This window comes from Klebsiella spallanzanii (genome assembly GCF_902158555.1).
GTDB lineage: Bacteria > Pseudomonadota > Gammaproteobacteria > Enterobacterales > Enterobacteriaceae > Klebsiella > Klebsiella spallanzanii.
Window position 1 is genome coordinate 1 of record NZ_CABGGS010000043.1, and the last position, 56,700, is coordinate 56,700.

Here is a 56,700-nt window from a genome sequence, read left to right on the forward strand (position 1 = left end):
TGATTTTTATGGGCGTGGGGGCGATGACCGACTTCGGCCCGCTGCTGGCCAACCCGCGCACCCTGCTGCTGGGGGCGGCGGCGCAGTTCGGTATCTTCGCCACGGTGCTCGGGGCGCTGACGCTGAACTACTTCGGCCTTATCAGCTTCACCCTGCCTCAGGCGGCGGCCATCGGCATCATCGGCGGGGCGGACGGCCCGACGGCGATTTACCTGTCGGGCAAGCTGGCGCCGGAGCTGCTGGGGGCCATCGCGGTGGCGGCGTACTCGTATATGGCGCTGGTGCCGTTAATCCAGCCGCCGATAATGAAGGCGCTGACGACGGAGAAGGAGCGGAAAATTCGCATGGTGCAGCTGCGCACGGTGAGCAAGCGGGAGAAGATTCTGTTCCCGGCGGTGCTGTTGCTGCTGGTGGCGCTGCTGCTGCCGGACGCGGCCCCGTTGCTGGGGATGTTCTGCTTCGGCAACCTGATGCGCGAGAGCGGGGTGGTGGAGCGTCTGAGCGACACGGTGCAGAACGGGCTGATTAATATCGTGACCATCTTCCTGGGATTATCCGTGGGCGCAAAGCTGGTGGCGGACAAGTTCCTGCAGCCGCAGACGCTGGGGATACTGGTGCTGGGGGTGATTGCGTTCGGTATCGGGACGGCGGCCGGGGTGCTGATGGCGAAGCTGCTCAATAAGTTCAGCAAGAATCCGATTAACCCGCTGATAGGTTCCGCCGGGGTCTCGGCGGTGCCGATGGCGGCCAGGGTGTCGAACAAGGTGGGCCTGGAGTCGGACGCGCAGAACTTCCTGCTGATGCACGCGATGGGCCCGAACGTGGCGGGGGTGATTGGCTCGGCGATAGCCGCCGGGGTGATGCTCAAGTACGTGCTGGCGATGTAAACCAGTACCTTTCCCGGCTTGCGCTGCGCTGAGCCGGGCTACGGGTTCACAGCCGTCTGCAAGCCGGGAATGTCCCATAAGGAGACTTTGATGAATGAAACCATAGCATTTCGTCCGGAAGGCCGGGCATCGACAAAAGATGTGGTTGTCAATTACACGCTGGCGTCACTGGACGAGCTTGAACAACTGCATCCGGCGCTGAATCTGCTGGCGCACCCGTCAATCGTCCGTGGCAGCCATGATTTCTTTGTCCGTTGTTATGATGCGGGCGTACAGCATGCGCAGGCCGGGGTAGCTGAAACGGTAGCGGCTTTGCCGGATTCACTGCCACATGAACGGCAAAGGAGCGGGCTGCTGTGCGCCGCAGCCGGACGCTTAGATGTCCTGCGCCAGCCGCTGACGCACAACCGTTTATGCGACCTGGCCGGTCAGTTCTGTGCTGGCATGCCAGATGTTGACAGCGAAACCCGCAGCGGTTTTTATACTGTGCGCAGCATATCGTTGCCGGTTTACCGGCGGCTGTTGCGGGATCAATATTCTCATGGTGTCTGCCTGCAGCAGGCGCTGCTGCACCTGCTGGCCTGGAAGAGCGACTCCCCTTGGGCGCGACAGCAGGCGCAGCGGCTGCTCTGGCAGGGCGGCGTGCTGGGTGATAAAGGTGAGTTTGCGCTTATGACGCTGGATGATGAACTGCGTGAGCGCCAGATCGAGTGGCCCGGGCTGTGGTCGCTGCTGGCTGTAACCGGATTTCTGGCGAAATTCCCGGCCGGGCCGATATTTGCTGACTAAAGCGTGCTCCCCTCCCGGGGAGCCTGTTAATTGGTTGCCGGATATTCCTGTACGGCGATATGCAGAGTAATTTTCTTATCGTCACGCATAATCACCACCGGAATTTCCGAGCCCGGGCGAATCTCCGCAACCTGATCCATTGTTTCCAGAGCTGAGACGGCGGGCTTATCGTTAACTGAAATAATCACGTCATTGGCGCGGATCCCGGCCTGTGCCGCAGGGCCATCAGGGGCAACATCATTGACAACGATCCCTTGAAGCTGATCGATGCCGCCGCCGCCCTGCGCATGCAATGGTGCAATTTCGCGGCCGCTGATCCCAATGTAGCCACGAATCACGCGGCCATCGCGGATCAGCTTATCCATGATTTTGGTTGCCAGTTGGAAAGGAATAGCAAAACCAATCCCTTCAGGCGTTTCACCGTCGTTGCTTTTATCAAATGACAGCGTATTGATACCCATCAGCTCGCCCAGTGAGTTCACCAGCGCGCCGCCGGAGTTACCATGGTTGATTGACGCATCGGTCTGCAGGAAGTTCTGCCGCCCGGTGGGGTTCAGGCCGATACGACCAGTGGCGCTGATAATTCCCTGGGTAATGGTTTGCCCCAGGTTATAGGGGTTACCAATGGCCAGGACGACATCACCGATATGCGGTAAGCGTTTGGGATTAATAGGAATAACCGGCAGGCCGTTACTGGCGTTAATTTTTAAAACGGCCAGATCGGTAAGAGTATCTGAACCCACCAGCAGCGCTTCAAATACCCGACCATCCTGCAGCGCGACGATAATTTGATCGGCATCGTTAATCACGTGCTTGTTCGTCAGAATGTAGCCGCGCTGATCCATAATCACGCCGGAACCGAGAGTCAGCTGGTTGTGGCTGGTACTATTGAGGGCGCGGGTATACACGTTCACTACTGCGGGTGCAGCGCGGCGAACGGCAGAGTTATAGCTGGCGGGTGATTCGTCCGCGCTATCGTATTGTGTGGTCGGCGAAATTTGCCATTGGCGCAGCGAAGGCATAACGGCCAGCAGCAGGCCCCCGACGATCAGACCGATGATTATCGAACGTAAAAGCTTTCCAGGCATGATGCAGATATCGTTGGTGGATGGACAGGCGCAGCATAACACGACTTGTCCGGGCATCGTACTGCATGCGATGCCCGGGATGAGTTAGCGCAATAGCAGATAGATGCTTTCGCTGCCGCGGATAACGTTTAAAGCAATGACCGTTGGCTTGCTTTCCAGCACTTTTCTCAGTTCGGCAATGGAATGAATGCGCTCACGGTTGAGGCCAATAATGATATCGTCTTTATGCAGGCCCGCCTGCGCCGCCGGGCTGCCCTTATCAACGTTATCAATAGCCACGCCTTTGGTGCCATCTTTCATTTGGCCATCGCTTAACGAAGCGCCCTGCAATGCAGGAATGATCAGCTCAGCGCTGGCGGTAGAAGAGGTGCTCTTATCCAGCGTGACCTCAACCTCGACGGGTTTGCTGTCGCGCAGCAGCCCAAGCTTCACTTTGGTGCCCGGCTCCGTGGTGGCGATGCGCGAGCGAAGTTCCGCGAAGCTGTTGAGCGGTTTTCCGTTCAGGCTAACGATAACATCACCGGATTTGATCCCTGCTTTAGCGGACCCGGAGTTTGGCAGCACTTCGCTGACGAACGCGCCGCGCTGAACATCAAGATTCATCGCTTTGGCAATATCCGCGCTCATTTCCATCCCTTTAATCCCCAGCAGGCCGCGTTTGATTTCACCAAACTGAATCAGCTGCTGCGCAAGGGTTTTCGCCATATTGCTCGGAATAGCAAAACCAATACCGACGCTACCGCCGCCAGGGGCCAGAATAGCGGTGTTGATACCAATCAGCTCGCCGTTGAGGTTCAATAGCGCGCCACCGGAGTTGCCGCGGTTGATCGAAGCATCCGTCTGGATAAAGTTCTCCAGCCCCTCAAGATTCAGGCCGCTACGGCCAAGGGCTGAAACAATCCCTGACGTGGCGGTCTGCCCCAGGCCAAACGGGTTGCCAACGGCGACGGCGAAGTCGCCAACCCGCAGCTTATCAGAGTCGGCGATAGCGATTTGCGTCAGATTACTGGGCTTGAGGATCTGCAGCAGGGCGATATCGCTCTGTTCGTCGCTGCCAACCAGCTTGGCATCGAACTCTCGCCCATCGTTGAGCTGGACGCTGATTTTCTGTGCCTGATTAATGACGTGATTATTGGTCAGCACATAGCCTTTCGCGGCGTCAATGATGACCCCTGAACCCAGACCTTCAAACGGCTGGGCCTGTTCTTGCGGCGCATTGTCGCCAAAATATTTTTTCAGCTCTTCCGGCATATTTTGTGCAGGTGAAGCCGTGCCCTCAACCTGTACGCTTACCACTGCCGGTAACACTTTTTCCAGCATCGGCGCCAGGCTTGGCAATGCGCCCTGACCCGGAACCTGTGTCGGTAATGACGCTGCTGCCGGAGGTAAGGCGGACAACGACAACCCAATGCTTAACGCTAACGCACTCAACAGCAAAGTCTGTTTCTTCATTAGATGCTGGCTCTCGTAACCTGAAGTGTATGGAAAACGTCCCGAATGGCCTGATGTTATTGAATTTTCGACCGGGTAACAATGTGGTCAATGTTTAAATTGTAGCTGGGATGAGTGGTTGAGACGGGCGCAGAGGGTGCGCCCGGAGAATATTTTTAATGTAGCGGAAGGATTAGTCGCGCTTTGCGCCACCGCGCAGCAGGCCAGACGCGCCTTCGGAATAGTCGCGCGGCATCTGAACCGGAGCCTGATCGTTGCCCGCTTCAGACTCTTCCAGACGATTGCGGAACGGATTGGCGTCCGCCATGCTGTCCGGCAGCAGGTTGCTGGAGCTTTTTGCCATGTGCTGATACAGCTGGCGGTAATCATGCGCCATGTTATCCAGCAGCTCGGCGCTGCGGGCAAAGTGGCTGACCAGCTCTTCACGGTACTCTTCCAGCTCTGCTTTATTCTTTTCCAGTTCGAATTGCAGCGCCTGTTGTTGGCGTAATTTGCGGTTGCCAAAACGCATGGCGACGGCACCAATGATGATACCGACAACTAGCCCAATTAGCGCATATTCCCAGGTCATGAACATCTCCCGTTGTTTTGTGGTTCCGTAGGGTGGCTGTGAGGCTCTCCGCCTGCGCCCGATAGTGCCACTATAACCGCTAATCCTACAGAAGTGGAATCCTGGCGTGTCATCGCGTAGTGTAGAACAGCCTTTTTTTCGTCAATCGTGAGCTACGGCATTACGGTTTTCAAGGAATAACAATTAGATCATGCAAAGCCTGTCCCCAACATCGCGTTACCTTTCTGCCCTTAAAGAGGGGAGCCATCAACCCGACGACGTGCAGCAAGAAGCGGTCAGTCGTCTCGATACCATTTATCATGAATTGCAAAATAAGCCCTCGGTTGTGCCGCAAACTGGCGGTGGTCTGCGGGCGAAATTTGGCAAGCTGCTGGGCAAGCGTGAGCCCGTTGCTGAAACGGTCGCAGTACGCGGTCTCTATATGTGGGGTGGCGTCGGGCGGGGGAAAACCTGGCTGATGGATCTGTTCTATCAAAGCCTGCCGGGCGAGCGTAAACAACGTCTGCATTTTCATCGCTTTATGCTGCGGGTTCATGAAGAGTTAACCACGCTGCAGGGGCACAGCGATCCGCTGGAAATCGTAGCGGACCGTTTTAAAGCTGAAACCGATGTGCTCTGCTTTGATGAGTTTTTTGTCTCTGATATTACCGATGCGATGCTGCTGGGGGGGCTGATGAAAGCGCTGTTTGCCCGCGGGATAACCCTGGTGGCAACGTCTAATATTCCTCCTGACGAACTGTACCGTAACGGTCTGCAGCGCGCCCGCTTCCTGCCTGCGATCGACGCGATTAAGCAGCACTGCGATGTGATGAATGTCGACGCCGGTATTGATTACCGCTTACGTACTCTGACCCAGGCTCATCTGTGGCTGTCGCCGCTCAATGCGGAGACTCAGCAGCAAATGGATAAGCTCTGGTTGGCTCTGGCGGGCGCAAAGCGCGAGCAGATGCCAATGCTGGAGATAAACCACCGCCCGCTGCCAACGCTGGGAGCCGAAAATCAGACACTGGCGGCGTCGTTTGCGACGCTGTGTGTGGATGCGCGTAGCCAGCACGACTATATTGCGCTTTCACGGCTGTTTCATACTGTGATGCTTTTTGATGTTCCGGTCATGACGGCACAGCTTGAGAGCGAGGCGCGGCGCTTTATTGCCTTGGTTGATGAGTTTTACGAACGCCACGTCAAACTGGTGGTCAGCGCGGCGGTGCCGCTGTACGACATTTACCAAGGCGAACGGCTGAAATTCGAGTTCCAGCGCTGTTTGTCGCGTCTGCAGGAGATGCAGAGCGAGGAGTATCTGAAGCGGGAACATCTACCGGGTTAAAACCGGGTACAAATCACATAAAGGGGTCGATCTTTGACCCCGACTTCTCTATAATCTTGCGACCCCACGTTACGAGAAGGTTTTTTTCCCAAAACTTTCTATGTGCCGGCATAGGCTATTCGAAGGGGTAGGTTTGCTGGACAATGTCGTGTGAACCTCAACTGACTAAACGTTTGGGTGTTCACCAACGTGTAACTTATTTATTTGGGTAAGCTTTTAATGAAAACTTTTACAGCTAAACCAGAAACCGTACAACGCGACTGGTATGTTGTTGACGCGACCGGTAAAACTCTGGGCCGTCTGGCTTCCGAACTGGCACGTCGCCTGCGCGGTAAGCATAAAGCGGAATACACTCCGCACGTTGATACCGGTGATTACATCATCGTTCTGAACGCAGAAAAAGTTGCTGTAACCGGCAACAAGCGCGAAGACAAAATGTACTATCACCACACTGGCCACATCGGTGGTATCAAAGAAGCGACCTTTGAAGAGATGATTGCCCGCCGTCCTGAGCGTGTGATTGAAATCGCGGTTAAAGGCATGCTGCCAAAAGGCCCGCTGGGTCGTGCTATGTACCGTAAACTGAAAGTTTACGCGGGTAACGAGCACAACCACGCGGCACAGCAACCGCAAGTTCTTGACATCTAATCGGGATTATAGGCAATGGCTGAAAATCAATACTACGGCACCGGTCGCCGCAAAAGTTCCGCAGCTCGCGTTTTCATCAAACCGGGCAACGGCAAAATCGTTATCAATCAGCGTTCTCTGGAACAGTACTTCGGTCGTGAAACTGCCCGCATGGTAGTTCGTCAGCCGCTGGAACTGGTCGACATGATTGGTAAACTGGATCTGTACATCACCGTTAAAGGTGGTGGTATTTCTGGTCAGGCTGGCGCTATCCGTCACGGTATCACCCGTGCACTGATGGAATATGATGAGTCACTGCGTGGCGAACTGCGTAAAGCTGGTTTCGTTACTCGTGATGCTCGTGAGGTTGAACGTAAGAAAGTCGGTCTGCGTAAAGCACGCCGTCGTCCGCAGTTCTCCAAGCGTTAATTGTTTTCTGCTCACGCAGAACAATTTGCGAAAAAACCCGCTTCGGCGGGTTTTTTTATGGATAAAACGGTCATTTTCCCTCTACAAACGCCCCTTTATTACCACTTTTTCAGCATTTCCAGAATCCCCTCACCACAACGTCTTCAAAATCTGGTAAACTATCATCCAATTTTCTGCCCAAATGCTGGTGATTGTTCATTTTTTGTTTGGATGATGAGCAAAAATGATGCCACGCAAATGGGGTTTTTACATCTGGCTGGCCATGTGGTCGGCAGCAGTACAAAAATTCTGAATATACCTGGAGGTTTTCATGGCTGTCGCTGCCAACAAACGTTCGGTAATGACGCTGTTTTCTGGTCCTACTGACATCTATAGCCATCAGGTCCGCATCGTGCTGGCCGAAAAAGGTGTTAGTTTTGAGATAGAACACGTGGAGAAGGACAACCCACCTCAGGATCTGATTGACCTCAACCCGAATCAAAGCGTTCCGACGCTTGTGGATCGTGAGCTCACTCTGTGGGAATCTCGCATCATTATGGAATACCTGGATGAGCGTTTCCCGCATCCACCGTTAATGCCGGTATATCCGGTTGCTCGCGGGGAAAGCCGTCTGTACATGCAACGTATCGAGAAAGACTGGTATTCGCTAATGAATACCATTCAGACCGGTACCGCTGCGCAGGCTGATACTGCGCGTAAGCAGCTGCGTGAAGAACTACAGGCGATTGCGCCGGTCTTCACCCAGAAGCCATACTTCCTGAGCGATGAGTTTAGCCTAGTGGACTGCTACCTGGCTCCGCTGCTGTGGCGTCTGCCTGTTCTTGGTGTAGAACTGGTTGGTGCTGGCGCGAAAGAGCTCAAAGGCTATATGACTCGCGTATTTGAGCGTGATTCCTTCCTCGCTTCTTTAACTGAAGCCGAGCGTGAAATGCGCCTCGGTCGGGGCTAAATAATGGATGTATCACAGCTGACGCCGCGTCGTCCGTACTTGTTACGGGCGTTCTATGAGTGGCTGCTGGATAACCAGCTGACTCCGCATCTGGTCGTTGACGTGACTCTGCCGGGCGTACTTGTCCCGATGGAGTACGCTCGCGATGGGCAAATTGTCCTCAATATTGCCCCTCGCGCCGTTGGTAATCTGGAGCTGGCCAACGACGAAGTGCGCTTTAACGCGCGCTTTGGCGGCGTGCCGCGCAATGTCTCTGTGCCCATGGCTGCCGTACTGGCGGTTTACGCACGTGAGAACGGTGCGGGGACCATGTTTGAACCTGAAGCGGCCTACGATGAAGACGTCACCAGCCTGAATGATGACGAAGAATTGCCAGGCAACGACAGCGAAACGGTCATGTCGGTGATTGATGGCGATAAGTCAGATAATCATGATGACGATCCCGATGATACGCCAACTCCGCCACGCGGTGGGCGTCCTGCGCTGCGCGTCGTAAAATAATTCAGCAAATTGACGTCTGTTTTTCTTGACGTTTTGGTATTTATAGGGCCTTTTCCTTACTATTAAGGGGAAGGCCCTTTCTCTTCTGTGCGGGATCTTCTTTCTCTCCAGGCAACGACTCGCTTGTATTTAGCATACCTTTAGTGGCGTCTGTATTTGTTGGGACCAATGCACCATATAGCGAGCCCTGATTGATAACGGTATGAATTAGCCCAGACGTGCTTATCCTCCGGTTTGAAGTCTTCCGGCAGGTCTTTGGGCTGGATAATGACCAGATGACCAGAATAGTCTGGCTAACGGTGGCGGTTATGTGCATCAGCGGCCACCCGGTTTCTTCTGTGGGATGCCTTTGAAGGGGATTTGTTTATATACTTCAAATAACAAGGTGCTTAGCAGGATAATCATAATTAAGTATTCCATACCTCCATCTTCCATGATGAGAATAGGCATCAATAAGATTATTTTATTGATTTGAATTAGTTGAAATTAATTTGTGTTTTAATTTGTTGCATATAATACATTTTATGAATTGATGGTGGCTGAGATATTTTAATATGTACTGGGACTCATTGTGCTTAAATAATAAATTAATAGATTTCTCGGTGCAAATATTATTTTATGCAAAAATCATTGCGTTAATATCAATAACTCATTTTTAGATTTTGTCACGTTAATTATTAGTGGCTAAATAAGTTCACACAAAAAAAATTTTCTGAAATAATGTAAACGTTCACACTTCAAGCTGTTTAGTACTAATGTGCTTGTTTTTTAATCGCTTCCATTGTGCGGTGGCGTGACTTTCATTCGAAATGATAAATAATTATTTTTATTAAATCCCATTTTTAGTATTAATTGATGTTTCATTAGATACATATATTTATACTGCCTGCCGTTGATACGCATCAATCAATATTAATTATTGTGCGTGCTGTAATTCTTTGAGTTTTATAGCTATTTTTCATCAGTTATTCTATTTTGAATTTAGCGGCTTTTTTGATGAATGAATAATCAATTTCTTAATTTATCAGGAGTTTTGAGCATATCTCCTTTCCCTTTATGTCGGGAGGGAAATAATGATGCTTATTTAAATTTAATGCTTTTAAGGATGAATAATGAAAACTGTAGTTAAAACAGCGGTTGCTGCAGCACTGGTTATGGGTTTTGCTTCTTTCGCTAACGCGGCAGGTACTAACACCGGCACCGTAACTTTCACTGGTATATTGAAGATTCTCCGTGCTCAATTGTGGTTGGCGATGAACATCAGACGGTAAACCTGGGCCACATCGGTACCGGTTCTCTGACCAACGGTGGTCAATCTTCTGCGGTAGACTTCCACATTGGTCTGGAAAACTGCGCATTTACCACCGAAACCACGATGAACACCGTCTTCTCTGCCGCCGGTAACGAATCTACCGCCAATAAAGGCAACCTCGCTCTGATGGGCGCTAACGGCGAAATGGAAGGCTCCAGCATTGTTCTGGCAACCTATAAAGGCGCGCAGATCAAAGTGGGCGATACCGACACTCAGAACCTGGTTGTGGATGCAGCAGGTAAAGGTCTGGCCGATCAAACTCTGAACTTTAAAGCCTGGGTTCAGGGCGATGCGACCACCACCAATATCGACACGGGTGAATTCAGCAGCGTTGTAAACTTCGCGATTAGCTACCTGTAAGGTATGCCATTCCCTGCGGCGTTCTGCCGCAGGGAAAATAATTATCTCTGTTACCCACCTATTTTCTATGGGTAACTTTGTTTACCGCTATTTTCCATTATCAGGGACAGATATTTGATGAGTCATTATTCATCCTTTCGTTTGCGTGCGCTCACTGTTTGCGTCGCTCTGGCGTTGTCTGGCGGGGTGAATAATTGTTATGCGGAAGATGCCATTCAGTTTAATACCGAGTTTCTTGATGTGAAGGATGGGGCAAAGCTCGATCTGAATCGTTTTTCCCGCAAAGGATATATTATGCCGGGGAAATATACGCTACAGGTTATGGTTAACCAGAGTCAGATAACTCAGGAAAGTATAATTACCTATACGGCTGAAGAGAACGATAAAAATAATAGCTATCCCTGTTTATCACCAGAACTGGTGGCGCAGTTTGGTTTAAAACCCGAACTGGTTGAAAAATTACGCTGGATAAAATCCGGCGCCTGTTTACAGCCGAATCAGCTTGAGGGTATTGAAACGCAAACTGATTTAGGCAAGTCGACCTTAACGGTCATTATTCCTCAGGCTTATTTACAATATTCAGATAAAGACTGGGATCCACCATCTCGTTGGGATGACGGGATCGCGGGCGTACTGTTTGACTATAACGTTAACAGCCAGTGGCAGCACCCCGAGCATCAGGCTGGCGACCAATACGATGTCAGCGGCAACGGTACGCTGGGGGCGAACTTAGGCCCGTGGCGTTTTCGCGCTGACTGGCAAGCGAGCTACCGTCATGAAGATGCCGACAAAAGTGACGATGACATTTCGCAGCACTCTTCTGCGCAAACCGATCGTAACTGGGACTGGAGCCGTTACTACGCCTATCGCGCAATACCCTCGCTGGGCGCGCAGCTGAAATTTGGCGAGGATGCGCTGACGTCGGATATTTTCGACAGCTTTAACTATATCGGCAGCAGCCTGATTACTGACGATCAAATGCTACCACCTAACTTACGCGGCTATGCGCCGGATATTTCAGGCGTGGCGCGCACCAACGCGAAAGTCACGATCAGCCAGCAGGGACGCGTGATCCATGAGTCGCAGGTGCCCGCTGGCCCGTTCCGCATCCAGGATTTGAACGAAGCCGTTTCCGGCGACCTGCATGTGCGTATTGAAGAACAAAACGGGCAGGTACAGGAGTATGACGTCAGTACCGCCTCGATTCCGTATCTGACCCGCCCAGGCCAGTTGCGTTATAAAGTGGCCGTTGGCCGCCCGCAGGATTGGGATCACAACCTGCAAGGTTCGCTGTTCGCCACCGGAGAAGCCTCCTGGGGGATCACCAACGGCTGGTCGCTGTACGGCGGCGGGATTGGCGAAGAGAACTATCAGGCGCTGGCGATTGGCGTGGGGCGTGACATGGCGGCGCTGGGCGCGCTGTCGCTGGATCTTACCCATTCACGGGCGAAGGTACCCGAAGGCAGCGAATATGGCGACGGTATACTTCACGGCAACTCGTTTCGCGCCAGCTATGCCAAAGATTTTGATGATATCGACAGCCGTCTGACCTTCGCGGGATATCGCTTCTCGGAAGAGAACTACATGACGATGGACGAGTATCTCGATACGCAGAATACCGATAGCAACCTGATTCGCACCGGCCACGACAAAGAGATGTATACATTGACCTACAGCCAGAATCTGGCCGATATCAACGTCAACGCCTATGTGAACTTTACGCACCGTACTTACTGGAACCGCCCAAGCGAGGATAGCTACAACCTGACGGTCTCCCACTATTTCGATCTTGGCGATGTGCGCAACATTAGCCTGTCGGTTAACGGCTATCGCAATGAATACGATGACGAGACCGACGACGGCGTATTCATCTCCCTGAGCGTGCCGTGGGGGAACGATCGCACCCTGAGCTATAACGGCTCCTTCAGCGGCGACGATAACAGTAACCAGGTGGGTTATTACGAACGGTTAGACGATCGCAATAACTACCAGCTTAACGTCGGCCACGGTAATGAGGGGGCGATGATGGACGGTTACTATCGCCATACCGCGGATTTCGCCGACATTGACGCCAGCATGAACTACCAGGAAGGCGAATATGTCTCTGGCGGGCTCTCTTTGCAGGGCGGCGCGACGTTAACCGCGCAGGGCGGGGCGCTGCACCGCACCGGCGTGAATGGCGGTACGCGGTTGCTGGTAGATGTCGACCAACTGGCCGATATTCCGGTTGGCGGCTATGACACGCCGGTCTATACCAACTACTTCGGCAAAGCGGTGCTGACCGATGTTAATGACTACTACCGCAACCAGGTGCGTATTGACCTTACCCAGCTTCCGGAAAATGCGGAGGCGATCAACTCCGTGGCGCAGGCAACGCTCACCGAGGGCGCTATCGGCTATCGCCATATGGAAGTCATTAGCGGCGAAAAAGCGATGGCTGTTATTCGGATGTTCAATGGCGAGTTCCCTCCTTTTGGCGCGGAAGTGCGTAATGAGCGCCAGCAACAGGTGGGGATTGTCGATAGCGACGGTAGCGTCTACCTGGCCGGCGTGAACGCCGGCGAGCGCATGCAGGTTATCTGGGACGAGCGACCGCAGTGCGAAATCAGACTGCCGACGCCGTTGCCGAAAGATCTGTACAGCGGCCTGTTATTGCCCTGCCAGAGCGATGATCCGTCGTTAACGTCACCGCCTGCTCAGCCCGTGAAACCCCTGCTTCAGCAGCAGACCCGACTCGCGCCTTCGCCTGAACCCGAAGCGCTGTCGTCCCGTAATCCGCTGAACTGACTAAAAAAGGATTGAAATATGCAAGGACATCTTAAGCTCATGCTTATCAGCAGCCTGGTGTTTAGCGCCTGTAGCGCGCAGGCGGCGGTAGCTCCAGATCGCACGCGGTTGGTCTTTCGTGGGGATGAAAAATCCATCAGCGTGGATCTCAAAAATGCGAGCGAAAAGCTGCCCTACCTGGCGCAGTCGTGGGTAGAAGACGACAAAGGCCAGCGTATTACCTCGCCGCTGGCCGTCGTTCCGCCGGTACAACGCATTGAAGCGCTGGGGATTGGTCAGGTCAAAATCCAGGGAATGCCTGGGTTGAGCGCGCTGCCGCAGGACAGAGAAACGCTGTTTTTCTATAACGTCCGGGAGATCCCGCCGAAAAACGATAAACCCAATACGTTACAGATTGCCCTGCAAACGCGCATCAAACTGTTTTATCGCCCGGCATCGCTTGCCAAAGTTGACCAGATGCATCCCTGGCAGCACCAGGTGACGCTGGAGAAAAAAGGCAGCCAGTACCAGGTGAATAACGCCACGGGCTATTACGTCATCTTAAGTAACGCCAGCAATCGGGTGGACGGGACAACCGCGAAAGGGTTCGAGCCGATGGTGATTCCGCCGCGCACCAGCCCGGTGATGCCGGTGAACGCCGCCGATCTGGGCAGTGCGCCAGTGCTGACCTATGTGAATGACTATGGCGCGCGCTTGCCGCTGATTTTTGACTGTAGCGCCGGGAAATGCACAGTCAACGAAGAGAAGAGCAGAAAATCGTGAGTAGCCTGAGCGGTTGGAGCATCAGGCGGCCATGGGGCCTGGCGGCGACGCTGGCGCTTTGCATCGGCGCTGTCGCACCGCTTCATGCGACGAGTAAAACGGTCAATATGAAGCTGATCGTTTTGGTTAACGCCGCGCCGCCGTGCACCATTACCGGGGGAACCGTGGCCTTTGGCGACGTGCTGACCACCTTAGTGGATGGCGTGAACTACGTTAAGCCCGTCAGCTATAAGCTGAACTGTAGCGGTCGGGTCTCTGACTACCTGAAATTGCAGATCCAGGGGACGTCGCTCACGGTGAACGGCGAGTCGGTACTGAAGACCAGCGCGACGGGTTTAGGGATCCGTATTCGGCAGGCCGGTAATAAAACGCTGGTGCCCATTGGCAGTACGCAGTGGCAGAACTTTACCTATACCTCAACGTCCGGCATTGCGCTGGAGGCCGTACTGGTGAAGGCGAGCGGGACAACGCTCAAGGCCCAGGACTTCAGCGCGGCGGCCACGCTGGTGGTGGACTATCAATGAAAAAATTACTTCTGGGATTGCTGCTGGGGACGTCTACGCTACATGCGGCAGAGAATCTGAAATTCACCGGTACGCTGCTCGACCCGCCCACCTGCGTGATTAATAACGACAAAACGATAGAGATCGATTTTTCTAAAGTAGCGATCGACAAAATTGACGGCAGCAATTATATGCAGCCGGTGATGTTTAATGCCGTGTGTAGTCAGGTGCCGAAGGGGAGCGGGCTGGAGTTGAAGATAACCATCAGTGGCACAGCAACCGATTTTGACCCAGCGGCGATCGAGACCGACGTTGGCGGCCTGGGGATCAAACTTCTGCAGAACGGAAAGTCTTTTACGATTGGCCAGACGCTGACCATTGATCCGCTCGCAATGCCGCTCATTCAGGCGGTTCCGGTGAAAAAGAGCGGGGCATCCCTTCAGGAGGGTGGCTTTGAAGCCTGGGCAACGCTGCAGTTGGAGTTTCAATGATGACGAAAAAAACGATGGCGGGTCATGCTCTGCTGCTGTGGGGCGCGTTGTCGGCGCAGGGGATGAGCGAGGACAACCTCCATTTTACCGGCCAACTGATCTCCAGCGCCTGCACGTTGGTGATAACGGGGAATAACCTGGCCGATGTGACGTTTCCGGTGCTGAATATCAAAGATTTACAGAAACGCGGGCAGTCAGTACGGGTGCCGTTTATCTTGCAGCTTAAAGATTGCAACACCGCATTAGGTACCGGCGTCACGGTCACCTTTTCGGGAACGGAGGTCAGCGACACGGCGGGGATTCTGGCGTTAGATGGGCAGTCGCAAGCTGAAGGCGTCGGGATTGGTATCGAAACTGCGGAGGGGAATCCGGTGGCGATTAACGGCAGTTCGGGGGCGACGTTTGTGCTTAATAACGGGCAAAACAGCTTAAATTTCAACGCATGGGTGCAGACGATTCCGGGGGCAGAAATGACGCCGGGTCGTTTTTCCGCCACCGCCACCGCCGCTTTTGAATACTTATGATTATGAAAAGAATACATCGTTTGTCTGTGCTGGTTCTCGCTATCGTTGGTGCGCTGTTTTCCGCCAGCACCCTGGCGCAAGGTAAGCTGCGTAGCTCGCAGTTCGAAACGACCCTCTACTGGGCGTCTTCGGGAATCACCGGCATACGCTATGATATTAGCGTTAGCACGCCGAAGGGCGTCTACTATGGCGTCTATGAAACCCGAACCCTGATACTGAATCGCGAGATCCCGAACGTTTCATGGACTGGTCCGTCGACACCGCCGACGCTGTACCTTAAAAGCTGGGGGACGAAAAGTGATAGCAATTGTCCTGGACTGGATACCCATTATTGGGATTGTGCGAAACAGGTGCTGCGCATTACGATTCAGTCGGATGATTACTGCTGCCCGTGGGTGGCTTCGACAGTGATAACCTCAACAGCACCGACTCAAGCTGCTTCGACCTATACCGGGCCGCCAGCGCGCAGCTCCGTTTGCCCGACCGTACCGGTTGCTACCTATGATGTGTCATGGGATGCCAACACGCCCAAGCACGAAAAGGTGCTGACGATAACCCCCACGGGGGGAACCGTGAGCACGACGTTAAAAACGTATCTGATGGAAAGTGGAAAGCTGTGTGACAAAAGCAAGATGGATACCCGCGGCGCTGGCTGCCGGGTAGTAGGTACCGGGGTGACCTTGAGCATACTGGGTTGCGATAACAACGTGGTGTCGACCGTGGCATTGGCTCATGCCTTAACGGATACCGAACTGCACGATATTACCGTCTCGGTTAATACTAAAAACATTGGTACGGGAACGGTGAAATCGACCTGTAACTTTCAGTACATTCTCGAACAGCTGTAGCGGGCTATTGGCGCGCCGTTCGCGAAGAATCATGTTGGCTCCCTGGAGGGGAGCCAATAGTTCGTTTACACTTCCAGGTAGTTCAGAATCCCGTCAGCCGCCTTACGGCCTTCGGCAATCGCCGTCACTACCAGATCCGAACCGCGAACGATATCGCCACCGGCAAAGATTTTCGGGTTGCTGGTCTGGAAGGCGTTATCGCTGCCTTCCGGCGCAATCACCCGACCCTGAGAATCCAGCTCAACGCTGTGTTTTGCCAGCCATTCCATACTGTGCGGACGGAAACCAAACGCCATCACCACCGCATCAGCCGGAACGATGTGTTCAGAACCGGCAACGATTTCCGCGCGACGGCGGCCTTTCGCATCCGGCTGGCCCATTTCGGTACGCGCCATCTTCACGCCGCAGACTTTACCGTTGGCATTCACTTCCACGCCTAAAGGCTGAACATTGAACTGGAACTCCACGCCCTCTTCACGCGCGTTTTTCACTTCGCGTTTCGAACCCGGCATGTTTTCTTCATCACGGCGATAGGCGCAAATGACGTGAGATGCGTTCTGGCGAATGGAGGTACGAACGCAGTCCATTGCGGTGTCACCACCGCCAAGAACCACCACGCGCTTGCCTTCCATGCTGACGTACGGTTCGTCCGCTGTTTCACCAAAGCCCATGATCTGTTTGGTATTGGCAATCAGGAACGGCAGGGCATCGAATACGCCTGAAGCGTCTTCGTTTTCCAGTCCGCCGCGCATGGATTGGTAAGTCCCCACGCCGAGGAACACCGCGTCGTAGTCTTTCAGCAGGTCGTCGAGCTGTACGTCGCGGCCCACTTCGGTATTGAGTTTGAACTCAATGCCCATGCCAGTGAAGATTTCACGGCGGCGGGTCATGACCTCTTTTTCCAGCTTGAAGGCCGGAATCCCGAAGGTCAGCAGACCGCCGATTTCCGGGTGACGGTCAAAGACCACCGCCTTGACGCCGTTACGGGTTAACACGTCGGCGCAGGCCAGGCCTGCCGGGCCCGCACCGATAATGGCGACGGTTTTACCGGTTTGCTTCACGCCGGTCAGATCCGGGCGCCAGCCCATTTCGAACGCTTTATCGTTGATATAGCGCTCGATGTTGCCGATGGTCACCGCGCCGAACTCATCGTTCAGCGTACAGGAACCTTCACACAGGCGATCCTGCGGGCAAACGCGCCCGCAGACTTCCGGCAGGGTATTGGTCTGATGCGACAGCTCTGCCGCTTCAAAAATACGTCCTTCATTAGCCAGCTTCAGCCAGTTCGGGATGTAGTTATGTACCGGGCACTTCCATTCGCAGTACGGGTTGCCGCAGGACAGGCAGCGGTCTGCCTGTGCTTTAGCCTGGCCTTCTGAAAACGGCTCGTAAATTTCCACAAATTCAATTTTACGGATCTTCAGCGCTTTCTTTGGCGGATCAACGCGCTGTAAGTCGATAAATTGATAGACATTCTGACTCATCTTAACCCCTTACTGCGCCTGCACCCGCAGCTCAGCTGCGGAACGACTACGGTGACCCAACAGTGCTTTAACATCGCTGGACTTCGGTTTAACCAGTGCAAACTTCGCTGAGAATGCTGGCCAGTTGGCCAGGATCTCTTCGCCGCGCTGCGAACCGGTAAGCTGTACGTGCTCGGTAATCAAACCGCGTAGGTGCTCTTCGTGGATCGCCAGAGAATCCACGTCCAGCACTTCTACCAGCTCAGGGTTCACGCGTTTGCGGAAGTCGCCATCTTCATCCAGAACGTAACCAAAGCCGCCGGTCATCCCCGCGCCGAAGTTGACGCCGGTTTTGCCCAGCACGCAGACGATACCGCCAGTCATATATTCACAGCCGTTGTCGCCAATACCTTCGACGACGGTAATTGCGCCGGAGTTACGCACCGCGAAGCGCTCGCCCGCGCGGCCCGCGGCATACAAACGACCGCCGGTTGCACCGTACAGACAGGTGTTGCCGATGATGCTGGCTTCGTGGCTGCGGAAAGCTGAACCTACCGGAGGACGAATGGCGAGCAGGCCGCCAGCCATTCCTTTCCCCACATAGTCGTTAGCGTCACCGGTCAGATGCAGCTCAACGCCGCCTGCGTTCCATACGCCGAAGCTTTGGCCCGCAGTACCACTGAAGTGAGCGGTAATCGGGTCGGCTGCCAGGCCCTGGTCGCCGTGGGTCTGGGCGATATAACCTGACAGTGATGCTCCAACGGAGCGGTCGGTGTTGCGGATATCGAACCAGAACGTTTTACTCTGCTTACTGTCAACGAACGGTTTCGCCTGCTGGAGCAACTGCGCATTGAGTACGCCGTTATCGAACGGCGGGTTGTTCTCAGTGCAGTACAGCGCTTTGCCAGGATGCGGCTCTGCGGTCTCCAGCAGCTTGCCGAGATCCAGCTTCTGCTGCTTGGCGGTAAAGCCATCCAGCTCTTTTAGCAGGTCGGTGCGGCCAATCAGATCCACCAGACGCTTCACGCCCAGCTGTGCCATCAGCTCGCGGGTTTCGCGGGCGATAAATTCAAAGTAGTTAGTCACTTTGAACGGCAGGCCGTGATAGTGGTTCTTACGCAGCTTGTCATCCTGAGTTGCTACGCCGGTTGCGCAGTTATTCAGGTGGCAGATACGCAGATATTTACAGCCCAGCGCAACCATCGGGCCGGTACCGAAGCCAAAGCTTTCTGCGCCAAGTATCGCTGCTTTAATGATGTCGAGGCCGGTTTTCAGGCCGCCGTCCACCTGCAGACGAATTTTGTGGCGCAGACCGTTGGCTACCAGTGCTTGCTGGGTTTCCACCAGGCCGAGTTCCCACGGACAGCCCGCATATTTCACAGAGGATAGCGGGCTGGCACCGGTACCGCCGTCGTAACCGGCGATGGTGATCAGGTCCGCATAGGCTTTTGCTACGCCGGTGGCGATAGTACCGACGCCCGGTTCGGAAACCAGCTTCACGGAGATCATCGCCTTCGGGTTGACCTGTTTCAGGTCGAAAATCAGCTGCGCCAGATCCTCGATAGAGTAAATATCGTGGTGCGGTGGCGGAGAGATAAGCGTCACGCCCGGCACGGAATAGCGCAGTTTGGCGATATACGGAGTGACCTTATCGCCCGGCAACTGACCGCCTTCGCCCGGTTTTGCCCCCTGGGCGACTTTAATCTGGATAACGTCAGCGTTGACCAGGTAAGCCGGAGTCACGCCGAAACGACCGGAAGCGACCTGCTTGATGCGCGACACTTTATTGGTGCCGTAGCGCGCCGGGTCTTCGCCGCCTTCGCCGGAGTTGGAGTTACCGCCGATGCTGTTCATTGCTTCAGCGAGCGCTTCATGCGCTTCCGGGCTTAATGCGCCGATAGACATTGCTGCGGTATCGAAGCGTTTGAACAGCTCGCTGGCTGGTTCAACGTCGTCCAGGCTGACGGTGGTCCCGTCCGGAGTCACGGCTAACAGGTCGCGCAGCGTTGCCGCCGGGCGTTCGTTAACCAGCTTCGCATACTGCTGATAATCGCTGTATTCGCCGCTTTGTACCGCTTGTTGCAGGGTGCGAACCACGTCCGGGTTGTAGGCGTGATATTCGCCGCCGTGGACGTATTTCAGCAGACCGCCCTGATCCAACGGTTTACGCGCCAGCCAGGCACGTTTCGACAGGTTCAGCAGATCCTGCTGGAAGTCATCAAAGCTTGCGCCGCCAATACGACTGATAACGCCCTGGAAGCACAGGTCGGACACATCGCGATGCAGGCCCACGGCTTCGAACAGTTTGGAACAGCGGTAAGATGCGATGGTCGAAATACCCATTTTCGACATGATCTTATACAGACCTTTGTTGATACCGTTACGGTAGTTCAGCATCACCGTACGGTACTCTTTGTCGATGGCTTTGTTGTCTACCAGCTTCGCCAGGGTTTCATAGGCGAGGTATGGGTAGATAGCCGTCGCGCCGAAGCCCAGCAGCACGGCAAAGTGGTGCGGATCGCGGGCGCTGGCGGTTTCGACAATAATGTTGGCGTCGCAGCGCAGGCTCTTATCGACCAGACGGGTCTGAATCGCGCCCACTGCCATCGGAGCTGGTACCGGCAGACGGTTTTTAGCGATGTTGCGGTCAGAGAGCACCAGTAGCACGGTACCGTTACGCACCATCTGTTCGGCTTTGTCACACAGCGCCTTCACGGTTTCAGCCAGCGTGGTTTCGGTGGCATCAAACGTGATATCCAGGACGTCGGCGCGATAGTGCTCCTCTTCCATGGTGGTCAGCTGTTTAAAATCGGAGTACAGCAGAATCGGTGACTTGAAGCTCAGGCGGTGCGCCTGGCCTTCCGCTTCGCAGAAGACGTTCATTTCACGACCGATGCTGGTGGCCAGCGACATGACGTGCGCTTCACGCAGCGGGTCGATAGGCGGGTTGGTGACCTGCGCGAACTGCTGACGGAAGTAATCGTAAATGATACGCGGCTGGCTGGAGAGTACGGCAAATGGGGTGTCGTCGCCCATTGAACCGACTGCTTCCTGGCCATTTTCACCGAGCACGCGCAGGACGGAATCCAGCTCTTCCGCGCTGTAGTTAAACTGTTTCTGGTAGCTGGCAAGGGTATCATCATCCAGCTGGCGGCTACCGACGTCTTCATCCGGCAGTTCTTCGAACGGCACCAGGCGACGGACGTTTTTCGCCATCCACTCTTTATACGGGTGACGGCTTTTCAGATCGTTGTCGGTTTCTGCGGAGTGCAGAATACGCCCCTCACGGGTATCGATAACCATCAGCTCGCCGGGACCGACACGACCTTTTTCGACCACTTCATCTGGCTGGTAATCCCAGATACCGACTTCAGAAGCGCAGGTGATAAGCTTGTCTTTAGTGATGACGTAGCGTGCCGGACGCAGACCGTTACGGTCGAGGTTACAGGCGGCGAAACGACCGTCGGACATGACGATGCCCGCAGGGCCGTCCCACGGCTCCATGTGCATGGAGTTAAAGTCAAAGAACGCGCGCAGCTCTGGATCCATATCCGGGTTGTTCTGCCAGGCCGGTGGAACCAGCAGACGCATGGCGCGAATAATATCCATCCCGCCCGCCAGCAGCAGCTCAAGCATGTTATCCATCGAGCTGGAATCAGAACCGGTTTCATTAACGAACGGCGCGGCGTCGTGAAGATCCGGGATCAGCGGCGTCTGGAACTTATAGGTACGGGCGCGGGCCCACTGGCGGTTGCCGGTGATGGTGTTGATTTCACCGTTGTGCGCCAGATAACGGAACGGCTGCGCCAGCGGCCAGCGCGGCACGGTGTTGGTGGAAAAGCGCTGGTGGAACAGGCAGATTGCCGACTCCAGGCGCAGATCCGCGAGGTCCAGGTAGAAGCGCGGCAAATCCGCCGGCATACACAGACCCTTATAAATGTTGACCAGGTTCGACAGGCTGCATACGTAGAAATCTTTATCTTCCTGCAGACGTTTTTCGATACGACGACGCGCGATGAATAAACGGCGTTCCATATCGCGTGGACGCCAGCCGGCCGGGGCGTTAACAAAGATTTGTTCAATACGGGGCAGCGAGGAGAGGGCGATTTCACCAAGAACGCCTTCATTGGTCGGCACTTCACGCCAGCCAACAATAGACAGCGTTTCACGTTGAAGTTCTTCTTCGACGATGCGGCGCGCCGCTTTGGCCAGTTCAGGATCCTTATTAAGGAACAGCATCCCAACGGCGTAATTTTTGGCTAAACGCCAGCCGCGCTCTTCCGCAACAATTCGGAAGAAACGATCGGGTTTTTGTAGCAGCAAGCCACAACCGTCGCCGGTTTTTCCATCGGCAAGAATTGCGCCGCGGTGCTGCATTCGGGCCAGTGCGTGTATAGCGGTTCGCACTACCTTGTGGCTAGGTTCGCCTTCTATGTGGGCGATCAGGCCGAAACCACAGTTATCCCTCTCAAGGGATTTATCGTACAACATATCAGTGAACCTCCCCAGGCTCTACGGGACACCCTCCGATACCGATTGCGCACGGGCACAGAAAGAGCATGGCGACGGGGTTTACACCTCGCATTCGCCCTCTTTAAATCCTTTTCGCATCGGTACACAAGTTTGAGGACTTGCTGTTAAGAGGGAATCTCAATTACTGCATAAATATGATGAGCAGAGCGCTCATCCAGAAAGCTTCCAGCGGATTCCCAACTTATCGGGAATCCACACATACGTCAAATGGCAATCTTATTTATACAAAAATGTGCTATACAACGTTTAATTTTATGATTTTTAAGAAAATAATCGCATTTTAAATGCTGCTGAAACGTACCCGTCGACATAATTGAGTGTGATCTGTCTCACTATATCGATGGCACGACATTATCGTTCTGTGCTGAATTGTTTTTTTATTGCGGTTTATTAAACTGCTTTTTGTGTGATTTTTGGTATTTAACACTGTTTTATGTCCCGGTAAAGATTATGGCAAACCAGAGACTATATATAAGGAAAACTCATTACCATGAAGATGAATTAAATTGCAGTTATCTTGAGTGTTTATGCAATGAGGTAAGCGGCCGCGTTGACGATTGATCCAGGTCATCGCCGTCGGTGGCTAAAAATGGCAGGCTTGGCCCCTTTCTTAAGGCCGGTCTATCAGATTATGCAGTTACAAAAATTAGTCAATATGTTTGGTGGGGATCTTGCGCGTCGCTATGGCGAAAAGGTTCATAAACTGACGCTGCATGGTGGATTTAGTTGCCCAAATCGCGATGGTACCCTTGGTCGCGGCGGCTGCACGTTCTGTAACGTTGCCTCTTTTGCCGATGAGGAGCAGCAGCATCGCTCAATTGCCGAACAGCTGGCTCATCAGGCTCAACGGGTAAACCGCGCTAAGCGCTATCTGGCCTATTTCCAGGCTTATACCAGCACTTTTGCTGAGGTACAGGTGCTGCGTTCTATGTATCAGCAGGCAGTAAGCCAGGCCAGCATCGTCGGGCTATGTGTGGGGACTCGCCCGGACTGCGTACCCGAAGCGGTACTGGATCTGCTTAGCGAATATCGGGAACAGGGTTATGAAGTGTGGCTAGAGCTTGGTCTGCAAACCGCCCACGATAAAACGCTGCACCGGATTAATCGCGGCCACGATTTTGCCTGCTATCAGCGTACTACCCGCCAGGCGCGTGAGCGCGGTCTTAAAGTCTGTAGCCATCTTATTGTCGGCCTGCCGGGTGAAGGGCAGAGCGCATGTCTGGAGACGCTAAAACAGGTGGTTGAGACCGGTGTAGACGGCATCAAGCTGCACCCACTTCATATTGTGAAGGGCAGCATCATGGCAAAGGCGTGGCAGGCCGGTCGGTTGAACGGTATTGAACTGGAAGACTACACGGTGACCGCAGGTGAGATGATTCGGCATACGCCGCCAGAGGTGATTTATCACCGTATTTCCGCCAGCGCCCGTCGCCCAACGCTGCTCGCGCCACTGTGGTGTGAGAACCGCTGGACCGGAATGGTTGAGCTGGATAAGTACCTCAACGAGCGCGGCGTCCAGGGCTCGGCGCTGGGACAGCCATGGGTCCCTCCGATTGCCTGAAGTATGAAGGGTCTCCGCATTTTTTGCACAACTTACAGCGTCTTGCTCAGAATTGGGTATTATTGTGCGGAGTTGTCGCTAAGGAATCCCTCATGAAGCAAATTCGTATGCTGGCGCAGTACTATGTTGACCTGATGATGAAGCTGGGTCTGGTGCGCTTTTCAATGCTGCTGGCTCTTGCGCTGGTGGTACTGGCGATAGTCGTGCAGATGGCCGTTACCATGGTATTGCATGGTCAAGTGGAAAGTATTGATGTTATCCGCTCTATCTTCTTTGGTTTGCTGATTACTCCGTGGGCGGTCTATTTCCTCTCGGTGGTGGTTGAGCAACTGGAAGAGTCCCGGCAGCGCCTTTCGCGACTGGTAGAGAAGCTGGAGGAGATGCGCGAACGCGATCTCAAGCTCAATGTACAGCTTAAGGACAATATCGCTCAGCTCAATCAGGAGATCGGCGAGCGTGAAAAGGCTGAAGCGGAACGTGAAACGACGCTTGAGCAGTTGAAAATTGAGATGAAGGAGCGTGAAGAAACGCAAATTCAGCTTGAACAGCAATCCTCCTTCCTTCGTTCCTTCCTTGATGCTTCACCAGACCTGGTTTTCTATCGTAATGAAGATAAAGAGTTTTCTGGTTGTAACCGCGCCATGGAACTGCTGACAGGTAAAAGCGAAAAACAGCTCATCCACCTGAAGCCGCAGGATGTTTACAGTGAAGAGGTCGCGGAGAAGGTGCTGGAGACGGATGAGAAAGTTTTCCGTCACAACGTGTCTCTGACCTACGAGCAGTGGCTGGATTATCCGGACGGGCGTAAGGCCTGCTTTGAAATCCGCAAAGTGCCTTATTATGACCGCGTGGGTAAGCGACGTGGGCTGATGGGTTTTGGCCGCGATATTACCGAGCGTAAGCGCTATCAGGACGCGCTGGAACGCGCTAGTCGCGATAAGACCACCTTTATCTCAACGATCAGCCACGAACTGCGTACGCCGCTTAATGGCATTGTTGGTCTCAGCCGGATCCTGTTGGATACCGACCTGACCGACGAGCAGGAAAAATATCTGAAAACCATCCATGTCTCAGCGGTGACGCTGGGTAATATCTTCAACGATATTATTGAGATGGATAAAATGGAACGACGTAAAATCCAACTGGATAACCAGCCTGTTGATTTCACCGGCTTCCTCGCCGACCTGGAAAACCTCTCTGGCCTGCAGGCCCAGCAGAAAGGATTGCATTTCGTATTGGATCCCTCGCTACCGCTACCGCATAAAGTGATCACCGACGGCACGCGCCTGCGCCAGATTTTGTGGAATCTTATCGGCAATGCCGTGAAGTTTACCTCGCAGGGCGGGAACGTGAACGTTCGCGTGCGCTATGACGAAGGCGATATCCTGCACTTCGAAGTGGAAGACTCCGGTATCGGTATTCCTGAAGCGGAGCAAGACAAAATATTCGCCATGTATTACCAGGTTAAAGATAGTCATGGCGGTAAACCGGCTACCGGGACCGGTATTGGCCTCGCCGTATCGCGCCGTCTGGCTCGTAATATGGGCGGTGATATTTGCGTTTCCAGTCAGCCGGGTAAGGGGGCGACCTTTACTCTCACTGTACATGCGCCAGCCGTTGCGGAAGAAGTGGAGGACACTCTGGCTGAGGATGATATGCCATTACCTGCGCTGAATGTGCTGCTGGTGGAAGATATTGAACTCAACGTGATTGTGGCGCGGTCGGTGCTGGAAAAATTGGGTAACAGCGTGGATGTCGCGATGACTGGTAAAGCCGCGCTGGAGATGTTTGAGCCTGGCGAGTACGACCTGGTGCTGCTGGATATTCAATTACCTGATATGACGGGCCTGGATATCTCTCGTCAGCTAAAACAGAATTTTGCTGCTGACGAACTTCCGCCGCTGGTGGCGCTAACCGCTAACGTACTCAAGAACAAGAAAGAGTATCTGGATGCTGGAATGGACGATGTTTTGAGTAAACCATTATCGGTTCCAGCATTAACCGCCATCATCAAAAAATTCTGGGATTCACCCGAAGAAGAGGAGAGCGATATGCCATCTGTTGATGTCAGTAAATCGGCTTCTGTGCTGGATGTTCCAATGCTTGAGCAGTATATCGAACTGGTGGGGCCGAAGCTGATTAATGACGGTCTGGCGGTGTTTGAGAGGATGATGCCCGGCTATCTGTCGGTTCTGGAATCCAACCTCACCGCGCGCGACCAGAAAGGGATTGTCGACGAAGGACATAAGATTAAGGGAGCTGCGGGCTCAATCGGTTTGCGCCACATCCAACAGCTCGGACAACAGATTCAGTCGCCGGATTTGCCAGCGTGGTCAGATAACGTTGCAGAGTGGGTTGAAGAGATGAAGTCCGAGTGGCAAAACGACGTAGCGGTGCTGAAAGCGTGGGTAGCAGCGGCGGATAAAAAATGACCCCGGATAGACCGGGGTGCGCGAATACTGCGCCAACACCAGGGAACTGGTTGTTGTGCCAGAATCATTTTAGTGATTTTTTAACGCGGCGCAACCTGAGGATTTGGTTTGCTCGCTCATTAAGATAGCAAACCTTAAATAATTTGTTACGTGAATCAGTAAAATATGTGAAGCATAGCGAGTAAATCAAAATTTTTTACTGGTTTCATAGACTTGTACTAAGGGGCTGATGTGATGAAGAGAATTGGTGTGGTGCTGAGCGGTTGCGGTGTTTATGACGGTAGCGAAATTCATGAGGCGGTCATAACCTTACTGGCGATAGCTCGCAGCGGTGCTCAGGCCATCTGTTTCGCGCCTGATAAAGTACAAACCGATGTTATCAATCATTTGACTGGTGAAGCGCAGGCTGAAAGCCGCAATGTGTTAGTTGAAGCGGCACGTATTGCCCGTGGGCAGATTCAGCCCCTGGCTAGCGCCCGAGCGGATGAGTTGGATGCGCTGATCGTGCCTGGCGGATTTGGGGCGGCGAAAAACCTCAGCAGCTTTGCCTCGCAGGGCAGCGAATGCGAGGTCGATAGCAACCTCAAGTCGCTGGCGCTGGCGATGCATCAAGCCGGTAAGCCGCTAGGCTTTATCTGTATCGCTCCGGCGTTATTACCCAAAATTTTTGCCATTCCGCTGCGGATAACTATCGGGACTGACCTTGATACCGCCGAGGCAGTAGAAGACATGGGCGCTGAGCATGTGCCTTGCCCGGTCGATGATATTGTGGTTGATGAAGACAACAAAGTGGTAACAACACCCGCCTATATGTTGGCACAGAATATTGCTGAAGCGGCAAGCGGCATTGAAAAACTGGTTGCCCGCGTGCTGGTTCTGACGGCATGAAATACCGCTTTTCACCGCTGCGGATGATGAAGCGCTTTTTGTTGCGGCTGCTGTTAGCCTGCGTGGTGATATGGGGTGGCGGAATTGCGCTTTTTAGTATTCTGCCGGTGCCTTTTTCAGCCGTTATGCTGGAGCGCCAGGTCGGGGCATGGGGATCGGGAAATTTTCATTATATTGCCCACTCTGATTGGGTGGGGATGGATGAAATTTCTCCCTGGATGGGGCTGGCGGTCATAGCAGCAGAAGATCAAAAATTCCCGGAGCACTGGGGATTTGACGTTTCAGCTATTGAGAAAGCGCTGGCGCATAATGAACGCAATGAGAACCGGATCCGTGGGGCGTCAACCCTGTCGCAACAGACGGCCAAAAACCTGTTCCTGTGGGATGGCCGCAGTTGGCTGAGAAAAGGGCTGGAGGCGGGGCTGACCGTCGGTATTGAGACGGTGTGGAGCAAAAAACGTATTCTCACGGTCTATCTGAATATCGCTGAGTTTGGCGACGGAACCTTTGGTGTCGAAGCCGCATCACAGCGCTATTTTCATAAGCCAGCCAGTAAGCTGACGGCTTCCGAAGCGGCGCTGCTCGCTGCGGTTTTGCCTAATCCGATTCGCTTTCGCGCCGATGCGCCGTCAGGGTATGTCCGCAGTCGCCAGGCATGGATCCTGCGCCAGATGCGCCAACTGGGTGGGGAAGGGTTTATGCGGGGGAATAAGCTATATTGAGGTAAATTTTAATCCCGGTAAGCGTAGCGCCTGGCCGGGAAAAAGTTCTCTAATCCTCGTCAAACCCGGCGTTGAACAACGCAATAACCGCGGCCAGCGCCTCAACTTCTTGCGGACCGTTGGCTTCAATCTCAATTTGACGTCCTTTCGCTGAGTCGAGCATCAGCAGGGCAATCACGCTATTGGCTTCAGCCTCAGTACCCTCATCATTACGCAGCAGCACTTCAGCATCATAGTTCTGCATTAACTCAAACAGCTTCATCGCCGGGCGAGCGTGCATGCCCAGCTTATTGGTGATCTCAACGGTTTGCTTAACGGTCATGATTTGCGTTTTTCCAGCGTCCGATGACGAGACTGCACGTTCTTACCGCGCGAGCGGAAGTAGTCAGCCAGCTGTTCGGCGACGTAAACCGAACGGTGTTTACCGCCGGTACAACCAATGGCCACCGTCAGATAGCTGCGGTTATTGGTTTCCAGCATAGGTAACCATAGCTCAAGATAGCTGCGGGTCTGGTAGATAAAATTGTGAACTTCAGTATGCCGGTCGAGGAAGGCGGCGACGGGCTTATCCAGGCCGGTCATCGGGCGCAGCTTTGGATCCCAGTGCGGGTTCGGCAGGAAGCGAACGTCGAAGACGTAGTCGGCGTCAATAGGGATACCGTGCTTAAAGCCAAAGGATTCAAAAACCATCGTCAGTTCACGTTCCCGTTTGCCTAACAAACGAGTGCGTAGCATTTCTGCCAGCTCATGCACCGACATTTCGGAAGTATCGACAATCAGATCGGCGCGGGAACGCAGAGGTTCCAGCAGGTCACTTTCTTCATCGATAGCACTTTCCAGCGACAGGTTTTTGCTTGATAGCGGATGTAAACGACGCGTGTCGCTGTAGCGGCGAATAAGCGTGTTACGATCGGCATCCAGAAACAGCAGTTGAGGCGAAAATTCAGTGGGCAGATTTTTCATTGCCTGCTCAAAGATTTCCGGTGACTCAGGCATATTACGCACGTCAATGCTGACGGCAGCCGAGATGTTTCTATCGGCAAGGGAGCGCGCCAGCTCTGGCAGCAGGACAACCGGCAGGTTGTCCACGCAGTAGAAACCCATATCTTCCAGCGCTCGCAGGGCGACGGATTTCCCAGACCCTGAACGGCCGCTGACGATCATCAGTACCATGTACCGTTTCTCCTCAGTACGATAAAGAGTAAGGTGCGACTTCCGTTATGCCTCATCGTTGCTTCCTGATTCAGTGATGATTTCATATAGCTCTTCATCACTTTGTGCAGCGCGCAGGCGACGGCAAATGGTTTTATCCGCCAGACGTTTCGCGACCAGCGACAGCGTATGCAAATGCGTTTTTGTTTGATCGGCTGGAACGAGGAGGGCAAACAGAAGATCGACGGGTTGATTGTCGATGGCGTCGAAAGCGATCGGCGTTTCCAGCTGGACAAAAACGCCAACGGCTCGCAGCGTATCCTCTTCGAGTTTTCCGTGCGGAATAGCAATGCCGTTACCAATCCCGGTGCTGCCCATTTTCTCTCGTGTGAGGATTGCCTCGAACACGATCTGAGGCGGCAAGCCTAGCTGTTTTGCTGCCAGTTCGCTGATGATTTCCAGCGCGCGTTTCTTGCTCTGGCAGTGAACCTGGCTACGGGTACATTCCTGGTTAAGAACATTGCTCAGTTGTAGAGCCGAATCGTTATTTATCATAATTTCACCTGAGCTCTCCCTCGCCAACCGCTTGTTAGCGGTTGGCGTAGGCTATTGCCCGGACAATTAGTGTTGTTTTAGTTTATCTTTATGCTTTGTTAACTGTCTTGCCAGCTTATCGATAAGACCATCGATAGCGGCATACATATCCTGCCCTTCCGCGCTGGCATGGATTTCGCCACCGTTGACATGCAGATTGGCGTCCGCAATTTGCGTCACCTTCTCTACTTTTAACACAATGTAGACCTGGTTGATCCTGTCGAAAAACTGCTCCAGTTTGCTGAATTTCGCATTGACGAAATCGCGCATGGCGGGGGTTATTTCGACGTTGTGTCCTGTAATGTTGAGCTGCATAGTGTCTTCCTTATCGGTTGGGTCAAACTAGCTGCTTGCGCTGGTTTGACGGCGGAATGGATAAAGACTCTCGATACTTAGCGACGGTGCGGCGTGCCACCATAATACCCTGATCGGATAACATGGTGGTCAGCTTACTGTCGCTCAACGGCTTCGCGGGGTTTTCCGCGGCGATTAACTTCTTCACCAGCGCACGAATGGCCGTCGACGATGCTTCGCCGCCGCCTTCGGTGTTGACATGGCTGGAGAAGAAATACTTCAGCTCAAAAATACCGCGTGGACTGTGCAGGTATTTTTGCGTGGTAACGCGTGAAATGGTGGATTCATGCATTTCGACGGCCTGGGCAATATCTGCCAGAACCATCGGCTTCATAAACTCTTCACCTTGTTCAAAGAAAGCCTGCTGCTGTTCAACGATACAGCGGCTGACGCGCAGCAGCGTATCATTGCGGCTCTCCAGGCTCTTGATAAGCCAGCGAGCTTCCTGCAGATTACTGCGGATAAACTGACCGTCGGCATCATTGCGCGCGTTGTTACCCATGGCGGCATAGTGCTGATTGATTTTCAGGCGCGGAAGACTATCTGAGTTGAGTTCAACCACCCAACGATCGTTAACCTTACGCACCAGAACATCAGGGATCACATATTCCGGTTCGCCGGTTTGAATGGACTGGCCTGGGCGCGGATCCAGCGACTGGATCAGATTCACCGCTTCCTTGAGTACTTCTTCTTTAAGGCGGGTTACGCGCATCAGGGTACGGAAATCATGATTGGCCAGCAGATCGAGATGATCGCTGATGATCAGGCGGGCTTCATCAAGCCACGGCGTCTCTTTAGCAAATTGTGAAAGCTGAACCAGCAGGCAGTCGCGCAGATCTTTGGCCGCTACGCCGACGGGGTCGAAACGCTGAATACGTTTGAGAACTGCTTCAACTTCTTCAAGTCCGATTTCATCATCGCCAATGCTCTCCACGATATCTTCAACAGAAACCGTGAGGTAGCCAGTATCATCAACGGCGTCAACGATAGAGGTGGCGATAGCGCGATCTGTATCGGTGAAAGGCGTGAGTTCGACTTGCCACATCAGGTAATCCTGCAGGCTCTGAGTGGTTTCACCCTGATAAATCGGCAGTTCATCATCCTGGTAATCCACGCCGTTACCTGATGGTGTACCGGCGGTGTAAATCTCATCCCAGCTGGCATCAAGCGGCAGCTCTTCAGGCATATCTTTTTGCTCAAGAGCATCGACGGTATCCAGAGATTCGCGATCCTCGGCCTCTTTGGTTTCTACCTCGTCGTGAAGATCGGTTTGCTCGAGCAACGGGTTACTCTCCAGCGCCTGCTGGAGTTCCTGCTGGAGTTCTAACGTGGACAGCTGCAAAAGGCGAATTGCCTGCTGCAACTGTGGCGTCATGGCAAGCTGTTGGCTTAACCTTAATTGCAAACCTTGCTTCATATTCAGGGCCAATATCTCCGGCTAAAACGTCTGTAACCTCTACCCTATCAGAGTCTGAAGTCTTCCCCAAGATACACGCGCTTAACCTGCTCGTCTTCAAGGATTTGCTGCGGTGTGCCGTGGGCTATCAGGTGACCCTGGCTAACAATATATGCACGTTCGCAAACGGCCAGGGTTTCCCTGACGTTATGGTCGGTTATCAGTACGCCGAGACCGCTGTCGCGCAGGTGTTCAATAATACGTTTGATATCGATAACGGAAATGGGGTCAACGCCGGCAAAGGGTTCATCCAGCAGAATAAATTTCGGGTTGGCGGCCAACGCGCGGGCGATTTCGACGCGGCGGCGTTCACCACCGGAGAGCGCCTGGCCGATGTTATCGCGCAGATGCTCAATGTGAAACTCTTCCATCAGCTCTTTTGCACGGTCTTCACGCTGCTCATTGCTGAGATCGTCGCGAATCTGCAATACCGCCATCAAGTTATCGTAAACGCTCAGGCGACGGAAAATAGACGCTTCCTGCGGAAGATAGCCGATGCCGCGACGCGCACGGGCGTGTAGCGGCAGCAGGCTGATATCTTCATCATCAATAATAATGTTGCCAGCGTCGCGCGGTACGATACCGACGACCATATAGAACGTGGTTGTCTTACCGGCCCCGTTAGGGCCGAGCAGACCAACTATCTCGCCGGAGTTGACGGTCAGACTGACGTCTTCCACCACGCGGCGGCCTTTATAGGCTTTAGCGAGATTCTTTGCAGTTAATGTTGCCATAACGAATTACTTACCCTTGTTTGGCTGAGCGTTGCCTTTGTCCTGCAGCTGCGAAGGAACCAGAACCGTGGTCACGCGCCCACCTTTATTGCTGAACGCCTGCATTTTCTGCTCTTTTACCAGATAGGTGATTTTGTCACCCTGAATATTGCTATCGATCTGTTCCAGATGTGCGTTACCGGTCAGAACGACAAAATCATTTTGCAGTTCATAATGCATTTTCGACGCGCGGCCTTTCACCGGTTTACCGTTATCCTGCATCTGGTAGAAAGTCGCCGGGTTACCGTAACCGTCGATAACCTCTTTGCCTTTCTCTCCGCCAGGACGCGTGACAACAACCTTATCGGCGTTGATTTTGATGGTTCCCTGGGTGACGACGACATTACCGGTAAAGGTGACAACATTACCCTGCATATCCAGCGACTGCTGATCGGATTCAATATGAATCGGCTGATCGGTATCGCCCGTCTTTGCCTGTGCCGACAGGCTGGCGGCCAGTAAGGCGCTGGCGAGCGCAATCTTAAGGCTGAGTTTGTTTGTTCTGAATTTCATAAGAGGTTCTAACCTTTTCAATCAGCTCGGCAGTTTTGCTGCGTAGGTTTCCGCGCATTTTCAGGCCGCTGGAATTAAATGTTGTCCCGTACAACGTCACCATGTCATCGGAGGTAACATCCTGCGTCACCAGGTTTATCTGGGCGTTATCCGTCGTAATTTTGCGTAATTGAGAATCCGCCGTTAGCGCATTCACTTCAACGTGTCCGTAAAGATACAGCATGCGGTCGTTCGTCAACTTGGCTTTATCCGCTTTGATGGACCAGGTCGGTACTTTATTGGTATCAAAAGTGGTCATCACCGGCTTGGCAAACCACGAGAGCTGCTGTTCGGAAAAATACTCTACATGTTCAGCAATCAACCGGTAGTTAAGCGCCCCTTCAGGGCTATAAACAACGGTATCGGTATGTTCGCTGGTATACGTCGGGTCATCAGGATTGACCGCCTGCTGGGGAGTATCGTCCGTACCCGCCAGATTCAGACCGATTAGAATCAGCGCGACCAGCGACAGTAAAATGATAACCCAACGCCTGGTTTTACTCATATAGATTGCCCTTTGGCCTCATCCAACTTGCCCTGCGCCAATAGTAGCAAATCGCAAACTTCGCGTACCGCTCCACGACCGCCATTGATACGAGTGACGTAATCCGCGCGCGGGATCAGCAACGGATGCGCATCTGCTACCGCTACGCTTAAACCGACTTCAGCCATAACCGGCCAGTCAATGAGATCGTCACCAATGTAGGCTACTTCATCTGCACGAACGGCCAGCTTGTTGAGTAATTCATGAAACGCTAAAAGCTTATTGGACTGTCCCTGGTACAGATGCGTGATGCCCAGCGTCTGGCAACGGTCTTCCACCAGTTTAGCTTTTCGCCCGGTAATTATCGCCACTTCAATATCTGAAGTCAGGGCGCAGCGGATGCCGTAGCCATCGCGCACGTTAAACGCTTTCAGCTCTTCGCCATTGTTGCCCATGTAGATAAGGCCATCGGACAGGACGCCATCTACGTCGAGGATCAATAATCGGATCTTCGCCGCACGGTCGATAAAGTCCCGGCTTACCGGCCCATAGCAAGTCGACAACCGGGCATCAGCATTATTCATTATTTTTTCCTTACTTACACTACGCCTGCGCGCAGGAGATCGTGCATATGTACCACACCCAGCAGACGGTCGCCATCGGCAACCAATACGCAGGTGATATGGCGGGATTGCATCAGGTTGAGCGCATCAACGGCCAGCGTACCGGGACGAATACGGATACCACCCCGCGTCATGACCTCAGCAATGCTGGCGTTACGCATATCAACCCCGGTATCGAATACCCGGCGCAGATCGCCATCGGTGAAGATGCCGATGATATTCATTTCATCATCGCAGATAGCGGTCATGCCTAAATTTTTGCGCGTTATTTCTAACAGCGCATCGCGCAGCGTTGCCTGCAGGCCCACATACGGAATTTCATCGCCGGTGTGCATAATATCATTGACCCGCAGCAGCAGCTTACGACCCAGCGCACCGCCAGGATGCGACAGGGCAAAATCCTCAGCGGTAAAGCCGCGGGCCTCGAGTAGCGCCACAGCCAGCGCATCGCCCATCACCAGCGCAGCGGTGGTACTTGAGGTTGGCGCCAAACCTAACGGGCAGGCCTCTTTGGGGACCTTCACGCACAAATGAATATCTGCCGCGCGCCCCATGCTGCTTTCCGGACGGCTGGTCATACAAATTAATGCCACCTGCTGACGTTTGAGCACCGGAATCAGCGCGAGAATTTCGTTTGATTCACCTGAATTCGATAGGGCGATAACCACGTCGTGTGGGGTTACCATACCTAAATCGCCATGGGCGGCTTCGCCTGGATGAACAAAAAAGGATGACGTGCCGGTACTGGCAAACGTCGCCGCCATTTTACGTCCGATATGGCCGGATTTCCCCATTCCCATGATGACGACTTTGCCGCTACAGCGAAAAATCGTCTCGCAGGCGCGGGTAAAATCTTCATTAATGTACCGATCGAGCTGGGCCAGACCTTCACGTTCAATTTCCAGAACCTCGCGGCCTGCCCGTTGAAAGTCAAAATCCGCTGGCAAATCTATTTGCGACATAGTGTTATCCCGAATCATTCAACGAAGAGCGGCGCTGTCCAGTACAGCATCGCTAACCAAAGCACAAAACCACCGACCAGCAGGGCACCGGTAAGGCGACCGGGCTGTTGTTTACGCCGCCAGCACAGTAGGGCAAAGATCAGGCTGACCAGCAGCATGACGCCATAGTCGCGAGTAAAGGCCTCGGCGGCGAAAGTGCCGGGCGCAATCAACGCGGGAAGCCCGAGGACCAGCACAATATTAAGAATATTAGCGCCAATGATATTCCCGATGGCGATATCATTTTCACCTTTTCGCGCCCCGGCGATGGCGGTTGCCAGTTCTGGTAGGCTAGTACCTATAGCGATAACCGTTAACCCAACGGTCAGTTCACTGATGGCAAAAAAGTTTGCCAGTACCGTGGCGTTATCCACCACCATACGCGTGGCTATTGGCATCACAATCATCGCAACGCCCAGCCAAAGCAGGGCGACGGGGAGCGATCCTTCACGTGGAAGCTCTGCCAGCTGTTCGCGGGTCAGGCTATCGCTGCCCTGGCGTTCCGCAAGCCGGGCGATTTTGATTGTGAACAGGAGCCAAAGTATTGCCAGCGCCAGCAAAAAAAGGCCATCCATACGCGTAAGCTGACCGTCATATAGCACAAAGCCTGCCAGTAAACTGACCAGCAACATTAGCGGTAATTCGCGGCGCAGGATATCAGAATGCACGGTAAAAGGTTGAAACAGCGCAGTGAGGCCGAGGATTAGTAGAATATTGGTGATGTTAGAACCAAGCGCGGTACCAATCGCCAGATCGGTTTGCCCGTGCAGGGAAGCGGCGGCGGAAACGATGATCTCCGGTAAACTGGTACCGATGCTGACCACCGTCATCCCAATAATGAGTGGGGGGATCCCCAACATACGGCAGAGTATTGAAGCGGCGTAGACCAGACGATCGGCGCTGTAGACAACCAGCAATAAACCAATAATTAACAGAGCCGTCGCTAAGAGCATCTAAAGTCCTTTCTTCAGGTATAATCGTCGCCTCGCTGGCCGTCCGTAGGCAGCGTAACGAATTCTTAATTTTGACTTTATGTGTGCCAAAAGTAAAACAAATGCCAGCTTTGGCTAACTCAGGCAGGTAAGATTCTGTAAAAATGTTGGGTTTGTGGTGAAAGAAAGCGCCATGCTTAGCCCGATGGGTGTCTAGTAAGGATGATTTTATGAGCCAAAGTTTGGCGAATTTAGTCGAAGTGCGCGGTATTCGCTTCTCGCGGGGCGATCGCGTGATCTTCGATGATATCTCGCTGTCGGTACCTCGCGGTAAAATCACCGCGATCATGGGACCATCAGGGATCGGCAAAACTACCCTGTTACGTCTGATCGGCGGCCAGATCCCGCCTGATAAGGGCGAGATCCTGTTTGATGGTGAAAACGTACCGCAGATGTCGCGTTCGCGCCTGTATACCGTCCGCAAGCGTATGAGCATGCTGTTTCAATCCGGCGCGCTGTTCACTGATATGAATGTGTTTGATAACGTTGCATATCCGCTACGTGAGCATACTCGTCTGCCGGAGGCATTGCTGCACACCACTGTGATGATGAAACTGGAAGCCGTCGGGCTACGAGGAGCCGCGAAGCTGATGCCTTCTGAGCTCTCCGGCGGGATGGCGCGCCGCGCCGCGCTGGCGAGGGCCATTGCGCTGGAACCTGATTTAATCATGTTCGATGAACCTTTTGTCGGGCAGGATCCCATTACTATGGGGGTGCTCGTGAAGCTCATTTCTGAACTCAACAGCACCCTGGGTGTCACTTGTATCGTAGTTTCGCATGATGTGCCAGAAGTGCTCAGCATTGCGGACTTTGCATATATCGTGGCGGACAAAAAAGTCGTGGCGCATGGTAGCGCGCAGTCGCTGCGTGAAAATACCGATCCTCGGGTTCGTCAGTTCATTGATGGTATTGCTGACGGCCCTGTGCCGTTCCGCTATCCTGCGGGCGATTATCATCATGATTTATTGGGCAAAGGGAGTTAAGCGACTCATGTTGTTAAATGCGCTAGCCGCGCTCGGACATCGTGGTATCAAAGCTATCGCGACGTTCGGGCGTGCTGGATTAATGCTCTTCAACGCCGTTGTGGGCAAGCCCGAGTTTCGCAAGCATGCGCCTCTGCTGATGCGTCAACTGTATAACGTTGGCGTACTGTCGATGCTGATCATCATTGTATCGGGGCTGTTTATCGGTATGGTGCTGGGTCTGCAAGGGTATCTGGTGTTAACCACCTACAGCGCGGAAACCAGTCTGGGCATGCTGGTGGCGCTATCGCTGCTGCGTGAACTGGGGCCGGTGGTTGCTGCGCTGCTGTTCGCCGGGCGTGCCGGTTCGGCGCTGACCGCCGAGATTGGCCTGATGCGTGCGACCGAGCAGCTCTCCAGTATGGAGATGATGGCGGTCGATCCGCTTCGCCGCGTGATTTCTCCGCGTTTCTGGGCCGGGGTGATTTCACTGCCGTTGTTGACGATCATTTTCGTGGCAGTCGGCGTCTGGGGAGGATCGCTGGTCGGTGTTAGCTGGAAGGGCATCGATGGCGGATTCTTCTGGACCGCAATGCAAAATGCCGTCGACTGGCGGATGGATCTGGTTAACTGCCTGATTAAAAGTCTGGTTTTCGCCATTACGGTAACATGGATCGCGTTATTTAACGGTTATGACGCTATCCCCACTTCCGCCGGGATTAGCCGGGCGACGACGCGTACCGTGGTACATGCGTCGCTGGCGGTTCTGGGGCTGGATTTTGTGCTGACTGCGCTGATGTTTGGGAATTGAGTTCATGCAAACGAGAAAAAATGAAATCTGGGTAGGAGTGTTCTTACTGGTTGCGCTGCTGGCCGCGCTGTTTGTCTGCCTCAAGGCGGCAAACGTGACCTCATTGCGTACCGAACCGACCTATAGGCTTTATGCTACCTTTGACAATATTGGCGGTCTGAAAGCGCGATCTCCGGTACGTATTGGCGGCGTGGTGGTTGGACGAGTCGCGGATATCACCCTCGACCCGAAAACCTATCTGCCACGTGTGGCGCTCGATATCGATGAGCGTTACAACCACATTCCGGATACCAGCTCGCTGGCAATCAGAACTTCCGGCCTGCTGGGCGAACAGTATCTGGCGATGAACATTGGCTTTGAAGACCCTGAGCTGGGAACATCTATCCTTAAAGATGGCGGCACCATTCAGGACACCAAATCCGCAATGGTGCTGGAGGATCTGATTGGTCAGTTCCTTTACAACAGTAAGGGGAGTGACAATAAGAATTCTGGCGATGATCAGGTGGCGGGAGAGAGTCATACTGACGCTACGCAGCCAGCCGGTACGACGCATTAATTTCAGGAGAGATAAGATATGTTTAAACGCTTACTAATGGTCGCCATGCTGGTGATTGCACCCTTAACAGCGGCGACCGCTGCGGATCAATCTAATCCGTATAAGCTGATGGACGAAGCAGCGCAGAAAACGTTCGATCGCCTGAAGAACGAACAGCCTAAAATCCAGGCTAATCCGAACTATCTGCGCGACATCGTCGATCAGGAACTTCTGCCATATGTTCAGGTGAAATATGCCGGCGCGCTGGTGCTGGGTCGTTATTACAAAGAAGCGACACCCGCGCAGCGTGAAGCTTATTTTGCCGCCTTCCGCGAATATCTGAAACAGGCCTACGGCCAGGCGTTGGCAATGTACCACGGTCAGACCTATCAGATTGCACCTGAACAGCCGCTGGGTGATGCGACCATCATTCCTATCCGTGTGACCATCCTTGACCCGAACGGCCGCCCACCGGTGCGTCTGGATTTTCAGTGGCGTAAAAATACCCAGACCGGCAACTGGCAGGCTTACGATATGATTGCAGAAGGAGTGAGCATGATTACCACCAAACAGAACGAGTGGAGCGATCTGCTGCGTACTAAAGGCGTCGATGGTCTGACGGCGCAGCTGAAGGCAAGCTCCGCGCAGCCGATTACCCTGGAACAGAAAAAATAATGACCGGGCAGCTGAGCTGGGCTCGCGATGGTGAGACGCTGGCGCTGCGCGGTGAGCTGGACCAGGATCTGCTGGTCCCGCTCTGGGAGGATCGCGCTCAGGCGACGGATGGCGTGTTGGCGATCGATCTGAGTGAAGTGACCCGTGTGGACACCGCCGGGCTGGCGCTATTAGTGCATTTTATCGCGCTGGTTCGTCGGCAGGGTCGGGAAGCGAAGTTGACCGGTAAGAGTGAAAATCTGCAAACCCTGGTCAGGTTGTACAACCTTCCTGCTGATATGATCCCATAGTTTTTCAGTGCCTTACTACTGAAGCTATTCTGAAAGCCCCATCAAACTTTTCGATGGGGCTTTTTGCTTGTTTAAGACCGCGTCACTTTCCTCTAAGATGTTGGGCTGTTTTCACTATCAGATAAATTTTAGCCCATGGAAAATCATGAAATTCAGACCGTGCTGATGAACGCACTCTCCCTTCAGGAAGTCCACGTCTCTGGCGATGGCAGCCACTTTCAGGTTATTGCTGTGGGTGAGATGTTCGACGGCATGAGCCGGGTCAAGAAGCAACAGGCTATCTACGCCCCGCTGATGGAATATATTGCCGATAACCGCATCCATGCTCTGTCGATTAAAGCGTTTACTCCGCAGGAGTGGGCGCGAGACCGCAAACTAAATGGTTTATAAGCTGTGGGGATGTTCCCCACAGCGTATGTGAATTCTTAACAGAGAACAGAATCAATGGATAAATTCCGTGTTCAGGGGCCAACTCGTCTTCAGGGCGAGGTCACCATTTCCGGCGCGAAAAACGCCGCCCTGCCAATCCTCTTTTCCGCGCTGCTAGCGGAAGAGCCGATTGAGATCCAAAACGTACCGAAGCTGAAAGACATCGATACCACCATGAAGCTGCTGAGCCAGCTGGGCGCGAACGTTAAGCGCAATGGCTCCGTCTGGATTGATGCCGGCCCGGTTGACGTTTTCTGTGCTCCGTATGACCTCGTCAAAACGATGCGCGCGTCTATTTGGGCGCTGGGGCCGCTGGTGGCGCGTTTTGGCCAGGGTCAGGTTTCACTTCCCGGCGGCTGCGCTATCGGCGCACGCCCCGTTGATTTACACATTACCGGTCTTGAGCAACTGGGTGCGGAAATCAAACTGGAAGAAGGTTATGTTAAGGCATCGGTCAATGGGCGTCTGAAGGGCGCGCATATTGTGATGGACAAGGTCAGCGTTGGTGCGACCGTGACCATCATGAGCGCAGCGACGCTGGCGGAAGGCACCACCGTTATCGAAAACGCCGCGCGCGAGCCGGAAATTGTCGATACCGCGAACTTCCTGAATACGCTGGGTGCGAAGATCAAAGGTCAGGGTACCGATCGTATCACCATCGAAGGCGTCGTGCGTTTGGGCGGCGGCGTATACCGTGTTCTACCAGACCGTATCGAAACGGGCACTTTCCTGGTGGCTGCCGCCATTTCTGGCGGTAAGATCCTGTGCCGCAACGCTCAGCCGGATACCCTTGATGCTGTTCTGGCAAAGCTGCGCGATGCCGGGGCGGATATCGAAACGGGCGAGGATTGGATTAGCCTGGATATGCATGGCAATCGCCCGAAGGCTGTTAACGTGCGTACTGCCCCACACCCGGGTTTCCCTACCGATATGCAGGCCCAGTTCACGCTGCTGAACCTTGTGGCGGAAGGTACTGGCGTGATCACCGAAACTATTTTCGAAAACCGCTTCATGCACATACCGGAACTGATCCGTATGGGTGCGCATGCGGAAATTGAAAGCAATACGGCAATTTGCCACGGTGTGAAGCAACTCTCTGGCGCACAGGTGATGGCGACGGATCTGCGTGCGTCTGCCAGCCTTGTACTGGCGGGTTGTATTGCGGAAGGTACGACAATTGTCGATCGTATTTACCACATTGACCGCGGCTACGAACGTATCGAAGACAAACTGCAGGCGCTGGGCGCGAATATCGAACGCGTTAAAGGCGAATAAGTCTCTGACGGCAGCAGCCCTCCGACGGTTGTTCGAGGGCTGTTGTCCGTAGCCTTGCTTTACTTGTTACTCTTTCTTTGGCGCATCATCTGCGTTCTGTCGATAAACTGATGGGTATGGGGATCGTGATAGCGCGATGGCCAGATAACCCATGGTGTTGTATCCAGCGCGTTCGCAATAATTAGCTCGCCTTTAGGCCATGGTCGAGTTAACGCATTGGCAAGCGTTGAAGAACTTAAGCCATTGCGTCGTGATTCAGCCGCCAGCGACGTCCCTTTTTTACGCAACCCGGCAATAATATCCGCCGGATGCCAGTCGATGAACTTATCCATAAATTCTCCTGGTTGTGAGGTTTCTGATCGTCCTGAACGGGCGATGAAATAACTATACCTTTAGTTCCAGTAATGTTCTAACAAGTTCTTTTTATGGATCTGAGATTAGGAATATATCAATAGATTAGTAGTAAAGATTGTATTTCGGATTTTACTGGAACTTCCCCGCAGGCTGCGCGGGGAAGAAAGGCGGGGATTAGTGATCGCGCTGTACAGCAATGTGGGCAAGTCCAATAAGCGCTTCGCGCCATGGAGAATCCGGCAGAATCTGGAGGGCGGTAATGGCTTTATCCGCTTCTTCTTCTGCACGCTGTTGAGTCCATTCGAGCGAGCCGCAGGCTGCCATAGTTTCCAGCACAGCTTCCAGAAGATGGCGGCCATTACCTTGTTCAATCGCTCCACGAATCATGGCGGATTGCTCCGCGGTACCGTGACGCATGGCGTGCAGCAGCGGTAGAGTCGGTTTACCTTCGTTCAGATCATCGCCAACGTTTTTACCGAGGCGCCCGCCATCTGAACTGTAGTCAAGTAAATCGTCGATCAGCTGGAAAGCGGTGCCCAGATAGCGCCCGTAATCCTGCAACGCTTTTTCTTGTTCAGCGGTACAATCGGCCAGAATTCCGGAACATTGCGCTGCGGCTTCAAACAAACGCGCAGTCTTACTGTAAATGACCCGCATGTAGTTTTCTTCTGTAATATCGGGGTCGTTGACGTTCATTAATTGCAGGACTTCGCCTTCAGCAATAACGTTAACGGCTTCTGACATCACCTCCAGCACTTTTAATGAGCCAAGGCTGGTCATCATCTGAAAGGCGCGAGTATAGATAAAATCGCCTACCAGAACGCTGGCCGCGTTGCCGAATGCTGCGTTTGCCGTGGCTTTACCACGACGCATATCTGACTCATCAACGACATCATCATGCAGTAGAGTGGCGGTATGGATAAATTCGATCAGTGCGGCAATGGCAACGTGTGCGTTTCCCTGATACCCAACGGCACGTGCGGCCAGAACGGCGATCATTGGGCGAATACGTTTACCGCCGCCGCTAACAATGTAATAGCCTAACTGATTGATAAGCTGAACATCAGAGTCGAGTTGCTCAAGGATTGTCGCATTGACGCCCGCCATATCCTGCGCGGTTAACTCATTGATTTTTTCTAAATTCATCGCAAAAGCCGGGCCAAATGTCCTGTTACCGCGCATCCGAATGGGATCACAGAAGGATTAAGATAGAATTAAAAGAATATATGATTGTACTGAAAAATTGCCGTAGATAAACGTTGGAGTGACAGTTGTGTTTTTTTTCTGCGTTGATCGCTGATCGCTCTTGTCAAAGGCTCGCGTTTTGCGTAATATTCGCGCCCTATTGTGAATATTTATAGCGCACTCTGAATCATACGAAGAGGTGCGCGGAAGCGGAGTTCTATATGTACGCGGTTTTCCAAAGTGGTGGTAAACAACACCGAGTAAGCGAAGGTCAAACCATTCGCCTGGAAAAGCTGGACATCGCAACTGGCGAAGCTGTTGAGTTCGCTGAAGTGCTGATGATCGCAAACGGTGAAGAAATCAAGATCGGCGTTCCTTTCGTTGAGGGCGGCGTAATCAAAGCTGAAGTTGTTGCTCATGGTCGTGGCGAGAAAGTTAAAATCGTTAAGTTTCGTCGTCGTAAACACTACCGTAAGCAGCAGGGCCATCGTCAGTGGTTCACTGATGTGAAAATTACTGGCATCAGCGCCTAAGACCTGAGGAGAGATTTAAATGGCACATAAAAAGGCTGGCGGCTCAACTCGTAACGGTCGCGATTCAGAAGCTAAACGCCTGGGCGTTAAGCGTTTCGGTGGCGAATCCGTTCTGGCGGGTAGCATCATCGTTCGTCAACGTGGTACCAAATTCCACGCTGGCACTAACGTAGGTTGCGGTCGTGACCACACTCTGTTTGCTAAAGCAGACGGTAAAGTGAAATTTGAAGTTAAAGGCCCGAATAACCGTAAATACATCAGCATCGTTGCTGAGTAAGTTTTTCGTGGTCCGGTAACGGATTAAAGCCCCGCAACGTGTTGCGGGGCTTTTTACATTGAAAACCCGGAAAATTTTCTGCAGGGAAAACGGGCATGAAGCAGCAGGCCGGCATCGGCATTCTTTTAGCGCTCACCACCGCAATGTGTTGGGGTGCTTTGCCGATCGCAATGAAGCAGGTTCTGGAAGTCATGGAACCGCCGACGGTGGTTTTTTATCGCTTTTTGATGGCAAGTTTTGGTCTTGGGGCCATCCTGGTTATTAAAAGAAAACAGCCCCCGCTGCGTATTTTTCGTAAACCGCGTTGGCTGATACTGCTGGTCGTTGCGACAGGTGGCTTATTCGGTAACTTCATTCTGTTTAGTTCTTCCTTGCAATATCTCAGCCCCACAGCTTCTCAGGTGATTGGCCAGCTGTCCCCGGTCGGCATGATGGTCGCCAGCGTTTTTATCCTCAAAGAGAAAATGCGCGGCACTCAGGTTTTAGGGGCGTTAATGCTGGTGAGTGGTCTGGTGATGTTTTTTAACACCAGCCTGATTGAGATTTTTACCCGCCTGACGGACTACACGTGGGGAGTGATTTTTGGCGTAGGTGCGGCGACGGTCTGGGTTAGCTATGGCGTCGCGCAAAAGGTGTTATTACGTCGTCTGGCATCACAGCAAATCCTTTTTTTGCTGTACACTTTATGTACTATAGCGCTCTTGCCATTAGCGACACCTTCGCAGGTATTGGCATTAAGCGACTGGCAGCTGGCCTGTCTGGTCTTTTGTGGGCTAAATACCCTTGTAGGTTACGGTGCGCTCGCGGAAGCGATGGCGCGCTGGCAGGCGGCGCAGGTGAGCGCGTTGATTACCTTAACGCCGCTATTTACGCTGTTATTTTCAGATTTATTATCACTGGCCTGGCCCGACGTTTTCGCCAGACCGCTGTTGAACCTGATGGGTTATCTCGGTGCGTTTGTCGTGGTTGCGGGCGCGATGTATTCCGCCGTCGGTCATCGTCTTTGGGGACGATGGCGTAAGCGAGAAGCGGTTGTGCCGCTGTCCCGTTCAGGCGAATGATTTTCGGAGAGTAAAATGAAGTTTGTTGATGAAGCAACGATCCTGGTCGTAGCAGGCGATGGCGGCAATGGCTGCGTTAGCTTCCGCCGCGAAAAATATATCCCGAGAGGCGGCCCGGACGGCGGCGATGGTGGTGATGGCGGTGATGTCTGGCTTGAAGCGGACGAAAACCTGAATACCTTGATCGACTACCGTTTTGAGAAGTCCTTCCGCGCTGAACGTGGTCAAAATGGTCAAAGCCGCGACTGTACCGGTAAACGCGGTAAAGACGTGACGGTTAAGGTGCCTGTAGGAACCCGTGTGATTGACCAGGGGACCGGTGAGACCATGGGGGATATGACTAAACACGGTCAGCGCCTGATGGTCGCTAAGGGCGGTTGGCACGGCCTGGGTAACACCCGTTTCAAATCGTCCGTTAACCGTACTCCGCGTCAAAAGACGATGGGGACACCGGGTGATAAGCGCGACCTGCAGCTGGAGCTGATGCTGCTGGCCGATGTCGGAATGCTGGGGATGCCAAATGCGGGTAAATCGACCTTTATTCGCGCTGTTTCCGCAGCGAAGCCTAAAGTTGCCGACTATCCGTTTACTACGCTGGTGCCGAGCCTTGGCGTGGTGCGTATGGATAACGAGAAGAGCTTTGTGGTTGCGGATATCCCGGGGCTGATTGAAGGCGCCGCTGAAGGCGCAGGTCTCGGTATTCGCTTCCTCAAGCATCTTGAACGTTGCCGCGTGCTGCTGCACCTCATCGATATCGAACCCATTGACGGTTCCGATCCGGTGGAGAACGCGCGGATCATCATCGGTGAGCTGGAAAAATACAGTGAAAAACTGGCTTCCAAGCCGCGCTGGTTGGTCTTTAACAAGATTGACCTGATGGACAAAGCTGAGGCGGAAGAGAAAGCGAAAGCCATCGCGCAAGCGCTGGGCTGGGAAGAGAAGTTCTATCTGATTTCGGCCGCCAGCCAGCAAGGGGTTAAAGACCTGTGCTGGGACGTCATGACCTTTATCATCGAAAACCCGATTGTTCATGCCGAAGAAGCGAAACCTGCGGAAAAAGTCGAGTTTATGTGGGACGACTACCACCGCCAGCAGCTTGAAGAAGCTGAAGTGGAAGATGATGAAGACTGGGATGACGATTGGGACGAAGACGACGAAGAAGGCGTCGAATTCATCTATAAACGTTAATCTGGATAAGCTGAAAGGGCCGCATATGATGCGGCCCTTTGCATTAGTTATTCTGATACAGGTCTTTGTACAGTCGGCTCTCAAACCGCACAAGCGGGATACGTCGATTGCGCTGATCGGCTGGCGGTACGGCATAGCCTGATAAATATTGCACGAAAGCGACCTTCTGCCCGCTGGCCGTAGTGATGAACCCGGCCAGGTTATACACCCCTTGCAGTGAACCCGTTTTGGCCGACACTTTCCCGTCAACCCCTGCCTGATGTAGACCTGCACGGTATTGCAGAGAACCGTCATGGCCAGCCAGAGGCAACATTGAGATAAAGTTAAGCTCGTTATCGTGCTGAGCAATGTACTGCAGTACCTGCATCATTGTCGCCGGCGCGATGAGGTTATGACGCGACAAACCTGAGCCATCGGCAATAATGGTATTCCCGAGATCCACACCGGCCTGCTGACGGAGGATCTGCCTTACGGCATCGGAACCGGCGCGCCAGGTGCCCGGTACGCTGAAGCGAGCGTGCCCAATGGTGCGGAATACCGTATCGGCAATCATATTGTCTGACTTTTTCAGCATAATCCGTAACAGGTCATGTAGCGGGGCAGACTGTGTGCTTGCCAGCACGGTACCCGGATCGTTTGCCAAAGTTTGACGCAGCAGCGTGCCGCTCCAGCTGATATTGGCCTCAGTCAGCTCAGATTTCAAAATCGCACCGGCATAGCTGGCGCCATCCTGAATAGCGAAGGCCAGCGGTAACGGCTCGCTGCGCTGAGGCAAGCATCCGGTCAGGGTGTAGCGATTTAGATCGCCGGGGACCACATCAAGCTCACAGTACTGCGCTTCAGAAGAGCCGCGGGCCAAAGTGCGTACCTGGCTGAACATGGTCACCGGATAGTAAGATGCCACGCGGATAAACGCCAGATCGCCTGGTTTTTGTGCGCTATAGAGCGAAATGGAGAAGCAGTTACGATCAACAATTGCGGCCGCCGGTGGGGCGCTAAAGCACTGCGTCATATCGTTCCATGGCCAACCTGGTGCTTTGTCATGGCTGGCGAAGACGGAAGTATCGATAAGCACATTGCCTTCGATTCGCTGCACGCCGGCTTTTTTCAGCGTGGCAACCATATTACGAATATCCTGACGTTTAAGCGTAGGATCGCCGCCAAAGCGTGCAATAAGGTCACCTTTCAACACGCCGTCGTCAAGGGAGCCTTTGGTTTCCAGCGTCGTGGTGAAACGGAAGTTCGGGCCTAGCTGTAGTAACGCAGCCAGGGCGGTGATCACTTTCTGGGTGCTCGCGGGGAGCGCCATCTGCTGGCTATGATAGTCTATCTCCGGCGTCGGGGAGCCCACCTTCTGCGCCATAAAGGCCAGGTTTGCACCCGCAGGAAGCTGGTTGATGTATTCGTCAATATTCGCCGCTTGAGCGTTAATCGCTATACCGGCAGTCAATCCGATGATAAATCTGGAAAATCGCATAATCTCGCGCTAACAACCTGAAACCAGTCCGTCATACTACGGTGCAACGCCCTGTAAAGTAAACGATGACCCATAGTGAACTTCAGGGTAAAATACGTATCAAATTGAAAATTGCAGCTGACCTGGGGATGACTTTCCGGGTCGGTTTTCTTTTGCTCCGGTCCTGCTCAAGCCTTGACCGGCTGCTGAGTGGCGATGTCCGCTCCATGAAGGAATGATAAAAGAGGTATAACAAATGCAAGCTATTCCGATGACCTTACGTGGCGCTGAAAAACTGCGCGAAGAATTGGATTTTCTGAAGTCCGTACGTCGTCCTGAAATCATTGCTGCTATAGCCGATGCGCGCGAGCACGGCGATCTGAAAGAGAACGCTGAATATCATGCTGCCCGTGAACAGCAGGGATTCTGTGAAGGCCGCATTAAGGATATCGAAGCGAAGCTGTCGAATGCTCAGGTCATCGATATCACCAAAATGCCCAATAATGGTCGGGTGATTTTTGGTTCTACGGTCAGCGTTCTGAATCTTGATACTGATGAAGAACAGACTTACCGTATCGTCGGTGATGATGAGGCCGATTTTAAGCAAAATCTGATTTCTGTGAACTCACCGATTGCGCGCGGTTTAATCGGTAAAGAGCAGGATGATGTTGTTGTAATCCGTACACCAGGCGGTGAAGTAGAATTCGAAATTATCAAGGTTGAGTACCTTTAATCCGAATTTAACGCTACGATGTTGATGGATTGTAAAGAAAGGAAAAAGGCCGCATAGCGGCCTTTTATCAACGTCCGGAGCATGGCATTTTGCTCGTCTACCCGCAGAAAACCCTCGATTTACACAAAGTTGTGTCGATAACCAGGATATTCTTAGCGTGGCAGCGAGATTTTACGCTCTTTAGTCGGGCGATACAGAACCAGCGTTTTACCGATGACCTGTACGTTACAGGCGCCGGTTTCGCGCACGATAGCTTCCACGATCAAGGTTTTAGTTTCGCGGTCTTCCGAGGCGATCTTCACCTTGATAAGTTCATGGTGCTCTAACGCTTGTTCAATCTCGGCCAGTACCCCTTCGGTCAAACCATTGTTGCCAAGCATAACTACCGGCTTGAGCGGATGTGCCAGACCTTTCAGGTGCTGTTTTTGTTTAGTACTCAGATTCATCGTATTTTTTTGCTTACGTTGGGATTGAAAACGGTTCATTCTACCGCCATCTCCCATATATCGCCAAACTACCGCGACGATTTTTACGTCACGAAGTACGATGAACCCGAAATGGGAATGTTAAATGACAGGTAAAAAGCGTTCTGCCAGCTCAAGTCGTTGGCTTCAGGAACACTTTAGCGATAAATATGTTCAACAGGCACAGAAAAAGGGGTTACGTTCCCGTGCCTGGTTTAAACTTGATGAAATACAGCAAAGTGACAAGATTTTTAAACCGGGGATGACGATAGTTGACCTCGGCGCTGCACCCGGTGGCTGGTCGCAATATGCGGTTACGCAGATCGGTAACAGCGGCCGCATCATTGCTTGCGATCTTTTACCTATGGATCCAATCGTTGGTGTGGACTTTCTTCAGGGCGATTTTCGTGATGAATTAGTTCTGAAAGCGTTACTTGAGCGTGTAGGTGACAGTAAAGTACAAGTTGTCATGTCCGATATGGCACCAAATATGTGTGGAACACCGGCGGTGGATATTCCCCGGGCCATGTATCTGGTGGAACTGGCGCTTGGAATGGCTCGTGATGTATTAGCGCCAGGTGGTAGTTTTGTAGTGAAGGTGTTCCAGGGCGAAGGCTTCGATGAGTATCTAAGAGAGATTCGCTCCCTGTTTACGAAGGTCAAAGTTCGTAAGCCGGACTCTTCTCGCGCCCGTTCGCGTGAAGTGTATATTGTAGCGACCGGGCGTAAACCATAACCGGCAGATTTCAAACGGAAGTTTGAAAGACGCTGGATATAGAGTATCCTGACGCTGTTTTTAACACAGTTGTAATAAGAGGTTAATCCCTTGAGTGACATGGCGAAAAACCTAATACTCTGGCTGGTCATTGCCGTTGTGCTGATGTCAGTATTCCAGAGCTTTGGGCCCAGCGAGTCGAATGGCCGAAAGGTAGATTATTCAACCTTCCTGCAAGAGGTCAATCAGGACCAGGTTCGCGAAGCGCGTATCAACGGACGTGAGATCAACGTTACCAAGAAAGATAGTAACCGTTACACGACTTACATTCCGGTTAACGATCCGAAGCTGCTCGATAACCTGTTGACGAAAAACGTCAAAGTGGTTGGCGAGCCGCCGGAAGAGCCAAGCCTGCTGGCTTCTATCTTCATTTCCTGGTTCCCGATGCTGTTGCTAATCGGCGTCTGGATCTTCTTTATGCGTCAAATGCAGGGCGGCGGTGGCAAAGGTGCCATGTCGTTTGGTAAGAGCAAAGCGCGCATGCTGACGGAAGACCAGATTAAAACCACTTTTGCTGACGTTGCGGGTTGTGATGAAGCAAAAGAAGAAGTGGGTGAGTTGGTTGAATACCTGCGCGAACCGAGCCGTTTCCAGAAGCTGGGCGGTAAAATCCCGAAAGGCGTGCTGATGGTTGGCCCTCCGGGTACCGGTAAAACCTTGCTGGCAAAAGCTATCGCAGGTGAAGCAAAGGTTCCATTCTTTACGATTTCTGGTTCTGACTTCGTAGAAATGTTCGTTGGTGTCGGCGCATCTCGCGTACGTGACATGTTCGAACAGGCTAAGAAAGCAGCGCCTTGCATCATCTTTATCGATGAAATCGACGCCGTCGGTCGCCAGCGTGGCGCTGGTCTGGGCGGTGGTCACGATGAACGTGAGCAGACCCTGAACCAGATGCTGGTTGAGATGGATGGTTTCGAAGGTAACGAAGGTATCATTGTTATCGCCGCAACTAACCGTCCAGACGTTCTGGACCCGGCGCTGCTGCGTCCAGGCCGCTTTGACCGACAGGTTGTGGTTGGTCTGCCAGATGTTCGCGGTCGTGAACAGATTCTGAAAGTGCACATGCGTCGCGTACCGCTGGCGCCGGATATCGATGCAGCAATCATTGCTCGCGGTACGCCTGGCTTCTCCGGTGCTGACCTGGCAAACCTGGTGAACGAGGCTGCGCTGTTTGCTGCTCGTGGCAACAAACGTGTTGTATCGATGGTTGAGTTCGAAAAAGCGAAAGACAAAATCATGATGGGTGCGGAACGTCGCTCCATGGTGATGACGGAAGCGCAGAAAGAATCCACCGCATACCACGAAGCTGGTCACGCGATTATCGGTCGTCTGGTGCCGGAACACGACCCGGTACACAAAGTGACAATTATTCCGCGCGGACGCGCACTGGGTGTGACCTTCTTCCTGCCAGAAGGTGATGCTATCAGCGCCAGCCGTCAGAAACTGGAAAGTCAGATTTCAACTCTGTACGGCGGTCGTCTGGCGGAAGAGATTATCTACGGCGTAGAGCATGTTTCTACCGGGGCGTCGAACGACATTAAAGTCGCGACTAACCTGGCGCGTAACATGGTGACCCAGTGGGGCTTCTCTGACAAACTCGGTCCGCTGCTGTATGCGGAAGAAGAAGGCGAAGTATTCCTTGGTCGTAGCGTCGCAAAAGCGAAGCATATGTCCGATGAAACGGCACGTATTATCGACCAGGAAGTGAAATCGCTGATTGAGCGTAACTACGATCGCGCACGTCGTCTTCTGAACGATAACATGGATATCCTGCACGCGATGAAAGATGCGCTCATGAAATATGAGACTATCGATGCGCCGCAGATTGATGACCTGATGGCTCGCCGTGATGTTCGCCCGCCAGCTGGCTGGGAAGAACCAGGTTCGTCCAACAATTCTGGTAATAATGGCACTCCGAGTGCTCCGCGTCCGGTCGATGAGCCGCGTACGCCAAACCCGGGCAATACCATGTCAGAACAGCTGGGCGACAAATAAGTTAGCCGTTATTAATGCTGTTGTGCTTTTCTAAAACCCCTGGGCGTTTGCTCTGGGGTTTTTCTTTTTCAACCTTTCACTGATTCAGGGATTTAGTGATGAAACTCGTAGCTCAGGGCTCAACCCTCGATCTCTCTCACCCACATGTGATGGGGATTCTTAACGTTACACCGGATTCGTTCTCTGATGGCGGGACTCACAACACGCTGGTAGAAGCCGTTAAACATGCCAATCTCATGATTAACGCCGGTGCGACCATCATTGACATCGGTGGAGAATCGACGCGCCCAGGGGCTGCTGATGTCAGCGTTGAGGAAGAGCTGGCGCGAGTGATTCCGACGGTGGAAGCGATCGCCCAGCGTTTTGAAGTATGGATCTCCGTTGATACCTCAAAACCGGAGGTTATTCGCGAGTCTGCGCGAGTTGGTGCGCATATCATCAATGATATTCGTTCTCTTACCGAGCCAGGCGCGCTGGAGGCCGCAGCTGAAACGGGATTACCGGTGTGCCTGATGCATATGCAGGGGCAGCCGAAGACAATGCAGGAGGCCCCGAGGTACGCAGATGTCTTTACTGACGTCGAGCGCTTTTTTGTCGAACATATTGTGCGCTGCGAACGGGCGGGTATCTCAAAAGATAAATTGTTGCTCGACCCGGGATTCGGTTTCGGTAAAAATCTTTCTCATAATTATGAACTGCTTGCCCGGCTTGGGGAGTACCACCATTTCGGTCTTCCGCTGTTGGTAGGTATGTCGCGTAAGTCGATGGTAGGTCAGCTGCTTAATGTTGGGCCGACGGAGCGCCTGAGTGGTAGCCTGGCTTGCGCAGTCATTGCTGCAATGCAGGGCGCGCAGATTATTCGCGTCCATGATGTCAAAGAAACGGTAGAAGCGCTGCGCGTGGTGGAAGCTACCCTGGCCGCTAAGGAAAATAAACGTTATGAGTAACCGTAAATATTTTGGTACTGATGGTATTCGTGGCCGCGTGGGTGATGCGCCAATTACGCCTGAGTTTGTATTAAAGCTGGGTTGGGCTGCGGGCAAGGTATTGGCGCGCCATGGTTCGCGTAAAATTATTATTGGTAAAGATACGCGTATTTCTGGCTACATGCTGGAGTCCGCGCTCGAGGCCGGCCTGGCTGCTGCGGGGCTATCTGCCTCATTTACCGGTCCGATGCCAACTCCGGCTATTGCCTATTTGACGCGTACGTTTCGCGCTGAAGCCGGGATTGTGATTTCTGCCTCGCATAACCCGTTTTATGACAACGGCATCAAATTTTTCTCTATCGAAGGCACTAAGCTTCCGGATGAAGTTGAAGAAGCGATTGAAGCCGAAATGGAAAAAGAGCTCACCTGCGTGGATTCTGCGGAGTTGGGTAAAGCCAGCCGTATCGTCGATGCGGCTGGTCGCTATATCGAGTTTTGCAAAGGCACTTTTCCGAATGAGTTGAGCCTCAATTCTTTGAAAGTGGTTGTCGATTGCGCCCATGGGGCGACTTATCATATTGCTCCGAGCGTTTTCCGTGAGCTGGGTGCTCAGGTTATCGCGATGGGCTGCGAGCCTGATGGTCTCAATATCAATGAAGAAGTTGGGGCGACTGACGTTCGTGCGCTGCAGGCGCGAGTGTTGGCAGAAAAAGCTGACCTGGGTGTCGCCTACGATGGAGATGGCGATCGCGTCATCATGGTTGACCATGAAGGCAATAAAGTTGATGGTGACCAGATCCTCTATATCATTGCCCGTGAGGGATTGCGTCAGGGCCAGCTACGTGGCGGTGCGGTAGGCACGCTAATGAGCAACATGGGACTTGAACTGGCGCTCAAACAGCTGGGTATCCCTTTTGCGCGTGCGAAAGTGGGCGATCGTTATGTGCTGGAGAAGCTCCAGGAGAAAGGCTGGCGCATAGGTGCAGAAAACTCTGGTCATGTGATCTTACTGGATAAGACCACTACGGGAGATGGTATTGTCGCCAGTTTGCAGGTTGTGGCCGCGATGGCGCGTAACCATATGAGCCTGCATGACTTGTGCAGCGGCATGAAAATGTTCCCACAGATTCTGGTTAATGTTCGCTTTACTGAAGGTAGCGGCAATCCGCTGGAACATGAGCATGTCAAAGCGATAACGGCAGAAGTGGAAACTGCGCTAGGAAATCGTGGTCGTGTGTTACTGCGTAAATCAGGGACTGAGCCGCTGATTCGCGTCATGGTCGAAGGCGAACATGAAGAGCAGGTGCACGAATTTGCCCATCGTATTGCTGATGCCGTAAAAAGCGTTTAATTTCGCTTGCTAAGTAATTAAAAAGGCGACATTCGCCGCCTTTTTAATCGACAAAAAATCGCTTTTTGCTGTTTTTTTCCGCACTTGATACAATGCGTTAAAATTGCCCTTGCGAAGGTTATTCGCTTTGGTTAGTATTCACACCCGCTTCAGTGGGAAACGTTAAAACGTCCCGCTTTATTGGTCGAAGCATTTGGTATGCGGCGAATCCGCAAGGAACAGGTTGATTATGTACGAAGCTCTTTTAGTTGTTTTCCTTATTGTAGCGATTGGCCTTGTTGGTCTGATTATGCTGCAGCAAGGTAAAGGCGCTGATATGGGAGCCTCCTTCGGAGCAGGCGCTTCCGGCACTCTGTTTGGATCCAGCGGTTCTGGTAACTTTATGACCCGCATGACTGGTATCCTGGCTGCGCTGTTCTTCATCATCAGTCTGGCGCTGGGTAATATCAATAGCAATAAGACTAATAAGGGAAGTGAGTGGGATAATCTGAGCGCTCCGAAAACTGAGCAAACTCAGCCAACAGCTCCGGCACAGCCGAGCAGCGATATCCCGCACTGATAAGCAGTATCCGTACCGAGGTGGTGGAATTGGTAGACACGCTACCTTGAGGTGGTAGTGCCCTAACGGGCTTGTGGGTTCGAGTCCCATCCTCGGTACCAATATTTCGAAGAAAAGACGCTGAAAAGCGTCTTTTTTTCGTCTAAAGAAAGCGAAAAGCAGCATCGCTCCTGTTATTACTCCGCTTCGCCTTGATACCGTTGTTTGCTGTATAAAAAAGGCCGCTAGCGCGGCCTCCGGTATTTTCTCTGGAAACTACTTACCTTTATTCTCCAGGTTTTCCACCTGCGGCAAGCCGGTAGCGGAAGAGGCCGTCAGCAGTCCAGACTGAGCGTAGCCAAACAGCTTCTCACGGGTATCGGTGATATCCAGGTTACGCATGGTTAACTGGCCAATACGGTCCTCAGCGGAGAACATCGAGTCGCCTTTTTCCATCGTCAAACGCTCTGCCTTATAAGTCAGATTATCAGAGACAGTATTCAGGATGGAGTAGTCGTTGCCACGACGCAGTTCCAGAGTCACTTCGCCAGTGATTTGGCTTGCCACCCAGCGTTGCAGACCGTCACGCAGCATCAGCGCTTGAGAGTCAAACCAGCGTCCTTGATACAGCAGGCGACCCAGCTGGCGACCATGCGCATGGTATTGCTCGATAGTATCTTCATTGTGAATACCGGTCAGCAGACGCTCATAAGCAATATGCAGCAGCGCCATCCCCGGGGCTTCATAAATCCCACGGCTCTTCGCTTCAATAATACGGTTTTCAATCTGATCGCTCATACCCAGACCATGGCGGCCGCCGATGCGGTTGGCTTCCATCATCAGCTCCACGTCATCACTGAAGGTCTGTCCATTCAGCGCAACCGGGTGACCCTGTTCAAAACGAACGGTAACTTCTTCCGCAGGAATTTTAACGTTTTCGTCCCAGAACTTGACGCCCATGATCGGGTTAACAATCTTGACGCTGGAGTTCAGGAACTCAAGATCCTTAGCTTCGTGCGTTGCACCCAACATATTGGAGTCAGTGGAGTAGGCTTTTTCAACGGACATTTTATAGTCAAATCCGCAGGAAATCATAAACTCGGACATTTCCTGACGGCCACCTAACTCGTCAATAAAGTCGCTATCCAGCCACGGTTTGTAAATTTTCAGTTCGGCGTTAGTCAGCAGCCCGTAACGATAAAAACGTTCGATATCGTTACCTTTATAAGTACTGCCGTCGCCCCAGATATTTACACCATCTTCTTTCATTGCAGCGACCAGCATGGTACCGGTCACAGCGCGGCCCAGCGGAGTAGTGTTAAAGTAAGTTAACCCACCAGTGGTGTTATGAAATGCACCGCATTGAATCGCCGCAATGCCTTCCGCAACCAACTGCTTACGGCAGTCGATCAGACGAGCCCCTTCAGCACCATATTCTTTGGCACGACGAGGAATGGCATCGTAATCGTCTTCGTCTGGCTGTCCCAGATTCGCGGTATATGCATAAGGGACTGCACCCTTTTTACGCATCCACAGCAGCGCAGCGCTGGTATCCAGCCCACCAGAAAAAGCAATACCAATACGTTGGCCAACCGGGAGATGCTTGAGAATCGTCGTCATAAAATAAAACCCTGCTAGATAGACTGTGGTGAGTTCGACTCAACAATCTTTATTGCATGTTTATGCATTAATTGTGAGTTTTCATTTAATCATCTTTTGCTGGAGACAGGAAGAGGTAGAGCGTTTTTTTGCCGAAAAACCCTGAAATACCAGCGTGAACCGAAATCGGGAATGTGAAATTCATGTTGACAAAATATATGATGTATCAATACAATTCACCACGATTTTATGTCCCGTCTCTCGGTACCAAATCCCAGCAGTATTTGCGTCTTTTGCTCAAAACGAGTAAAATATGCCACGTTTCAGGCGCGGGGTGGAGCAGCCTGGTAGCTCGTCGGGCTCATAACCCGAAGGTCGTCGGTTCAAATCCGGCCCCCGCAACCACTTTCCCATTAAGTACTTTTTCAAATATACTGTGAGGACCGGGTCCTTCGTAGACGAATTTGAAAGAATTCTTCTGGAAAGTGTTCCAGATCGCAGTTGCGATCTCAGGGTTCAGTTATCTAAAGCCCCGATTTATCGGGGTTTTTTGTTATCTGACTTCAGAATAACTGGGCTATACGCCCTTTTTTTATGTCTTGGGGGTGGGTTTGTCCACATTAGAGCAAAAATTAACAGAGATGCTCACTGCGCCGGTTGAAGCGCTTGGCTTTGAGCTGGTCGGCATCGAATTTATTCGCGGTCGCACATCCACGCTGCGTATCTATATTGATAGTGAAGATGGCATCAATGTTGATGATTGTGCTGATGTGAGCCACCAGGTCAGTGCTGTCATGGATGTCGAAGACCCGATCACAGTCGCTTATAACCTGGAAGTTTCTTCCCCTGGTCTCGATCGTCCCATGTTTACCGCTGAGCACTATGAGCGTTTCACCGGTGAAGAAGTTTCGCTGGTTTTGCGCATGGCGGTACAGAACCGACGCAAATGGCAGGGCATTATCAAAGCGGTAGACGGTGAGATGATCACGGTAACCGTCGAAGGCAAAGATGAAGTGTTCGCGCTGAGTAACATCCAGAAGGCGAACCTGGTTCCCCACTTTTAACAGTCTGGATTGAGGTGAAAGGCCCCGATGAACAAAGAAATTTTGGCTGTTGTTGAAGCCGTTTCCAACGAAAAGGCGCTGCCGCGTGAGAAAATTTTCGAAGCGTTGGAAAGTGCGTTAGCAACGGCTACCAAGAAAAAATATGAACAAGAGATCGACGTTCGCGTAGAGATCGATCGCAAGAGCGGTGATTTCGACACTTTCCGTCGTTGGCTGGTTGTTGAAGAAGTTACTCAGCCGACCCGCGAAATCACGCTGGAAGCTGCGCGCTACGAAGATGAAAGCATGAATCCTGGCGATTACGTCGAAGACCAGATCGAATCTGTTACCTTTGACCGTATCACTACGCAGACCGCGAAGCAGGTTATCGTACAAAAAGTACGTGAAGCCGAACGCGCCATGGTTGTTGACCAGTTCCGTGAACACGAAGGTGAAATCAT

At 52.8% G+C, this 56,700-nt stretch carries 58 protein-coding genes, 2 tRNA genes and 1 pseudogene (1 of these 61 only partly in view); 40 read left to right on the top strand and 21 right to left on the bottom strand.

Annotated elements, in window-relative coordinates; translation table 11 throughout:
• The coding region (locus FN082_RS20580) for a sodium ion-translocating decarboxylase subunit beta (protein WP_142982284.1) at positions 1–887 on the top strand (887 nt) is incomplete at its 5' end.
• A 90-nt stretch (positions 888–977) separates the two neighbouring features.
• The gene (locus tag FN082_RS20585; protein ID WP_139540718.1) at positions 978–1,676 is read left to right on the top strand and encodes a triphosphoribosyl-dephospho-CoA synthase; all 699 of its coding nucleotides are present in this window, start codon (positions 978–980) and stop codon (positions 1,674–1,676) included.
• Between the two features lie 26 nt (positions 1,677–1,702).
• Here the strand turns inward: FN082_RS20585 and degS are convergent, their stop codons facing one another.
• The 3 genes from degS to zapG all read right to left on the bottom strand — a co-directional run bounded on the left by degS (position 1,703) and on the right by zapG (position 4,787).
• Positions 1,703–2,764, bottom strand: a complete 1,062-nt coding sequence (gene degS / locus FN082_RS20590; RefSeq protein WP_139540776.1) for an outer membrane-stress sensor serine endopeptidase DegS — start codon at positions 2,762–2,764, stop codon at positions 1,703–1,705.
• 84 nt (positions 2,765–2,848) lie between these two features.
• Positions 2,849–4,216 (bottom strand): serine endoprotease DegQ, encoded by a 1,368-nt coding sequence (gene degQ, locus FN082_RS20595; RefSeq protein WP_139540717.1) that lies wholly within the window; start codon positions 4,214–4,216, stop codon positions 2,849–2,851.
• Between the two features lie 172 nt (positions 4,217–4,388).
• Positions 4,389–4,787, bottom strand: a complete 399-nt coding sequence (gene zapG / locus FN082_RS20600; protein ID WP_139540716.1) for a Z-ring associated protein ZapG — start codon at positions 4,785–4,787, stop codon at positions 4,389–4,391.
• A 190-nt stretch (positions 4,788–4,977) separates the two neighbouring features.
• Here zapG and zapE point away from each other — a divergent pair, with 190 nt between their 5' ends.
• The 13 genes and pseudogenes from zapE to FN082_RS20665 all read left to right on the top strand — a co-directional run bounded on the left by zapE (position 4,978) and on the right by FN082_RS20665 (position 16,204).
• Complete coding sequence (gene zapE, locus FN082_RS20605) at positions 4,978–6,111, top strand: cell division protein ZapE (protein ID WP_139540715.1); 1,134 nt, start codon at positions 4,978–4,980, stop codon at positions 6,109–6,111.
• Positions 6,112–6,330: 219 nt separating this feature from the next.
• Entirely contained in the window at positions 6,331–6,759 is a 429-nt protein-coding gene (gene rplM / locus FN082_RS20610) for a 50S ribosomal protein L13 (RefSeq protein WP_123756283.1), read from the top strand.
• A gap of 15 nt (positions 6,760–6,774) precedes the next feature.
• On the top strand, positions 6,775–7,167 hold the full coding sequence (gene rpsI / locus FN082_RS20615; RefSeq protein ID WP_110272826.1) for a 30S ribosomal protein S9: 393 nt from the start codon (positions 6,775–6,777) through the stop codon (positions 7,165–7,167).
• Positions 7,168–7,224: 57 nt separating this feature from the next.
• Positions 7,225–7,533 carry a hypothetical protein gene (locus FN082_RS20620; RefSeq protein ID WP_142467546.1) on the top strand — a complete coding sequence of 103 codons (309 nt, stop codon included), beginning with the start codon at positions 7,225–7,227 and terminating at the stop codon, positions 7,531–7,533.
• Positions 7,478–8,116, top strand: a complete 639-nt coding sequence (gene sspA, locus FN082_RS20625; RefSeq protein WP_004134697.1) for a stringent starvation protein SspA — start codon at positions 7,478–7,480, stop codon at positions 8,114–8,116. Before FN082_RS20620 ends, sspA begins: the two co-directional genes overlap by 56 nt.
• A 3-nt stretch (positions 8,117–8,119) precedes the next feature.
• The gene (sspB, locus tag FN082_RS20630) at positions 8,120–8,617 is read left to right on the top strand and encodes a ClpXP protease specificity-enhancing factor (protein WP_139540714.1); all 498 of its coding nucleotides are present in this window, start codon (positions 8,120–8,122) and stop codon (positions 8,615–8,617) included.
• A gap of 1,112 nt (positions 8,618–9,729) precedes the next feature.
• Positions 9,730–10,289 (top strand): annotated as a pseudogene (gene stfA, locus FN082_RS20635) (fimbrial major subunit StfA).
• A gap of 117 nt (positions 10,290–10,406) precedes the next feature.
• Complete coding sequence (locus tag FN082_RS20640) at positions 10,407–13,076, top strand: outer membrane usher protein (RefSeq protein ID WP_142982285.1); 2,670 nt, start codon at positions 10,407–10,409, stop codon at positions 13,074–13,076.
• An 18-nt stretch (positions 13,077–13,094) separates the two neighbouring features.
• A complete protein-coding gene (locus FN082_RS20645) occupies positions 13,095–13,838 on the top strand; it encodes a fimbria/pilus periplasmic chaperone (protein WP_142463575.1) in 744 nt (247 codons plus the stop codon).
• The gene (locus FN082_RS20650; protein ID WP_142463581.1) at positions 13,835–14,362 is read left to right on the top strand and encodes a fimbrial protein; all 528 of its coding nucleotides are present in this window, start codon (positions 13,835–13,837) and stop codon (positions 14,360–14,362) included. Before FN082_RS20645 ends, FN082_RS20650 begins: the two co-directional genes overlap by 4 nt.
• A complete protein-coding gene (locus FN082_RS20655) occupies positions 14,359–14,832 on the top strand; it encodes a fimbrial protein (RefSeq protein WP_142467160.1) in 474 nt (157 codons plus the stop codon). The genes FN082_RS20650 and FN082_RS20655 overlap by 4 nt, the downstream gene beginning before the upstream one ends.
• Positions 14,829–15,356: a fimbrial protein gene (locus FN082_RS20660; RefSeq protein WP_142982286.1), complete on the top strand. Its 528-nt coding sequence runs from the start codon at positions 14,829–14,831 to the stop codon at positions 15,354–15,356. The genes FN082_RS20655 and FN082_RS20660 overlap by 4 nt, the downstream gene beginning before the upstream one ends.
• Positions 15,357–15,382: 26 nt before the next feature.
• A complete protein-coding gene (locus FN082_RS20665) occupies positions 15,383–16,204 on the top strand; it encodes a StfH/YfcO family fimbrial adhesin (protein WP_235892146.1) in 822 nt (273 codons plus the stop codon).
• A 65-nt stretch (positions 16,205–16,269) separates the two neighbouring features.
• On the opposite strand, the gene gltD is transcribed toward FN082_RS20665, so the two are convergent.
• Positions 16,270–17,688, bottom strand: a complete 1,419-nt coding sequence (gene gltD / locus FN082_RS20670) for a glutamate synthase subunit GltD (RefSeq protein WP_139540707.1) — start codon at positions 17,686–17,688, stop codon at positions 16,270–16,272.
• A gap of 9 nt (positions 17,689–17,697) precedes the next feature.
• Entirely contained in the window at positions 17,698–22,158 is a 4,461-nt protein-coding gene (gene gltB, locus FN082_RS20675) for a glutamate synthase large subunit (RefSeq protein ID WP_139540706.1), read from the bottom strand.
• Positions 22,159–22,831: 673 nt separating this feature from the next.
• Here gltB and FN082_RS20680 point away from each other — a divergent pair.
• The 4 genes from FN082_RS20680 (at position 22,832) to mtgA (ending at position 27,803) form a co-directional block, all read left to right on the top strand.
• Positions 22,832–23,761 (top strand): TIGR01212 family radical SAM protein, encoded by a 930-nt coding sequence (locus FN082_RS20680; RefSeq protein ID WP_142467156.1) that lies wholly within the window; start codon positions 22,832–22,834, stop codon positions 23,759–23,761.
• Between the two features lie 92 nt (positions 23,762–23,853).
• On the top strand, positions 23,854–26,193 hold the full coding sequence (gene arcB, locus FN082_RS20685; protein ID WP_142463569.1) for an aerobic respiration two-component sensor histidine kinase ArcB: 2,340 nt from the start codon (positions 23,854–23,856) through the stop codon (positions 26,191–26,193).
• Between the two features lie 234 nt (positions 26,194–26,427).
• The gene (gene elbB / locus FN082_RS20690; RefSeq protein ID WP_139540775.1) at positions 26,428–27,081 is read left to right on the top strand and encodes an isoprenoid biosynthesis glyoxalase ElbB; all 654 of its coding nucleotides are present in this window, start codon (positions 26,428–26,430) and stop codon (positions 27,079–27,081) included.
• Positions 27,078–27,803, top strand: coding sequence for a monofunctional biosynthetic peptidoglycan transglycosylase (gene mtgA, locus FN082_RS20695; protein ID WP_139540703.1), 726 nt, complete (start codon positions 27,078–27,080; stop codon positions 27,801–27,803). Before elbB ends, mtgA begins: the two co-directional genes overlap by 4 nt.
• A 49-nt stretch (positions 27,804–27,852) precedes the next feature.
• Here the strand turns inward: mtgA and npr are convergent, their stop codons facing one another.
• From npr to FN082_RS20750, 11 genes are all read right to left on the bottom strand, one after another.
• Entirely contained in the window at positions 27,853–28,125 is a 273-nt protein-coding gene (npr, locus tag FN082_RS20700) for a PTS phosphocarrier protein NPr (RefSeq protein WP_004106170.1), read from the bottom strand.
• Entirely contained in the window at positions 28,122–28,976 is an 855-nt protein-coding gene (gene rapZ / locus FN082_RS20705; RefSeq protein WP_142982288.1) for an RNase adapter RapZ, read from the bottom strand. Before rapZ ends, npr begins: the two co-directional genes overlap by 4 nt.
• Positions 28,977–29,021: 45 nt before the next feature.
• On the bottom strand, positions 29,022–29,510 hold the full coding sequence (ptsN, locus tag FN082_RS20710; protein WP_142462605.1) for a PTS IIA-like nitrogen regulatory protein PtsN: 489 nt from the start codon (positions 29,508–29,510) through the stop codon (positions 29,022–29,024).
• 66 nt (positions 29,511–29,576) lie between these two features.
• Positions 29,577–29,864 carry a ribosome hibernation promoting factor gene (gene hpf, locus FN082_RS20715; protein ID WP_139540700.1) on the bottom strand — a complete coding sequence of 96 codons (288 nt, stop codon included), beginning with the start codon at positions 29,862–29,864 and terminating at the stop codon, positions 29,577–29,579.
• Between the two features lie 22 nt (positions 29,865–29,886).
• Positions 29,887–31,320 carry an RNA polymerase factor sigma-54 gene (rpoN, locus tag FN082_RS20720; RefSeq protein WP_139540774.1) on the bottom strand — a complete coding sequence of 478 codons (1,434 nt, stop codon included), beginning with the start codon at positions 31,318–31,320 and terminating at the stop codon, positions 29,887–29,889.
• A gap of 47 nt (positions 31,321–31,367) precedes the next feature.
• Positions 31,368–32,093, bottom strand: coding sequence for an LPS export ABC transporter ATP-binding protein (gene lptB, locus FN082_RS20725; protein WP_138362921.1), 726 nt, complete (start codon positions 32,091–32,093; stop codon positions 31,368–31,370).
• A gap of 6 nt (positions 32,094–32,099) precedes the next feature.
• The gene (lptA, locus tag FN082_RS20730; RefSeq protein ID WP_139540699.1) at positions 32,100–32,645 is read right to left on the bottom strand and encodes a lipopolysaccharide ABC transporter substrate-binding protein LptA; all 546 of its coding nucleotides are present in this window, start codon (positions 32,643–32,645) and stop codon (positions 32,100–32,102) included.
• Entirely contained in the window at positions 32,614–33,189 is a 576-nt protein-coding gene (gene lptC / locus FN082_RS20735) for an LPS export ABC transporter periplasmic protein LptC (RefSeq protein WP_139540698.1), read from the bottom strand. Before lptC ends, lptA begins: the two co-directional genes overlap by 32 nt.
• Positions 33,186–33,752 carry a 3-deoxy-manno-octulosonate-8-phosphatase KdsC gene (gene kdsC, locus FN082_RS20740; RefSeq protein WP_139540697.1) on the bottom strand — a complete coding sequence of 189 codons (567 nt, stop codon included), beginning with the start codon at positions 33,750–33,752 and terminating at the stop codon, positions 33,186–33,188. The genes lptC and kdsC overlap by 4 nt, the downstream gene beginning before the upstream one ends.
• 14 nt (positions 33,753–33,766) lie before the next feature.
• A complete protein-coding gene (kdsD, locus tag FN082_RS20745) occupies positions 33,767–34,771 on the bottom strand; it encodes an arabinose-5-phosphate isomerase KdsD (RefSeq protein ID WP_407929277.1) in 1,005 nt (334 codons plus the stop codon).
• Positions 34,768–35,745 (bottom strand): calcium/sodium antiporter, encoded by a 978-nt coding sequence (locus tag FN082_RS20750; protein ID WP_139540695.1) that lies wholly within the window; start codon positions 35,743–35,745, stop codon positions 34,768–34,770. Before FN082_RS20750 ends, kdsD begins: the two co-directional genes overlap by 4 nt.
• 209 nt (positions 35,746–35,954) lie before the next feature.
• Here FN082_RS20750 and mlaF point away from each other — a divergent pair, with 209 nt between their 5' ends.
• The 7 genes from mlaF (at position 35,955) to murA (ending at position 40,761) form a co-directional block, all read left to right on the top strand.
• Positions 35,955–36,767: a phospholipid ABC transporter ATP-binding protein MlaF gene (gene mlaF / locus FN082_RS20755; RefSeq protein WP_139540694.1), complete on the top strand. Its 813-nt coding sequence runs from the start codon at positions 35,955–35,957 to the stop codon at positions 36,765–36,767.
• A gap of 7 nt (positions 36,768–36,774) precedes the next feature.
• Positions 36,775–37,557: a lipid asymmetry maintenance ABC transporter permease subunit MlaE gene (gene mlaE / locus FN082_RS20760; RefSeq protein WP_139540693.1), complete on the top strand. Its 783-nt coding sequence runs from the start codon at positions 36,775–36,777 to the stop codon at positions 37,555–37,557.
• A gap of 4 nt (positions 37,558–37,561) precedes the next feature.
• Complete coding sequence (gene mlaD, locus FN082_RS20765) at positions 37,562–38,113, top strand: outer membrane lipid asymmetry maintenance protein MlaD (RefSeq protein WP_142982289.1); 552 nt, start codon at positions 37,562–37,564, stop codon at positions 38,111–38,113.
• 18 nt (positions 38,114–38,131) lie between these two features.
• Positions 38,132–38,767 carry a phospholipid-binding protein MlaC gene (gene mlaC, locus FN082_RS20770; RefSeq protein ID WP_112213557.1) on the top strand — a complete coding sequence of 212 codons (636 nt, stop codon included), beginning with the start codon at positions 38,132–38,134 and terminating at the stop codon, positions 38,765–38,767.
• A complete protein-coding gene (gene mlaB / locus FN082_RS20775) occupies positions 38,767–39,057 on the top strand; it encodes a lipid asymmetry maintenance protein MlaB (RefSeq protein WP_139540692.1) in 291 nt (96 codons plus the stop codon). Before mlaC ends, mlaB begins: the two co-directional genes overlap by 1 nt.
• Positions 39,058–39,192: 135 nt before the next feature.
• The gene (gene ibaG, locus FN082_RS20780) at positions 39,193–39,447 is read left to right on the top strand and encodes a BolA family iron metabolism protein IbaG (protein ID WP_004106141.1); all 255 of its coding nucleotides are present in this window, start codon (positions 39,193–39,195) and stop codon (positions 39,445–39,447) included.
• 54 nt (positions 39,448–39,501) lie between these two features.
• Complete coding sequence (gene murA / locus FN082_RS20785; protein WP_142982290.1) at positions 39,502–40,761, top strand: UDP-N-acetylglucosamine 1-carboxyvinyltransferase; 1,260 nt, start codon at positions 39,502–39,504, stop codon at positions 40,759–40,761.
• A 59-nt stretch (positions 40,762–40,820) separates the two neighbouring features.
• Here the strand turns inward: murA and sfsB are convergent, their stop codons facing one another.
• Positions 40,821–41,093: a DNA-binding transcriptional regulator SfsB gene (sfsB, locus tag FN082_RS20790; RefSeq protein ID WP_142982291.1), complete on the bottom strand. Its 273-nt coding sequence runs from the start codon at positions 41,091–41,093 to the stop codon at positions 40,821–40,823.
• A 196-nt stretch (positions 41,094–41,289) separates the two neighbouring features.
• Positions 41,290–42,261, bottom strand: a complete 972-nt coding sequence (gene ispB / locus FN082_RS20795) for an octaprenyl diphosphate synthase (RefSeq protein ID WP_142462611.1) — start codon at positions 42,259–42,261, stop codon at positions 41,290–41,292.
• Positions 42,262–42,521: 260 nt separating this feature from the next.
• Between ispB and rplU the strand changes: the two genes are divergently transcribed.
• From rplU to cgtA, 4 genes are all read left to right on the top strand, one after another.
• On the top strand, positions 42,522–42,833 hold the full coding sequence (rplU, locus tag FN082_RS20800) for a 50S ribosomal protein L21 (protein WP_004106123.1): 312 nt from the start codon (positions 42,522–42,524) through the stop codon (positions 42,831–42,833).
• Between the two features lie 19 nt (positions 42,834–42,852).
• Entirely contained in the window at positions 42,853–43,110 is a 258-nt protein-coding gene (gene rpmA, locus FN082_RS20805; protein WP_003861831.1) for a 50S ribosomal protein L27, read from the top strand.
• 95 nt (positions 43,111–43,205) lie between these two features.
• Positions 43,206–44,171 (top strand): DMT family transporter, encoded by a 966-nt coding sequence (locus FN082_RS20810; RefSeq protein WP_142982292.1) that lies wholly within the window; start codon positions 43,206–43,208, stop codon positions 44,169–44,171.
• Positions 44,172–44,186: 15 nt separating this feature from the next.
• Positions 44,187–45,359 carry an Obg family GTPase CgtA gene (gene cgtA / locus FN082_RS20815; RefSeq protein ID WP_139540687.1) on the top strand — a complete coding sequence of 391 codons (1,173 nt, stop codon included), beginning with the start codon at positions 44,187–44,189 and terminating at the stop codon, positions 45,357–45,359.
• A 43-nt stretch (positions 45,360–45,402) separates the two neighbouring features.
• Here cgtA and dacB read toward each other — a convergent pair whose 3' ends face one another.
• Positions 45,403–46,836, bottom strand: a complete 1,434-nt coding sequence (dacB, locus tag FN082_RS20820) for a serine-type D-Ala-D-Ala carboxypeptidase (protein WP_139540686.1) — start codon at positions 46,834–46,836, stop codon at positions 45,403–45,405.
• A gap of 235 nt (positions 46,837–47,071) precedes the next feature.
• On the opposite strand from dacB, the gene greA reads away from it, so the two are divergent.
• Complete coding sequence (gene greA, locus FN082_RS20825; RefSeq protein ID WP_112213563.1) at positions 47,072–47,548, top strand: transcription elongation factor GreA; 477 nt, start codon at positions 47,072–47,074, stop codon at positions 47,546–47,548.
• 152 nt (positions 47,549–47,700) lie between these two features.
• Here greA and yhbY read toward each other — a convergent pair whose 3' ends face one another.
• Positions 47,701–47,994 carry a ribosome assembly RNA-binding protein YhbY gene (gene yhbY / locus FN082_RS20830; protein WP_004139797.1) on the bottom strand — a complete coding sequence of 98 codons (294 nt, stop codon included), beginning with the start codon at positions 47,992–47,994 and terminating at the stop codon, positions 47,701–47,703.
• 124 nt (positions 47,995–48,118) lie between these two features.
• On the opposite strand from yhbY, the gene rlmE reads away from it, so the two are divergent.
• The 6 genes from rlmE (at position 48,119) to FN082_RS20860 (ending at position 53,719) form a co-directional block, all read left to right on the top strand.
• Positions 48,119–48,748, top strand: coding sequence for a 23S rRNA (uridine(2552)-2'-O)-methyltransferase RlmE (gene rlmE, locus FN082_RS20835; RefSeq protein ID WP_004106110.1), 630 nt, complete (start codon positions 48,119–48,121; stop codon positions 48,746–48,748).
• 99 nt (positions 48,749–48,847) lie between these two features.
• Positions 48,848–50,782, top strand: a complete 1,935-nt coding sequence (gene ftsH, locus FN082_RS20840) for an ATP-dependent zinc metalloprotease FtsH (protein ID WP_139540685.1) — start codon at positions 48,848–48,850, stop codon at positions 50,780–50,782.
• Between the two features lie 98 nt (positions 50,783–50,880).
• Entirely contained in the window at positions 50,881–51,729 is an 849-nt protein-coding gene (gene folP / locus FN082_RS20845) for a dihydropteroate synthase (protein ID WP_139540684.1), read from the top strand.
• A complete protein-coding gene (gene glmM / locus FN082_RS20850; RefSeq protein WP_139540683.1) occupies positions 51,722–53,059 on the top strand; it encodes a phosphoglucosamine mutase in 1,338 nt (445 codons plus the stop codon). Before folP ends, glmM begins: the two co-directional genes overlap by 8 nt.
• Positions 53,060–53,288: 229 nt before the next feature.
• Complete coding sequence (gene secG / locus FN082_RS20855) at positions 53,289–53,618, top strand: preprotein translocase subunit SecG (protein ID WP_004106103.1); 330 nt, start codon at positions 53,289–53,291, stop codon at positions 53,616–53,618.
• Positions 53,619–53,632: 14 nt separating this feature from the next.
• A tRNA-Leu gene (locus tag FN082_RS20860) sits at positions 53,633–53,719 on the top strand.
• Positions 53,720–53,873: 154 nt separating this feature from the next.
• Here FN082_RS20860 and argG read toward each other — a convergent pair.
• The gene (argG, locus tag FN082_RS20865) at positions 53,874–55,217 is read right to left on the bottom strand and encodes an argininosuccinate synthase (RefSeq protein WP_139540682.1); all 1,344 of its coding nucleotides are present in this window, start codon (positions 55,215–55,217) and stop codon (positions 53,874–53,876) included.
• A gap of 307 nt (positions 55,218–55,524) precedes the next feature.
• Here argG and FN082_RS20870 point away from each other — a divergent pair.
• From FN082_RS20870 to nusA, 3 genes are all read left to right on the top strand, one after another.
• Positions 55,525–55,601 (top strand) — tRNA-Met (locus FN082_RS20870).
• 206 nt (positions 55,602–55,807) lie between these two features.
• Positions 55,808–56,260 (top strand): ribosome maturation factor RimP, encoded by a 453-nt coding sequence (gene rimP / locus FN082_RS20875; RefSeq protein WP_139540681.1) that lies wholly within the window; start codon positions 55,808–55,810, stop codon positions 56,258–56,260.
• Between the two features lie 27 nt (positions 56,261–56,287).
• On the top strand, positions 56,288–56,700 hold the 5' portion of the coding sequence (gene nusA, locus FN082_RS20880) for a transcription termination factor NusA (RefSeq protein WP_139540680.1). Its footprint extends 1,075 nt past the window's final position; the window shows 413 of its 1,488 coding nt (coding positions 1–413); its start codon is at positions 56,288–56,290; the stop codon falls past the right edge of the window.

Excerpts from the sequence above, each read along its gene's own strand:
- FN082_RS20585 (WP_139540718.1), top strand. The coding sequence starts at position 978 with ATGAATGAAACCATAGCATTTCGTCCGGAAGGCCGGGCATCGACAAAA.
- degS (WP_139540776.1), bottom strand. The coding sequence starts at position 2,764 with ATGCCTGGAAAGCTTTTACGTTCGATAATCATCGGTCTGATCGTCGGG.
- degQ (WP_139540717.1), bottom strand. The coding sequence starts at position 4,216 with ATGAAGAAACAGACTTTGCTGTTGAGTGCGTTAGCGTTAAGCATTGGG.
- zapG (WP_139540716.1), bottom strand. The coding sequence starts at position 4,787 with ATGACCTGGGAATATGCGCTAATTGGGCTAGTTGTCGGTATCATCATT.
- zapE (WP_139540715.1), top strand. The coding sequence starts at position 4,978 with ATGCAAAGCCTGTCCCCAACATCGCGTTACCTTTCTGCCCTTAAAGAG.
- rplM (WP_123756283.1), top strand. The coding sequence starts at position 6,331 with ATGAAAACTTTTACAGCTAAACCAGAAACCGTACAACGCGACTGGTAT.
- rpsI (WP_110272826.1), top strand. The coding sequence starts at position 6,775 with ATGGCTGAAAATCAATACTACGGCACCGGTCGCCGCAAAAGTTCCGCA.
- FN082_RS20620 (WP_142467546.1), top strand. The coding sequence starts at position 7,225 with ATGGATAAAACGGTCATTTTCCCTCTACAAACGCCCCTTTATTACCAC.
- sspA (WP_004134697.1), top strand. The coding sequence starts at position 7,478 with ATGGCTGTCGCTGCCAACAAACGTTCGGTAATGACGCTGTTTTCTGGT.
- sspB (WP_139540714.1), top strand. The coding sequence starts at position 8,120 with ATGGATGTATCACAGCTGACGCCGCGTCGTCCGTACTTGTTACGGGCG.
- FN082_RS20640 (WP_142982285.1), top strand. The coding sequence starts at position 10,407 with ATGAGTCATTATTCATCCTTTCGTTTGCGTGCGCTCACTGTTTGCGTC.
- FN082_RS20645 (WP_142463575.1), top strand. The coding sequence starts at position 13,095 with ATGCAAGGACATCTTAAGCTCATGCTTATCAGCAGCCTGGTGTTTAGC.
- FN082_RS20655 (WP_142467160.1), top strand. The coding sequence starts at position 14,359 with ATGAAAAAATTACTTCTGGGATTGCTGCTGGGGACGTCTACGCTACAT.
- FN082_RS20660 (WP_142982286.1), top strand. The coding sequence starts at position 14,829 with ATGATGACGAAAAAAACGATGGCGGGTCATGCTCTGCTGCTGTGGGGC.
- gltD (WP_139540707.1), bottom strand. The coding sequence starts at position 17,688 with ATGAGTCAGAATGTCTATCAATTTATCGACTTACAGCGCGTTGATCCG.
- gltB (WP_139540706.1), bottom strand. The coding sequence starts at position 22,158 with ATGTTGTACGATAAATCCCTTGAGAGGGATAACTGTGGTTTCGGCCTG.
- FN082_RS20680 (WP_142467156.1), top strand. The coding sequence starts at position 22,832 with ATGCAGTTACAAAAATTAGTCAATATGTTTGGTGGGGATCTTGCGCGT.
- arcB (WP_142463569.1), top strand. The coding sequence starts at position 23,854 with ATGAAGCAAATTCGTATGCTGGCGCAGTACTATGTTGACCTGATGATG.
- elbB (WP_139540775.1), top strand. The coding sequence starts at position 26,428 with ATGAAGAGAATTGGTGTGGTGCTGAGCGGTTGCGGTGTTTATGACGGT.
- mtgA (WP_139540703.1), top strand. The coding sequence starts at position 27,078 with ATGAAATACCGCTTTTCACCGCTGCGGATGATGAAGCGCTTTTTGTTG.
- npr (WP_004106170.1), bottom strand. The coding sequence starts at position 28,125 with ATGACCGTTAAGCAAACCGTTGAGATCACCAATAAGCTGGGCATGCAC.
- rapZ (WP_142982288.1), bottom strand. The coding sequence starts at position 28,976 with ATGGTACTGATGATCGTCAGCGGCCGTTCAGGGTCTGGGAAATCCGTC.
- ptsN (WP_142462605.1), bottom strand. The coding sequence starts at position 29,510 with ATGATAAATAACGATTCGGCTCTACAACTGAGCAATGTTCTTAACCAG.
- hpf (WP_139540700.1), bottom strand. The coding sequence starts at position 29,864 with ATGCAGCTCAACATTACAGGACACAACGTCGAAATAACCCCCGCCATG.
- rpoN (WP_139540774.1), bottom strand. The coding sequence starts at position 31,320 with ATGAAGCAAGGTTTGCAATTAAGGTTAAGCCAACAGCTTGCCATGACG.
- lptB (WP_138362921.1), bottom strand. The coding sequence starts at position 32,093 with ATGGCAACATTAACTGCAAAGAATCTCGCTAAAGCCTATAAAGGCCGC.
- lptA (WP_139540699.1), bottom strand. The coding sequence starts at position 32,645 with ATGAAATTCAGAACAAACAAACTCAGCCTTAAGATTGCGCTCGCCAGC.
- lptC (WP_139540698.1), bottom strand. The coding sequence starts at position 33,189 with ATGAGTAAAACCAGGCGTTGGGTTATCATTTTACTGTCGCTGGTCGCG.
- kdsC (WP_139540697.1), bottom strand. The coding sequence starts at position 33,752 with ATGAATAATGCTGATGCCCGGTTGTCGACTTGCTATGGGCCGGTAAGC.
- kdsD (WP_407929277.1), bottom strand. The coding sequence starts at position 34,771 with ATGATTCGGGATAACACTATGTCGCAAATAGATTTGCCAGCGGATTTT.
- FN082_RS20750 (WP_139540695.1), bottom strand. The coding sequence starts at position 35,745 with ATGCTCTTAGCGACGGCTCTGTTAATTATTGGTTTATTGCTGGTTGTC.
- mlaF (WP_139540694.1), top strand. The coding sequence starts at position 35,955 with ATGAGCCAAAGTTTGGCGAATTTAGTCGAAGTGCGCGGTATTCGCTTC.
- mlaE (WP_139540693.1), top strand. The coding sequence starts at position 36,775 with ATGTTGTTAAATGCGCTAGCCGCGCTCGGACATCGTGGTATCAAAGCT.
- mlaD (WP_142982289.1), top strand. The coding sequence starts at position 37,562 with ATGCAAACGAGAAAAAATGAAATCTGGGTAGGAGTGTTCTTACTGGTT.
- mlaC (WP_112213557.1), top strand. The coding sequence starts at position 38,132 with ATGTTTAAACGCTTACTAATGGTCGCCATGCTGGTGATTGCACCCTTA.
- mlaB (WP_139540692.1), top strand. The coding sequence starts at position 38,767 with ATGACCGGGCAGCTGAGCTGGGCTCGCGATGGTGAGACGCTGGCGCTG.
- ibaG (WP_004106141.1), top strand. The coding sequence starts at position 39,193 with ATGGAAAATCATGAAATTCAGACCGTGCTGATGAACGCACTCTCCCTT.
- murA (WP_142982290.1), top strand. The coding sequence starts at position 39,502 with ATGGATAAATTCCGTGTTCAGGGGCCAACTCGTCTTCAGGGCGAGGTC.
- sfsB (WP_142982291.1), bottom strand. The coding sequence starts at position 41,093 with ATGGATAAGTTCATCGACTGGCATCCGGCGGATATTATTGCCGGGTTG.
- ispB (WP_142462611.1), bottom strand. The coding sequence starts at position 42,261 with ATGAATTTAGAAAAAATCAATGAGTTAACCGCGCAGGATATGGCGGGC.
- rplU (WP_004106123.1), top strand. The coding sequence starts at position 42,522 with ATGTACGCGGTTTTCCAAAGTGGTGGTAAACAACACCGAGTAAGCGAA.
- rpmA (WP_003861831.1), top strand. The coding sequence starts at position 42,853 with ATGGCACATAAAAAGGCTGGCGGCTCAACTCGTAACGGTCGCGATTCA.
- FN082_RS20810 (WP_142982292.1), top strand. The coding sequence starts at position 43,206 with ATGAAGCAGCAGGCCGGCATCGGCATTCTTTTAGCGCTCACCACCGCA.
- cgtA (WP_139540687.1), top strand. The coding sequence starts at position 44,187 with ATGAAGTTTGTTGATGAAGCAACGATCCTGGTCGTAGCAGGCGATGGC.
- dacB (WP_139540686.1), bottom strand. The coding sequence starts at position 46,836 with ATGCGATTTTCCAGATTTATCATCGGATTGACTGCCGGTATAGCGATT.
- greA (WP_112213563.1), top strand. The coding sequence starts at position 47,072 with ATGCAAGCTATTCCGATGACCTTACGTGGCGCTGAAAAACTGCGCGAA.
- yhbY (WP_004139797.1), bottom strand. The coding sequence starts at position 47,994 with ATGAATCTGAGTACTAAACAAAAACAGCACCTGAAAGGTCTGGCACAT.
- rlmE (WP_004106110.1), top strand. The coding sequence starts at position 48,119 with ATGACAGGTAAAAAGCGTTCTGCCAGCTCAAGTCGTTGGCTTCAGGAA.
- ftsH (WP_139540685.1), top strand. The coding sequence starts at position 48,848 with ATGGCGAAAAACCTAATACTCTGGCTGGTCATTGCCGTTGTGCTGATG.
- folP (WP_139540684.1), top strand. The coding sequence starts at position 50,881 with ATGAAACTCGTAGCTCAGGGCTCAACCCTCGATCTCTCTCACCCACAT.
- glmM (WP_139540683.1), top strand. The coding sequence starts at position 51,722 with ATGAGTAACCGTAAATATTTTGGTACTGATGGTATTCGTGGCCGCGTG.
- secG (WP_004106103.1), top strand. The coding sequence starts at position 53,289 with ATGTACGAAGCTCTTTTAGTTGTTTTCCTTATTGTAGCGATTGGCCTT.
- argG (WP_139540682.1), bottom strand. The coding sequence starts at position 55,217 with ATGACGACGATTCTCAAGCATCTCCCGGTTGGCCAACGTATTGGTATT.